Origin of the sequence: Mucilaginibacter gossypii (genome assembly GCF_017569325.2) — a bacterium.
GTDB lineage: Bacteria > Bacteroidota > Bacteroidia > Sphingobacteriales > Sphingobacteriaceae > Mucilaginibacter > Mucilaginibacter gossypii.
Genome location: NZ_CP071878.2, coordinates 7,088,331 through 7,146,001 on the forward strand (window position 1 = coordinate 7,088,331; position 57,671 = coordinate 7,146,001).

The 57,671-nt window shown below is 43.0% G+C and carries 56 protein-coding genes (1 of these 56 only partly in view); 26 read left to right on the forward strand and 30 right to left on the reverse strand.

The features are described 5' to 3' along the window. Nucleotides 1–4: 4 nt before the first annotated feature. Nucleotides 5–901 carry a S1 family peptidase gene (locus J3L18_RS30595; RefSeq protein WP_189549176.1) on the forward strand — a complete coding sequence of 299 codons (897 nt, stop codon included), beginning with the start codon at nucleotides 5–7 and terminating at the stop codon, nucleotides 899–901. A 296-nt stretch (nucleotides 902–1,197) separates the two neighbouring features. On the opposite strand, the gene hemA is transcribed toward J3L18_RS30595, so the two are convergent. Beyond that, nucleotides 1,198–2,424 (reverse strand): glutamyl-tRNA reductase, encoded by a 1,227-nt coding sequence (gene hemA / locus J3L18_RS30600; RefSeq protein WP_129569128.1) that lies wholly within the window; start codon nucleotides 2,422–2,424, stop codon nucleotides 1,198–1,200. Nucleotides 2,425–2,592: 168 nt separating this feature from the next. Between hemA and J3L18_RS30605 the strand changes: the two genes are divergently transcribed. From J3L18_RS30605 to J3L18_RS30615, 3 genes are read left to right on the forward strand one after another with little or no spacing between them, the layout of a single operon-like run. Continuing rightward, on the forward strand, nucleotides 2,593–2,979 hold the full coding sequence (locus J3L18_RS30605) for a DoxX family protein (protein WP_129569127.1): 387 nt from the start codon (nucleotides 2,593–2,595) through the stop codon (nucleotides 2,977–2,979). A gap of 44 nt (nucleotides 2,980–3,023) precedes the next feature. After that, nucleotides 3,024–4,550, forward strand: coding sequence for a carbon-nitrogen hydrolase family protein (locus tag J3L18_RS30610; protein WP_129569126.1), 1,527 nt, complete (start codon nucleotides 3,024–3,026; stop codon nucleotides 4,548–4,550). A gap of 39 nt (nucleotides 4,551–4,589) precedes the next feature. Then, nucleotides 4,590–5,042, forward strand: a complete 453-nt coding sequence (locus tag J3L18_RS30615; protein ID WP_129569125.1) for an RDD family protein — start codon at nucleotides 4,590–4,592, stop codon at nucleotides 5,040–5,042. A gap of 86 nt (nucleotides 5,043–5,128) precedes the next feature. Here J3L18_RS30615 and J3L18_RS30620 read toward each other — a convergent pair whose 3' ends face one another. After that, nucleotides 5,129–5,599 carry a YybH family protein gene (locus tag J3L18_RS30620; RefSeq protein ID WP_129569124.1) on the reverse strand — a complete coding sequence of 157 codons (471 nt, stop codon included), beginning with the start codon at nucleotides 5,597–5,599 and terminating at the stop codon, nucleotides 5,129–5,131. 79 nt (nucleotides 5,600–5,678) lie between these two features. Continuing rightward, complete coding sequence (locus tag J3L18_RS30625) at nucleotides 5,679–6,494, reverse strand: helix-turn-helix transcriptional regulator (protein ID WP_129569123.1); 816 nt, start codon at nucleotides 6,492–6,494, stop codon at nucleotides 5,679–5,681. A 167-nt stretch (nucleotides 6,495–6,661) separates the two neighbouring features. Between J3L18_RS30625 and J3L18_RS30630 the strand changes: the two genes are divergently transcribed. The 5 genes from J3L18_RS30630 to J3L18_RS30650 all read left to right on the forward strand — a co-directional run bounded on the left by J3L18_RS30630 (nucleotide 6,662) and on the right by J3L18_RS30650 (nucleotide 9,804). Then, a complete protein-coding gene (locus tag J3L18_RS30630) occupies nucleotides 6,662–7,492 on the forward strand; it encodes an alpha/beta hydrolase family protein (RefSeq protein ID WP_129569122.1) in 831 nt (276 codons plus the stop codon). Between the two features lie 78 nt (nucleotides 7,493–7,570). Beyond that, nucleotides 7,571–8,569: an MBL fold metallo-hydrolase gene (locus J3L18_RS30635; protein WP_129569121.1), complete on the forward strand. Its 999-nt coding sequence runs from the start codon at nucleotides 7,571–7,573 to the stop codon at nucleotides 8,567–8,569. A gap of 137 nt (nucleotides 8,570–8,706) precedes the next feature. After that, nucleotides 8,707–9,318 (forward strand): RDD family protein, encoded by a 612-nt coding sequence (locus J3L18_RS30640; protein WP_129569120.1) that lies wholly within the window; start codon nucleotides 8,707–8,709, stop codon nucleotides 9,316–9,318. Nucleotides 9,319–9,358: 40 nt separating this feature from the next. Then, entirely contained in the window at nucleotides 9,359–9,556 is a 198-nt protein-coding gene (locus tag J3L18_RS30645; RefSeq protein ID WP_129569119.1) for a DUF2683 family protein, read from the forward strand. Continuing rightward, on the forward strand, nucleotides 9,547–9,804 hold the full coding sequence (locus J3L18_RS30650) for a Txe/YoeB family addiction module toxin (RefSeq protein ID WP_129569118.1): 258 nt from the start codon (nucleotides 9,547–9,549) through the stop codon (nucleotides 9,802–9,804). The genes J3L18_RS30645 and J3L18_RS30650 overlap by 10 nt, the downstream gene beginning before the upstream one ends. 230 nt (nucleotides 9,805–10,034) lie before the next feature. Here J3L18_RS30650 and J3L18_RS30655 read toward each other — a convergent pair whose 3' ends face one another. After that, on the reverse strand, nucleotides 10,035–10,859 hold the full coding sequence (locus tag J3L18_RS30655; protein ID WP_129569117.1) for a hypothetical protein: 825 nt from the start codon (nucleotides 10,857–10,859) through the stop codon (nucleotides 10,035–10,037). Nucleotides 10,860–11,004: 145 nt separating this feature from the next. On the opposite strand from J3L18_RS30655, the gene ispG reads away from it, so the two are divergent. Then, complete coding sequence (gene ispG, locus J3L18_RS30660) at nucleotides 11,005–13,050, forward strand: (E)-4-hydroxy-3-methylbut-2-enyl-diphosphate synthase (RefSeq protein WP_129569116.1); 2,046 nt, start codon at nucleotides 11,005–11,007, stop codon at nucleotides 13,048–13,050. Nucleotides 13,051–13,291: 241 nt separating this feature from the next. On the opposite strand, the gene purD is transcribed toward ispG, so the two are convergent. After that, entirely contained in the window at nucleotides 13,292–14,566 is a 1,275-nt protein-coding gene (gene purD, locus J3L18_RS30665) for a phosphoribosylamine--glycine ligase (protein ID WP_129569115.1), read from the reverse strand. A gap of 78 nt (nucleotides 14,567–14,644) precedes the next feature. Between purD and J3L18_RS30670 the strand changes: the two genes are divergently transcribed. After that, nucleotides 14,645–15,202, forward strand: a complete 558-nt coding sequence (locus J3L18_RS30670) for a hypothetical protein (RefSeq protein WP_129569114.1) — start codon at nucleotides 14,645–14,647, stop codon at nucleotides 15,200–15,202. Nucleotides 15,203–15,323: 121 nt separating this feature from the next. Here the strand turns inward: J3L18_RS30670 and J3L18_RS30675 are convergent, their stop codons facing one another. After that, nucleotides 15,324–15,734, reverse strand: coding sequence for a BrxA/BrxB family bacilliredoxin (locus tag J3L18_RS30675; protein WP_112657918.1), 411 nt, complete (start codon nucleotides 15,732–15,734; stop codon nucleotides 15,324–15,326). A 201-nt stretch (nucleotides 15,735–15,935) separates the two neighbouring features. Between J3L18_RS30675 and J3L18_RS30680 the strand changes: the two genes are divergently transcribed. The 7 genes from J3L18_RS30680 to J3L18_RS30710 all read left to right on the forward strand — a co-directional run bounded on the left by J3L18_RS30680 (nucleotide 15,936) and on the right by J3L18_RS30710 (nucleotide 25,448). Next, entirely contained in the window at nucleotides 15,936–16,802 is an 867-nt protein-coding gene (locus J3L18_RS30680) for a M23 family metallopeptidase (RefSeq protein ID WP_129569113.1), read from the forward strand. Nucleotides 16,803–16,925: 123 nt separating this feature from the next. Further along, nucleotides 16,926–17,309 carry a bactofilin family protein gene (locus J3L18_RS30685; RefSeq protein ID WP_091165603.1) on the forward strand — a complete coding sequence of 128 codons (384 nt, stop codon included), beginning with the start codon at nucleotides 16,926–16,928 and terminating at the stop codon, nucleotides 17,307–17,309. A 119-nt stretch (nucleotides 17,310–17,428) separates the two neighbouring features. Beyond that, on the forward strand, nucleotides 17,429–18,745 hold the full coding sequence (ahcY, locus tag J3L18_RS30690; RefSeq protein WP_129569112.1) for an adenosylhomocysteinase: 1,317 nt from the start codon (nucleotides 17,429–17,431) through the stop codon (nucleotides 18,743–18,745). A 361-nt stretch (nucleotides 18,746–19,106) separates the two neighbouring features. Then, on the forward strand, nucleotides 19,107–21,464 hold the full coding sequence (locus J3L18_RS30695) for a TonB-dependent receptor (RefSeq protein ID WP_129569111.1): 2,358 nt from the start codon (nucleotides 19,107–19,109) through the stop codon (nucleotides 21,462–21,464). A gap of 257 nt (nucleotides 21,465–21,721) precedes the next feature. Continuing rightward, nucleotides 21,722–22,249 carry a hypothetical protein gene (locus J3L18_RS30700; RefSeq protein ID WP_129569110.1) on the forward strand — a complete coding sequence of 176 codons (528 nt, stop codon included), beginning with the start codon at nucleotides 21,722–21,724 and terminating at the stop codon, nucleotides 22,247–22,249. A 192-nt stretch (nucleotides 22,250–22,441) separates the two neighbouring features. After that, on the forward strand, nucleotides 22,442–23,185 hold the full coding sequence (gene fabG, locus J3L18_RS30705) for a 3-oxoacyl-[acyl-carrier-protein] reductase (RefSeq protein ID WP_090529006.1): 744 nt from the start codon (nucleotides 22,442–22,444) through the stop codon (nucleotides 23,183–23,185). A gap of 181 nt (nucleotides 23,186–23,366) precedes the next feature. After that, nucleotides 23,367–25,448 carry a vWA domain-containing protein gene (locus J3L18_RS30710; RefSeq protein WP_129569109.1) on the forward strand — a complete coding sequence of 694 codons (2,082 nt, stop codon included), beginning with the start codon at nucleotides 23,367–23,369 and terminating at the stop codon, nucleotides 25,446–25,448. A 332-nt stretch (nucleotides 25,449–25,780) separates the two neighbouring features. Here J3L18_RS30710 and J3L18_RS30715 read toward each other — a convergent pair whose 3' ends face one another. From J3L18_RS30715 to J3L18_RS30765, 11 genes are all read right to left on the reverse strand, one after another. Beyond that, nucleotides 25,781–26,104 carry an FtsB family cell division protein gene (locus J3L18_RS30715; protein WP_223266154.1) on the reverse strand — a complete coding sequence of 108 codons (324 nt, stop codon included), beginning with the start codon at nucleotides 26,102–26,104 and terminating at the stop codon, nucleotides 25,781–25,783. A gap of 167 nt (nucleotides 26,105–26,271) precedes the next feature. Next, entirely contained in the window at nucleotides 26,272–27,636 is a 1,365-nt protein-coding gene (locus J3L18_RS30720; protein WP_129569108.1) for a DEAD/DEAH box helicase, read from the reverse strand. 152 nt (nucleotides 27,637–27,788) lie between these two features. After that, nucleotides 27,789–28,325, reverse strand: a complete 537-nt coding sequence (gene lspA, locus J3L18_RS30725) for a signal peptidase II (RefSeq protein WP_129569107.1) — start codon at nucleotides 28,323–28,325, stop codon at nucleotides 27,789–27,791. A 271-nt stretch (nucleotides 28,326–28,596) separates the two neighbouring features. Continuing rightward, a complete protein-coding gene (eno, locus tag J3L18_RS30730; protein WP_129569106.1) occupies nucleotides 28,597–29,892 on the reverse strand; it encodes a phosphopyruvate hydratase in 1,296 nt (431 codons plus the stop codon). A 406-nt stretch (nucleotides 29,893–30,298) separates the two neighbouring features. Beyond that, nucleotides 30,299–31,036: a DUF2490 domain-containing protein gene (locus J3L18_RS30735; RefSeq protein ID WP_129569105.1), complete on the reverse strand. Its 738-nt coding sequence runs from the start codon at nucleotides 31,034–31,036 to the stop codon at nucleotides 30,299–30,301. 232 nt (nucleotides 31,037–31,268) lie between these two features. After that, complete coding sequence (locus tag J3L18_RS30740) at nucleotides 31,269–32,393, reverse strand: ABC transporter permease (protein ID WP_129569104.1); 1,125 nt, start codon at nucleotides 32,391–32,393, stop codon at nucleotides 31,269–31,271. 141 nt (nucleotides 32,394–32,534) lie between these two features. Then, nucleotides 32,535–33,299 (reverse strand): ABC transporter ATP-binding protein, encoded by a 765-nt coding sequence (locus tag J3L18_RS30745; protein WP_129569103.1) that lies wholly within the window; start codon nucleotides 33,297–33,299, stop codon nucleotides 32,535–32,537. A 347-nt stretch (nucleotides 33,300–33,646) separates the two neighbouring features. After that, entirely contained in the window at nucleotides 33,647–33,853 is a 207-nt protein-coding gene (locus J3L18_RS30750; RefSeq protein ID WP_129569102.1) for a hypervirulence associated TUDOR domain-containing protein, read from the reverse strand. A gap of 782 nt (nucleotides 33,854–34,635) precedes the next feature. Then, a complete protein-coding gene (locus J3L18_RS30755) occupies nucleotides 34,636–35,349 on the reverse strand; it encodes an SIP domain-containing protein (protein WP_189549174.1) in 714 nt (237 codons plus the stop codon). Nucleotides 35,350–35,425: 76 nt separating this feature from the next. Continuing rightward, nucleotides 35,426–36,274: a helix-turn-helix domain-containing protein gene (locus J3L18_RS30760; protein WP_129569100.1), complete on the reverse strand. Its 849-nt coding sequence runs from the start codon at nucleotides 36,272–36,274 to the stop codon at nucleotides 35,426–35,428. A gap of 169 nt (nucleotides 36,275–36,443) precedes the next feature. Next, nucleotides 36,444–36,770, reverse strand: a complete 327-nt coding sequence (locus J3L18_RS30765) for a DUF6686 family protein (protein ID WP_090528970.1) — start codon at nucleotides 36,768–36,770, stop codon at nucleotides 36,444–36,446. A 318-nt stretch (nucleotides 36,771–37,088) separates the two neighbouring features. Between J3L18_RS30765 and J3L18_RS30770 the strand changes: the two genes are divergently transcribed. Both J3L18_RS30770 and J3L18_RS30775 read left to right on the forward strand, forming a co-directional pair. Further along, entirely contained in the window at nucleotides 37,089–37,643 is a 555-nt protein-coding gene (locus J3L18_RS30770) for a hypothetical protein (protein ID WP_129569099.1), read from the forward strand. Nucleotides 37,644–37,781: 138 nt separating this feature from the next. Continuing rightward, the gene (locus tag J3L18_RS30775) at nucleotides 37,782–39,965 is read left to right on the forward strand and encodes a TonB-dependent receptor family protein (RefSeq protein WP_129569098.1); all 2,184 of its coding nucleotides are present in this window, start codon (nucleotides 37,782–37,784) and stop codon (nucleotides 39,963–39,965) included. A 158-nt stretch (nucleotides 39,966–40,123) separates the two neighbouring features. Here J3L18_RS30775 and J3L18_RS30780 read toward each other — a convergent pair whose 3' ends face one another. Beyond that, complete coding sequence (locus tag J3L18_RS30780; RefSeq protein ID WP_112652732.1) at nucleotides 40,124–40,492, reverse strand: response regulator; 369 nt, start codon at nucleotides 40,490–40,492, stop codon at nucleotides 40,124–40,126. 133 nt (nucleotides 40,493–40,625) lie between these two features. Beyond that, nucleotides 40,626–41,207, reverse strand: coding sequence for a thymidine kinase (locus tag J3L18_RS30785; protein WP_090528965.1), 582 nt, complete (start codon nucleotides 41,205–41,207; stop codon nucleotides 40,626–40,628). A gap of 73 nt (nucleotides 41,208–41,280) precedes the next feature. Here J3L18_RS30785 and J3L18_RS30790 point away from each other — a divergent pair, with 73 nt between their 5' ends. Further along, complete coding sequence (locus J3L18_RS30790) at nucleotides 41,281–42,354, forward strand: DUF8457 domain-containing protein (RefSeq protein ID WP_129569097.1); 1,074 nt, start codon at nucleotides 41,281–41,283, stop codon at nucleotides 42,352–42,354. An 86-nt stretch (nucleotides 42,355–42,440) separates the two neighbouring features. On the opposite strand, the gene rodA is transcribed toward J3L18_RS30790, so the two are convergent. The 6 genes from rodA to purH all read right to left on the reverse strand — a co-directional run bounded on the left by rodA (nucleotide 42,441) and on the right by purH (nucleotide 50,029). Beyond that, a complete protein-coding gene (gene rodA / locus J3L18_RS30795) occupies nucleotides 42,441–43,706 on the reverse strand; it encodes a rod shape-determining protein RodA (protein WP_129569096.1) in 1,266 nt (421 codons plus the stop codon). After that, nucleotides 43,703–45,739, reverse strand: coding sequence for a penicillin-binding protein 2 (gene mrdA, locus J3L18_RS30800; protein ID WP_129569095.1), 2,037 nt, complete (start codon nucleotides 45,737–45,739; stop codon nucleotides 43,703–43,705). The genes rodA and mrdA overlap by 4 nt, the downstream gene beginning before the upstream one ends. Then, nucleotides 45,736–46,254 (reverse strand): rod shape-determining protein MreD, encoded by a 519-nt coding sequence (locus J3L18_RS30805; protein WP_091165673.1) that lies wholly within the window; start codon nucleotides 46,252–46,254, stop codon nucleotides 45,736–45,738. Before J3L18_RS30805 ends, mrdA begins: the two co-directional genes overlap by 4 nt. Next, nucleotides 46,247–47,080 carry a rod shape-determining protein MreC gene (gene mreC / locus J3L18_RS30810; RefSeq protein ID WP_112652736.1) on the reverse strand — a complete coding sequence of 278 codons (834 nt, stop codon included), beginning with the start codon at nucleotides 47,078–47,080 and terminating at the stop codon, nucleotides 46,247–46,249. The genes J3L18_RS30805 and mreC overlap by 8 nt, the downstream gene beginning before the upstream one ends. 126 nt (nucleotides 47,081–47,206) lie before the next feature. Then, nucleotides 47,207–48,229, reverse strand: a complete 1,023-nt coding sequence (locus tag J3L18_RS30815) for a rod shape-determining protein (RefSeq protein ID WP_090528947.1) — start codon at nucleotides 48,227–48,229, stop codon at nucleotides 47,207–47,209. 273 nt (nucleotides 48,230–48,502) lie between these two features. Further along, a complete protein-coding gene (gene purH, locus J3L18_RS30820) occupies nucleotides 48,503–50,029 on the reverse strand; it encodes a bifunctional phosphoribosylaminoimidazolecarboxamide formyltransferase/IMP cyclohydrolase (protein ID WP_091165679.1) in 1,527 nt (508 codons plus the stop codon). A gap of 195 nt (nucleotides 50,030–50,224) precedes the next feature. Here purH and J3L18_RS30825 point away from each other — a divergent pair, with 195 nt between their 5' ends. Next, nucleotides 50,225–50,461, forward strand: a complete 237-nt coding sequence (locus J3L18_RS30825) for a hypothetical protein (protein ID WP_129569094.1) — start codon at nucleotides 50,225–50,227, stop codon at nucleotides 50,459–50,461. A 14-nt stretch (nucleotides 50,462–50,475) separates the two neighbouring features. Beyond that, nucleotides 50,476–50,760 (forward strand): type II toxin-antitoxin system RelE/ParE family toxin, encoded by a 285-nt coding sequence (locus tag J3L18_RS30830; protein WP_176844431.1) that lies wholly within the window; start codon nucleotides 50,476–50,478, stop codon nucleotides 50,758–50,760. Between the two features lie 45 nt (nucleotides 50,761–50,805). Here J3L18_RS30830 and purN read toward each other — a convergent pair whose 3' ends face one another. Beyond that, the gene (purN, locus tag J3L18_RS30835; RefSeq protein ID WP_090528933.1) at nucleotides 50,806–51,384 is read right to left on the reverse strand and encodes a phosphoribosylglycinamide formyltransferase; all 579 of its coding nucleotides are present in this window, start codon (nucleotides 51,382–51,384) and stop codon (nucleotides 50,806–50,808) included. Nucleotides 51,385–51,497: 113 nt separating this feature from the next. After that, on the reverse strand, nucleotides 51,498–52,004 hold the full coding sequence (locus tag J3L18_RS30840) for a lipocalin family protein (protein WP_091165691.1): 507 nt from the start codon (nucleotides 52,002–52,004) through the stop codon (nucleotides 51,498–51,500). A gap of 89 nt (nucleotides 52,005–52,093) precedes the next feature. On the opposite strand from J3L18_RS30840, the gene yiaK reads away from it, so the two are divergent. After that, entirely contained in the window at nucleotides 52,094–53,077 is a 984-nt protein-coding gene (yiaK, locus tag J3L18_RS30845) for a 3-dehydro-L-gulonate 2-dehydrogenase (RefSeq protein ID WP_129569092.1), read from the forward strand. Between the two features lie 24 nt (nucleotides 53,078–53,101). Here yiaK and J3L18_RS30850 read toward each other — a convergent pair whose 3' ends face one another. Together J3L18_RS30850 and panB are read right to left on the reverse strand one after the other, a co-directional pair. Continuing rightward, a complete protein-coding gene (locus J3L18_RS30850) occupies nucleotides 53,102–53,827 on the reverse strand; it encodes an RluA family pseudouridine synthase (RefSeq protein ID WP_091165699.1) in 726 nt (241 codons plus the stop codon). Nucleotides 53,828–53,916: 89 nt separating this feature from the next. Next, on the reverse strand, nucleotides 53,917–54,732 hold the full coding sequence (panB, locus tag J3L18_RS30855) for a 3-methyl-2-oxobutanoate hydroxymethyltransferase (protein WP_091165702.1): 816 nt from the start codon (nucleotides 54,730–54,732) through the stop codon (nucleotides 53,917–53,919). A 351-nt stretch (nucleotides 54,733–55,083) separates the two neighbouring features. Here panB and carA point away from each other — a divergent pair, with 351 nt between their 5' ends. Both carA and J3L18_RS30865 read left to right on the forward strand, forming a co-directional pair. Next, nucleotides 55,084–56,184, forward strand: coding sequence for a glutamine-hydrolyzing carbamoyl-phosphate synthase small subunit (gene carA, locus J3L18_RS30860; RefSeq protein ID WP_129569091.1), 1,101 nt, complete (start codon nucleotides 55,084–55,086; stop codon nucleotides 56,182–56,184). 124 nt (nucleotides 56,185–56,308) lie between these two features. After that, the gene (locus J3L18_RS30865; protein ID WP_129569090.1) at nucleotides 56,309–56,806 is read left to right on the forward strand and encodes a helix-hairpin-helix domain-containing protein; all 498 of its coding nucleotides are present in this window, start codon (nucleotides 56,309–56,311) and stop codon (nucleotides 56,804–56,806) included. Nucleotides 56,807–57,034: 228 nt separating this feature from the next. On the opposite strand, the gene J3L18_RS30870 is transcribed toward J3L18_RS30865, so the two are convergent. Beyond that, on the reverse strand, nucleotides 57,035–57,671 hold the 3' portion of the coding sequence (locus J3L18_RS30870; protein WP_091165711.1) for a sigma-70 family RNA polymerase sigma factor. It continues 224 nt past the right edge of the window; the window shows 637 of its 861 coding nt (coding positions 225–861); its start codon lies off the right edge, out of view; the stop codon is at nucleotides 57,035–57,037.

Genomic DNA, 57,671 nt, shown 5'->3' on the forward strand with positions numbered 1-57,671 from the left:
GAAAATGAGAAGATCTTTAGCATTAATATTTATGTGTGCGTTTTTTAATGGTCAAATAAAAGCGCAAAACAAGATGCACATTACAGAGCAATTGACTTATGGTACGATAAGAATGGTGGCTACTAATTCAAAATTCACGAGTACCGGGACTGGATTTTTTTTTACTTTTTATAATGATCTTGCTAAGCAAGTCCCTATTAATGTCATAATAACGAATAAGCATGTTGTTAACGGATTTCAAAGGATTCAACTTTACTTTAAAAAAGTAAAAAACAACGAACCTGATAACGGTCCGGCATACGTTGTTACAATTCCTAATAATTCAACCACTGTTATACAGCATCCTAATAACGATATTGATTTAGTCGCTATTCCAACAGCGTGGATATATGCAGAACTTGCAAAAAAGAATATTGGAGTATATTATATAGCAGCTGATGAAAGTCGAATTGCAACCGACTCTGCTCTAAAAGTAGATTTGAAAGCTATTGAAGATGTTTGGATGATTGGTTATCCTATGGGTTTGTGGGATGCCGATAACAATTTACCTATTGTAAGAAAAGGCATCACAGCTACTCCGCCCTATGTTAATTATAACGGAAAACGAGAATTCATGATTGATATCGCTGCATTTCATGGCTCAAGCGGTTCGCCAGTTGAATATTATAGGGATTTATATGTTGACAAAAATTATGTACCAAAAATTGGCACTAAACTTTATTTGTTAGGGATCCTTTATGCAGGCGCTGAATATGCTGCCAATGGAAAACTTATCAAAGTTAATCCTAAACCGATTCCCACTAAAGATTCAACAAAAATAACAACTAATATTCCTATTAATCTTGGGTATGTAATTAAAGCAAGTGAGCTTCTGGAATTCAAAAAACTACTACCACGATAAAAAGAAATACAGAAAGCATCGATCTTTACTTAATGTCCCATCAGGGTCTCTCGCAGAGGACTCTGACGTATACGCCACGCTGATTCGAAGTACCGTAAATACATAACAGGATTATCTCAAATCTGTGAACTTTCGTAGGACGAGACACACAGCTTTACGGCAGTGATGGGGAACTTCAGGGGCCTCTGCGAGAGACCCTGAGGGGATATCAATTCTTAAATTCAAGAAATTCGGGTTCAGACAAAAGCAAGCATTATGTCAATCCTCAAATACCGTAAATTCTGATTCAGACAGTTTTAATTTTCATTGATCAATATATCTTTCGCCATAACCATGGGTACGCTGATATATTTTTTCTCCATGTAGTTGATCACCTTTTCCAGGATTTCGCGCGATTGCTCGTCCAGGCCCTGTACCTCATCGGCAAAAACAGAGTTGATGGCGGTATTGCGGATCTCCTTGATCTTTTCAGGAACCTGGCGCATAGCTACCTCAATACGGCGCTGTTTAAGCTGCTGTATAAATTCGGCGATGTTTTGTTCAATGATAGCTTCGGCATGTACCAGTTCGTGATAGCGTTCCTGCAGGTTCTTTTTGGCAACTTCGTTAAGCGAGTGCACTTCGATAAAGTTAACCGGGAATTGCTCCAGCACTTCGGGAGCGGTATCGTTAGGGATGGCAAGATCCACAATAGTTTTCCTGCCGGTTTCGCCGTTGAGCAGCGATTGGTAAATTTCGGTGGTGATGATGGGCTCAACTGCCGATGTGCAGGTGATAATGGCATCAAAACCTTTATTGTATGTTTTCAAAGCTTCAAGGTCAAACGCTTCGCCGCCCAAATCGGCAGCTAATTTTTCGGCATTGGCCACTGTACGGTTAAATACCGCGAAGTTTGAAAATTTATGTTTTTGAAGATATTTGGAAATGTTGCGGTTGGTTTCGCCTGCGCCGATGATCAAAACACGGGCATTTGAACAAAGATTAAGGTCTTTTAGCTTGCGGTAAGCCAGCGAAACAACTGAAATCGGATTTTTGGAGATGCTGGTATGCGTATAAACTTCTTTGGCTGTTTTTACCACGCAGTTCATGATCATGCGCATGGCATCGCCGGTTAGGCCTGCCTCTTTGCAATGTTCATAGGCCTTACGTAACTGGGCCAGGATCTCCTTTTCGCCTACGATCAAACTCTCCAGCGAACAAGAAGTACGCAACAGGTGCACCATGGCTTCCTGGTCTTCATAAATAGACGCGCTATCCATAAAAGTACTCAGTGAATCATGGCAAAGCTCTGTGTTAAAGGCTTCTATGAATTTTTTGGCAAAATCTTTATCAACAGATTGTGGGGTTGTCATTACAAATTCCACACGGTTACAGGTAGCCAGGTAGAAGATCTCCGGGATGTTGAACTGCTTTTTAACCTGTGCAAGTTTATCTGTCAGATTTTCCTGGCAAACCACCAATCTACCCAATTCCTTCAGTTCAATCTGTTTGTGCGTAAAAGCTATTACCTTTAGATACTTCAAAGCAGTTTTAAAATTTGACCGAACAAAAGTATCACTATTCGGCACATCCAATGTCAACACTTTGTCAAACAGGTTTATTTGGAATGGTTATAAATTGTAAAAACGGCTTGTTTTGCAGTATTTAAACTGTTTTGCAATACGTATCACAAAATATTTGTAAATTAAAACATGGATAAGTATAAAAAAATAAGCCTGGTAATACTCGTGGCGTTTTACGTGCTTGCAGGCCTTAATCACTTCCGTGATCCGGACTTCTATTATGCCGTAATGCCCAATAACCTGCTTTACCCTGAGACTGTTAACCTCCTTGCCGGGATTGCCGAAATTTCATTAGGGTTGTTACTTATACCATCCAAAACAAGATACTGGGCTGCCTGGGGAATTGTTTTAATGTTGATTGCCTTTTTGCAGATCCACGTGAGCATGGCATTTAAAGCGCCAATGAAGTTAAATTCCATAACAGTAACACCTTTTTTGGCGTGGCTGCGCCTAATCCTGCAGTTTGTGCTGATCTACTGGGCCTGGTGGCACACAACCGATACTAAAAAAGCTTAAACCAAAACAGCGTTTGGCTGTTGCTATCGAAGCAAAATAAAGATATGGATCTGCAAAGTATTGAAATGCGTAACCTGGAAGTACAGGACTACCAGGAGCTAAAAAAATCAATGAAATCGGCCTATATGGATATGGACGAGGACTATTGGGATGCCAATTCTATTCGCAGGCTCATCAAAATATTCCCCGAAGGGCAGATCTGCATCACCGTTAACGATACGGTTGTTGGCTGTGCACTGGCTATTATAGTCGATTACCAAAAATTTGGCGATAACCACACCTATAAGCAAATTACCGGCGATAGTACCTTTAAAACCCATAATGACAAAGGGGATGTACTTTACGGGATTGATGTGTTTATCCATCCGAAATATCGTGGATTGCGCCTTGCACGCCGTTTATATGATGCCCGCAAGGCCCTTTGCGAAAAACTGAACCTGAAAAGCATTATAGCAGGCGGCCGGATCCCCAATTATCAAAAATTTCAGAACGACCTTACCCCCCGTCAGTATATTGATAAAGTAAAGTATAAGGAGATCTATGACCCTACTTTATCGTTCCAGCTCTCCAATGATTTTCACGTGCGCAAGGTGTTAAAGAATTACTTGCCGGAGGATAGCCGCTCCAAAGGTTTTGCCACGCTTATTGAGTGGAACAATGTGTACTATGAGGAAGTAAGCGATGCTATTAATCATAAAACGGTAGTGCGCATTGGCCTGGTGCAATGGCAGATGCGATCGTACAGCAACATCAGCGAGCTGATGAAGCACGCCGAATATTTTGTTGATGCCGTAAGCGATTACCAGGCCGATTTTATCCTTTTCCCCGAGCTGTTCAATACACCGCTTATGGCCGATTACAATCACATGGATTCGGCCAAGGCCATGCGTGAGCTGGCTAAATATACCCAGCCCATTATCGAGGAGTTTTCAAAACTGGCGGTATCCTATAATGTAAACATCATTGCGGGCAGTATGCCTTATATTTTTGAGGAGTCGTTATATAACGTTTCCTATCTGTTCAGGCGGAACGGCAGCATGGAGGAGGTATACAAAATTCACCCAACCCCGGCCGAGATTAGCTCATGGGGGATGCGCGGCGGCGATGAGGTGAAGGTTTTTGATACCGATTGCGGCAAAGTTGGCATCCTGATTTGCTATGATGTGGAATTTCCCGAATTATCACGCATTCTTGCCGGTCAGGATATGCAGATCTTGTTTGTTCCCTTCCTTACCGATACGCAAAATGGCTATAACCGGGTTAAATTTTGCGCCCAGGCCCGTGCCGTTGAAAACGAATGCTATGTGGCTATTGCCGGCTGCGTTGGTAACCTGCCTAATGTAAATAATATGGGTATCAGCTATGCACAGTCGGCGGTGTTTACACCTTCAGATTTTGGTTTCCCTACAAACGGAATCCAATCTGAGGCTACGCCAAATACCGAGATGATTGTTATTGCTGATGTTGACCTTTCATTGCTGGATGAGTTGCATGAATATGGCAGCGTGCAAAATATTAAAGACAGGCGCACCGATTTGTATAATATTACTTTTAACGGGAAGAGGGTGTAGGTAGTATTTTTTATATATTGCGATGCTGTATTCATTGTAATGAAAATCGTTGATATTAAACCTAAACCGTATATTAAACTCCGTATCATAGCCACATTAATAGATTACGGAATTTATTTCGCTTTTTTCTATACCTACGTAACCGTATTTGATCAAAATCCCGCACCTGATGTTTCCGGGGTAGATGGTATATTGGCTTTACCGATATTTATTATGTGGTTTCTATATTTTGTTGTTGTTGAATCCTTTAATGGCGCTACGCCCGGGCATGATCTATGTAAATTGAAAGTAATCACAACAGACGGCAACAAATTGACCTTAGGGGATGCTTTTAAACGCAGGATATGTGATTGCGTTGATATTCTTTTTTATGGATTACCCGCGATAATTTGTATCATAAAAACAGAGAAGCATCAACGGATAGGTGACCTTTTTGCAGGAGCCCTTGTTGTAAAACGCTCGGATATTATCGAAACTGAGATAGTATTTTAATATGATGAGGAAAGATATTTTCACTCTTTCCTGCACCAAAGAGAGGCCAATGCTTATCAACGTTATTTATGATGGTGCCGCTTGTTTTAAATTTTGTGGTTGCTGTTAAATGAATCCCTGAATATTTTCCAGCCGGCTTTCGTGAGCTTCCACAACTTTAAATACTTTCCATCATCAATCACTTTGCCGCTTTGGTCAAAAACCTGCCAGGTGCCTTCTTCGGTAATGTAAGCTTTACCATCGCCATAGATATTGTCCGTTTCGAATTTAACCCCTTTCACTTTTCCTGCAATAAAGGTATCCTCGAAATCCTTTTTCAGTGCCTTTTTGCCATTGATAGGCGGCATATTTGGCGCCAATAATATGGCATCATCAGTATACAGGTTTATGATTGAGGCGTCACTTTTTGCAAACAGCTCATAATAAAGTGTATTTATTTTTTGAATTGAGCTTTTGATCTGCTGTAAGCCGGGATTATTTGCCTGGGCGATGCTGCTTTTGTACGTTAAGAAAAGACACAGGCATATAATTGCTGCAGTTAAGGTTTTTTGTTTCATGATCCTTTAAATATTGAATGAATAACTAAAGCGAAACTATATCCTTAAAATGGACCAAAATTGTAAAAATCGGAACAGCTTAATTATTGAGCGCGGCAGAAAAATCGGTTGAACTTTCGGGCGAAAACCGGGAAGGGGGCGACCCGGTAAAGAATTTAAAATCCTTTATAAAGTGCGATTGATCAAAGTACCCGCACTCATAAGCGATGGAGGTGAGCGATAGTTTGTTTTCGGCAACCCGGTAAAGGCTTTTTTGAAACCGTGCTATTTTAGTGTACAAGTTCGGGCTCAGCCCGGAATAGTTTAAAAATATTTTCTGAAGGTACCGGGAGGAAAGACCGTATTTAGCTGCCACTGTATTGATATTCTCCAGAAAATCCTCTTTTCTTAAGTCAAACATGATATTGTTGACCAGCTTTAGCTTGCTGAATTTAGGCCCTGATGCTAACAACCTTTTCATCAGAAATTCTTCAACTAAATCTATTCTCCGGTCCGGCGTTTTGGCCTCCATTAATCTCAAATGTAACAAAGCAGCTTCCTTTCCCCCCAGCTCTGTGAAATCAATGACCCGGTCATTAAATTCTTCTATCTGCTCATTAAAAAAGCAGGCAGCGGTATGGGTGAAAAAGCGGATCCCAAACATACAGTGCCTACCGTAAGAGGTAAAAGTAAATGGCTGTATAGTTTGTCCCCACAATTGAATGTCGGGGCTGGTTACCAGGTCTCCATTTTTTATTTGTTGAGGGCCATCCGCTCCCAGGTTGAATAAGATCTCGATAGCGCCTGTTGCAAACACCTTATCATCCGTCCTAACAGGAATATCTGTTTCGCACACAAAATAACATTGTATGAAATCTTTTAGTATGCCATTAGGACGATATTCGGTATAGCGCATGTCGACTTCAATCTAATATATTCAAATTTAATATAACTGTTTCGATGATTTTGCTTTTCAGGTTTAAATAAAATCTGCGGAAAGCCTGAAGGGAAAATAAGGCTTCGGCTCAGTTGCAGTGATTTATTTCAATAACATTTTCGGCCTTTAATACTAAATTAGCCGCCATGATCAGGAAAGATAATTTTACCCTTCCCGGCGCTAAAGGGCGGCCAATGCTTATCGATGTTACCTACGACGATGTTTTTAAAAATACGCCACTGGTAATTTTTGCCCATGGTTTTAAAGGGTTTAAAGATTGGGGCACGCATGATCTGTTAGCCCGGTATTTTGCCGAAAAGGGTTTTCGTTTCCTGAAATTTAACTTTTCGCATAATGGCACAACGCCCGCCAATCCCTTGGATTTTGCCGATCTGACGGCCTTTGCTGATAATACAGTCTCTATTGAACTGGAAGATTTGGATACCATTATTGATTTTGCCTGTAGCGGGGCAAGCATGCCTATGGCTAATGGTGTATACCTCATTGGGCACAGCATGGGCGGCGGCGTAAGTATTATCAAAACTGCCGAAGATAGCCGGATTAAAAAGCTGGTAACTATGGCTTCCATATCCGGTTTTCGGAACCTGTGGCCAAAACAAATAGAACAGCAATGGCGTTTGCAAAGCGTTTTTTACTTTGAAAATAAACGTACCGGGCAGCAAATGCCTGTTAAATCAACCCTGCTTGATGATCTGGATAGTCACCCGCTCAGGCTGGATATCATCAGGCAGGCAAGCTTATTAACGCAACCTTGGCTCATTGTTCATGGTGATGCCGACCCTACCGTACCTGCAAGCCACTCACAGCAATTGTATGAAGCTAATCCTGCTGCTCAATACATAGTGCAAAAAGGGGCAGATCATACTTTTGGTGGCGAACATCCTTTTACAGGAGATGCTTTGCCGGCCCCGCTTGTTGAGTTTTGTGATACGGCAATATCATTCTTAAGTAAATAAAGGTTGAGCCACTTCAACCAATCGTAACTTTTTTGCGTTAGTTATATCATACCTGATATAAGTACTATAATTGCTGTTATGAGTTTACCCGCATCGCGAAAAAGAGGACGAAAATATCTCAATACCATACCTACTGATGAGGCCGGCTTTGGTAAAATGATTCCCATTTTAAGGGAGTACATGAACAACAAGGCCGAAAATACGCCTAAGAACACTTTAGGCCCTTTTAAAACAGATCTATCGGTTTACAGTACTCCGCCCGCATCGGGTTTGCGCATTACCTGGGTTGGTCATTCCAGTATCCTGATTGAGATTGATGGCAAACGCATCCTTACCGACCCGGTTTGGAGCGAACGGGTTTCGTTTTCGCAATCATTTGGTCCGAAGCGGTTTTTTCAGCCGCCCATAGCTTTGGAAGACCTGCCCCCGCTGGATGCCGTGATCCAATCGCACGATCATTACGACCATCTGGATAAGGCTACCATTAAGTTTTTTGCGGATAAGAACATCCCTTTTTTCTGTTCGATAGGAGTAGCACAATATTTAACCCGCTGGGGAATGGCTGCCAACTTTATCACAGAAATGGATTGGGGCGATAGCGCCATGATCGGTAACGGAATTGTACTTACGGCAACGCCCTCACGCCATTTTTCGGGCAGGGGCATTGTTGGGCGGAACGAAACACTGTGGTCGTCGTTCGTAATTAAAGGTCCGCAGCATAATATTTATTTTGGTGCCGATTCGGGTTACTCGCCCGAATTTAAGGCGATAGGAGAGGCTTTTGGTCCGTTTGATTTGACTATGCTGGAGATAGGAGCTTATGGTAAATTCTGGCCGGATATTCATATGGGGCCTGATAATGCTTCAAATGCCCATCTCGATCTGAAAGGCAAACTGATGATGCCCATCCATTACGGTACGTTTAACCTGGCCCCGCATGCCTGGTATGAGCCTATTGAATGGCTAACCGCTATGGCAAACCAAAAACACATCGATTTATTTGTACCCAAACCCGGTGAGCCAACCGAAGTAAAAGGTGTCTTTAATTCTGATTGGTGGAAGGAATATTTATCTTAGAGGGATAAAAAACAATAAAAAACATGTCATTGCGAGCGTAGCGTGGCAATCGCACGGAGGCAGGTCCCGCCCTGTATAGTATGCGATTGCTTCGTCGTGCCTCCTCGCAATGACATGGTTATGTAATCGACCATTCCATGTCCCAACCCTACATATTAGTCATCAACGGTAAGCCGGAAGGCCCTTTTACTATTCCCGAGCTAAAAAGCCGAGGCATTAAACCCGGTGATTTTGTTAAAACCGAGGATATGGTGGATTACAAGGAAGCCCAGGAAATAGCCGAGCTACGGGAGCTATTTGGCTTCGCCCGGCCTAAATTACTGATGCAATACTACGGCAGTTTTGACCAGCGCTGGCTGGCCTCGGCACTGGATTGGTTTATAGTGTTTGGCATATTTGTTTTACTGGCAGCAATGGCGGTGTTCCTGTTTATTACAGATAAACAGGCGCGTATATACACCTCTATTGGTATCGTTGCTTTTACTCCCATTGGTAAATTTATTTATCACGTGGTGATGGAAAGCTCTGTTAAGCAGGCAACCTATGGTAAGCAAATGCTTAAGATAAAAGTAGTTGATAAGGATGGCAACCGGATCACTGTTAGCAAAGCTATCGGCCGTAACCTGGCCAAAATATTTTCGGTATTAACCTTTTTTATCGGCTACCTGATGGCTTTTTTTAATAAACAACAGCAGTGTTTACATGATATGATAGCGGGGACTTTGGTGATTAAGGATAGGTTGGTGTAGACACGCTTTGAACATTAACGTTTAATGTTTAAATTTGAATATGGAATCATTGATTGTACATCCACAAAACAAAGAACAATTAAATGCTCTGAAAACTTTCATGAAAGCATTTAAGATTTCCTTTGAAGAAGAAAAATCTGATTACGATCCTGAGTTTGTTGCAATGGTTCTTAAGGGAGATGAAGATTTAAAAGCCGGAAAAGGAGTTAAAGTCGATATCGACAATTTATGGAAATAGTTTTTACTCCTGAAGCCATAACTCATTTGAGCGAATGGCAAAAGAGCGGTAATACTGCCGTTCAGAAAAAAATTCAGGAATTATTGCTATCCATTCGAGAGACACAATTTCAAGGAGTAGGAAAACCAGAAACGTTGAAACATCAACTATCGGGGAAATGGTCGAGACGAATAAATAAAGAACATAGGATTATTTATGCCGTGAGTGATGACCTGATAAAGATATATGCTTTAAAAGGCCATTATTAATACGTTTTAATATGATCAAAAGAAACATATTTGGCTTTGCCTTTTGTTTCCTCATCCAGCATTCCGTCTATCATTTTTTATACTCATCAGTCAATTCCAAATTAACATAGTGCTGATGTAGTAAATCCTCATATTCACTTATAGGAATGATTACAGCAGTTTTTTTGCCTTTTTGATTGGTGATGAATTGAGTTGCCACTTATCAAATTTAGTGAATATTGTAGATAATTCTATCTATTACGCACCAATTTATACCTTAACTTATCCAAAATTAACAATGATGAATCTGCATTTGGTTGGGTATCATAAAGCTTCAGCGTATCAGCATCAAACTTAAAAGAATATGATTTGTGATGTCGGGCATCATCATCAAACCGGATCTCATCAAGATTGTCCATTACGTCTGAATTAAGATCGATGTTAATCACATAATTTTTAAAGTTTTCAAATCCTTTTACTTTTCCATCGATACCAAACATTACTACTGAATTTGCCTTGGTATTTTGTAAGTTATAGGATCCGGCAATAAGTGCTTTATTGATTAAGCGGCACATCCCTTCTGCAACTTGCATTGTCTTTTTGGAGTTTGCCCTGATAAATTGAGTGGCTTTTACCTGGCCTTTATCATAAGGATAATAAACATTGACAATAGTATCACCATGATTCACAGCGACACTGAGTTCGCCCGCTCCAAATATTAATGAAGATGGCCGTTTACCACTTTTAAATGATAATGTAAGGTTGCTTCCGTCGTGATTATCCCAGCCAACAGGTACAATAATACTATCTCCTTTCATCTCTGAGGTGTTGATGCTAAAAGATGACATACCTTCGGCTTCGTTCACCGCAGCCAATGGCGATTTTGTTTTTGCCACTTTATCAATATAGATTTTGTTTACCCAGGTGCCTTGTAGTAGCGGCGTGAATTTTTTAATGAGTAAATCAGAGTTTTCGGTGTTAGCGGCTATCGAAGAGCTGTCTTTATACGATTGTTTGGTATTGCTCTTGCACGAAAAAATCAAACAAAGTATGGCAAGTGAAATATAGTTTCTCATGTGAAGAGATAAAGGTTTTCTTTAGCGAAAGTATATAATTTCTCATTTGATGACGGGTTGATGTCACAATAATTTATCATTCACGCGCAGATAGCCTAATCCCAACATATTCACTAAATTTGCATCATATTAATTTCCATCATTGATGAATACTGATGCTGTTAAAGTACTGCCCGGCCGTTATTGTAACTCGTTAACCGAATATTCACGCTTTATTACCCGCGAGGTTAATATTGGCGACGTGCCTATGGGCGGGAATAATCCAATTCGGATCCAAAGCATGACCACTACCGATACCATGGATACCATTGGTACGGTTGAGCAATCTATCCGCATGGTTGATGCGGGTTGCGAGTATGTGCGTATCACAGCGCCCAGCATTAAAGAGGCCCAAAACCTGGCCGAAATTAAGAAGCAGCTCCGTGCGCGTGGTTATACCGTGCCGCTGGTTGCCGATATTCACTTTACCCCTAATGCCGCTGAAGTAGCTGCCCGTATAGTTGAAAAAGTGCGTGTAAACCCCGGAAACTATGCCGATAAAAAGAAATTTGATCAGATAGATTACACCGACCTGGAGTATCAGGGGGAACTGGAACGCATCTTTCAGAAATTTACGCCGCTTGTAAAAGTTTGCAAAGAGTATGGTACCGCTATGCGTATCGGCACCAATCATGGTTCGCTGAGCGATAGGATCATGAGCCGCTACGGTGATACCCCGCAGGGCATGGTTGAATCGGCCATGGAATTTATGCGGATGTGCGAGCAGCTCAATTTTTATAACCTCGTGATCTCCATGAAATCGAGCAATCCACAGGTAATGGTACAGGCCTACCGTTTGTTGGTTGAAACCATGGTTGCCGAGGGTATGAATTACCCGCTGCACTTAGGCGTAACCGAAGCCGGAGATGGCGAAGACGGTCGCATAAAATCTGCCGTGGGCATTGGTACCTTGTTGGAAGACGGCCTTGGTGATACCGTACGCGTATCCCTTACCGAAGAGCCCGAAGCTGAAGCACCTGTCGCTATTGAACTGGTTCGCCGTTACACTATGAGGGAAAAGGCGAAAGGCGAAAGGCAAAAGGTAGCTGCGGAAGAAAAAAACCTTTCGCCTTTAACCTTTGACCTTTCACCTTCAAAACATAGCCCCTACGAATACAAAAAACGCGAAACCTACGAGGCTAACGCATTTATCGGTGGGCATTTAGTGCCGAGGGTTGTTGTTGATTTATCTAAAAAGAACCTGAAAGATCCGGCTGTGCTGAATGAAGCGGGATACTTGTATTCGCCGCTGCTGGATAAATACAACATGGCCGAGCAATCGGTTGATTTTGTTTACCTGGCTAATGAATTACCTTCATTTACTTTACCGGGCAATTTAAAGCAGTTATATAATTATAACACATGGCTTAAACTGGCCGATAAAACCAACTGTCACCCCGTATTCACATTGCAGGAATACATCGGGGATGTTGACCGCTCATCAAAACTGAACCTGGTACATTTAAAACCCGCTGATATTGATTCGGAAGATTTCGGCTCAATTCAACTGGATAAATCGCTGGTATTGGTACTGGAAACAGATGCGCTACATGGCATGGCCGAACAGCGTTCTTTCTTCTTCAAAATGGAAGAACTGGGTTTGGATGTACCGGTGATTGTAAAGAGAAGCTATTTGTTTGAGTCCGAAAGTGCGGAAGCCCATAGTCCATGGACCATGGACCATGGACAAACTCTTCTCCAACTCTACGCCTCTACTGATCTTGGCGCTTTATTAGTTGACGGTTTTGGCGATGGTATCTGGATAGATGCACCTGAATTACCTACCAGTGTAATTACTTCTACTGCTTTTGGTATTTTACAGGCTACCCGGTCAAGGATTTCTAAAACGGAATATATCTCCTGCCCAAGCTGTGGGCGTACCCTGTTCGATCTGATGGTTACTACCCAAATGATCCGCAGTCGTACCAGTCACCTTAAAGGGTTAAAGATTGGCATCATGGGCTGTATTGTAAATGGTCCCGGTGAAATGGCTGATGCCGATTATGGTTACGTAGGCTCTGGTACTGATAAAATTACCCTTTATCGCGGTAAAGAAGCTGTGAAGAAAAACATCAGTTCGGCCAATGCGCTTGATGAGCTAATCAATATCATCAAAGGTGATGGTAACTGGATAGATGCGGTGCAGGATTAATTGTCTGAACCGGGATTAAACTGATTTGTCGGATTCAAGGATTTTTAACGTCCCCTGAAATCTCTCCCAGAGGGATTTCAGGGGACGTTCTTTTAGATTACCCACCATTTATCCGGTAAATCCTTAAATCCTAAAAATCACGGTTCAGAAACTTTTGCCCCCTCAGGGTCTCTCGCAGAGGACCCTGAGGGAACGAGAAGTAAGGCAAAAATAACTCAATGACTAATGCCCCAATGACCTCTTAAAGAAGGTCAAAGCCAATATCTTTCCTAAAGTACATGCCATCATAATAAATCCGGCTTGCATCGGCAGTCGCCTGTTGCAGGGCGCTGAACATATTATCCTGTACAGTGGTAATAGCTAATACACGGCCGCCGGTAGTTATTACATCATTGCCATCCATAGCGGTACCCGCGTGGAAAACGATCGAGTCGCGCACGTTTTCGGTACCTGTGATCACCTTGTTTTTCAGGTATTCGCCGGGATAACCACCTGCAACCATTACTACGGTGGCAGCTGTTTTAGGGCTGATGATGATCTCTTTTTCGTTCAGGTTCCCTTCGGCAACACCTAACAGCAAATCAACAAAGTCCGAATCGATACGGCGCATTACGCTCTCGGTTTCTGGGTCGCCCATACGGCAGTTGTATTCAATAACCCAGGGTTCACCATTGCTGTTCATCAGGCCAATAAAAATGAAGCCTTTATAAGGGATGCCATCTTTCTTCAAACCTTCAATGGTAGGGATGATCACGCGCTCCTCTACCTTTTTCATATAGGCAGCGTCGGCAAACGGAACGGGAGAGATAGAGCCCATGCCTCCGGTATTTAATCCGGTATCACCTTCGCCAATACGTTTATAATCTTTAGCCTCGGGTAAAATTTTATAGCTGTTGCCATCGGTCATCACAAAAACCGATAGTTCAATGCCTGTTAAAAATTGTTCAACAACCACGCGTGAGCTTGCTTCGCCAAATTTGGCATCGGCCAGCATCGCAGTAAGTTCGGTTTGTGCTTCCTCTAAAGTAAGGCAGATCAGTACGCCTTTGCCGGCTGCAAGTCCGTCGGCTTTCAATACCACCGGTAAACCGGCAGTAGCTAAATAGGTTAGGCCATCCTGCAAGGTATCTTTGGTGAACGTTCTGTAAGCAGCGGTAGGGATGTTATGTCTCTCCATAAACTGCTTGGAAAAATCTTTGCTGCCTTCCAGTTGAGCGCCTTCCTGCTGCGGGCCAACAACCGGGATGTTTTTCAATTGTTCATCGGCCAGGAAAAAATCATGAACGCCTTTTACCAGTGGCTCTTCGGGGCCAACCAATACCAGGTTGATATCCTCTTTTAAAACAAGTGCTTTAATGCCTTCAAAGTCGGTAACTTTAATGTTTACGTTTGTACCGTATTGTGTAGTGCCGGCATTGCCGGGAGCAATAAAAAGTTTTTCGCAATGAGCGCTTTGGGCTACTTTCCAGGCGAAGGCACTTTCCCTTCCGCCCGAACCAAGAATCAGGATGTTCATGCGGCAAAGATAGTTTTTTTAACAAGCCTTTAATACTATATATGAGGCTACTTATGTTATAAGTAGTAAATTTACCTCATGGCCCGTAGACTCGAAAAGTTTGAAAAGCTCCCGGTATACCAAAAATCGCAGGAATTATTTGACCTGGCGGATGTAATTGCCGAATCATTAAAGGAAGACAGCATGAAAGAACATCTGGCCATACAGATGTGCAGTAATGCCGCTCTGATCCAGGCAAAAATTGCCGGTGCCGAAGGTGGTAGCCTGTATTCGCTGCGGATGCAAAATGCTGTGCTCATTAAACTTGCGGTACAGGATATGTTTAATGCCGTATCTTTTGCATCAATGGTGAAAATTAATGAAGAGGACTATGTACAGTTGATGAGGGAAAAGGTAGAGGAGTTTCGCCTGGTTTTTGTAGAATGGATCAGGGGATTTGATAAAAGCTATGATATCCCCGACAATTGGGCCATCCGCTTTGACACCAGTACGCCCGAACAGGAAAAGATGGAAGAACTGATGTTTGATGAAGACCGCTTTTTTGGCGAATTTAGCGAGGATGACGAAGACATGGGCAGCTTCGATGATTTTGACGATGATGAAGAGGATGAGGACGAAAACGACGACGATAAATAAAGCAGAACGACATCGATTTGATTTCGGATTTTGAATAACAAAACAAAAGAGCTGAAGGATTTTCCCTCAGCTCTTTTATGTTTTTTAGCTTTCTGCTTTAAGCCTTCGGCCTTCAGCTCAATTAGCAGTATTGTTCAAACGCGTCAATCAGGTTATCGGCAATCATTTGTGCCGGGCGGCCTTCTATCTGGTAGCGCTCAATTATATGCACCAGCTTGCCATCTTTAAACAGCGCCATGGCAGGTGACGATGGCGGGTAAGGCAGCATATAGTTACGCGCGGTATCAACAGCTTCTTTTTCCATGCCTGCAAAAACGGTTACCAGTTTATCTGGATGTTTGCCGTTTGCGGCGGCAATTTTAGCAGCCGGGCGTGCGTTTGCCGCAGCACAGCCACATACCGAGTTAACCATTACAAATACTGTACCTTCGCTTTCAATAGCGTTTTTTACAGCATCGGCATCTTTTAATTCTTCAAAACCAACCCTGGTCAGATCTTCCCGCATCGGGGCTACTAAATATTCTGGATACATCATTTTTTTTTGCTTTACAATAAAATCAGTGTTACAAAAATAAGAAATGATACTTGGTTTACGTTTATAAAAACTCAATAATAACAATTGGTTGACGATTAACGTAGGAGGCTATTTCATTGATAGCCTGTTTACATACATTTAATATTGTTTTATTAACAGTAATTTTTAACTTGCATATCCCTAATTATTTTGAATTTGATGAAACTTAAAACACCTGATATTAGCACTGTTGTTATCATCAACAAAAATCAACAGCATACAAAATCATTACAAATAAAAACCAAGCATCTTAACAGGCTTAAACACTACGCGTGGAGCATAGCTGCTATTGTTGCCGTACTTGGTGGTTTGGTGTTTTACCTGCATAATAAAAGCGCTGTACAGGAGGCAGAAAACCAGCAGTTACAGGCGCAGATAGCTAAACTTAAAGGCACCATGCCGGTTGTTAAAGCAGAGGTAAATACGCAGGGTACTGCCCAGTCGTACATTCAATCTATCGAGGTTAAACTTAAAACTATAAATGAGTATTTAAAAAGGCGCGGCCTTAAAGGTTTCGCTGTAAAAGGTACCGGGGGCGATGGCAACAGGGAAGGGGTAAAACTACCCGATACTGAAGCTTACAGCCTGTATGACGATTACCTCAAGCGTTTAACAAGCACTATTGCGTTTACCCCGATGGGCTATCCGAGGATCAGCTCGTTTACTTCATTTTTTGGTTACAGGAGCGATCCTTTTGATTCGGAGCATGCCGAGTTTCACCCTGGTATTGATTTTAAAGGTAACCGGGGCGATGCTGTAAAATGTACGGCCAGCGGCAAAGTTGTTTTTGCTGGATGGGCCGGTGGATATGGTAAATGTGTCAGGATTCAGCATATTAACAACCTGGAGACCTTGTACGGACATCTTTCAAAAATTGAAGTGAAGGTAGGGCAGCAGGTTACCGTTGGTGATAACATAGGCAAGGTAGGTTCAACCGGGCACTCAACGGGTGCACACCTGCATTATGAAGTACGTAAAAATGGGAAGCCGGTTAACCCGGTAAATTTTTTAACCCTGAATAAATAAGTTCTAAGTAGGAAGTTTGTTAAGTCGGAAGTCTTAAGTCCTGAGTCGGAAGTTGACCATGGATTATTATGATGCAGATTTAGAACTATCGACTTCGGACTTAGAAGTTAAGACTTTAAAGACATGGCTATTTTTTCTAAAAAAGATAAAGTTGCGCTTGATTTACAGGCAATCTCGACCCTCATTAGCGAAGGCAGTGTATTAGAAGGTAACCTGAAAGCCCCGGCTTTTGCACGGATCGACGGACTTGTTAACGGCGATGTAATGGTTGATGAGGGCCTGATCCTTGGCGAAAAGGGAGAGGTTAAGGGAAATATAAGTACCAAAGAGATCTTTGTTTATGGCACGGTAAGGGGCGATATTAATACCTCCTCGCTTGAAATAAAAGCTACAGGCCGCATAACCGGCGACATCAAAACACAGAACCTGGCCGTTGAAAATGGCGGGGTTTATAATGGTAACCTGACCATGCAGCAGGGAGAGGTGCAAAAGCAGTTACAGGCATAGATAGCTTTTTTAAGTTCTTGCTGCTAAATAGCACAATTGCCCGTTCTTGTCAATGAAAACCAAACATTTCATTTTCACAAGGATATCAGTTAACTTTGCACTCTCAAAATAAAATCGATATGTCATCAGTAGAAACTGCATTCGTTAAATACAAAGTAAAAGAGCTGTCGCTGGCAGAGTGGGGCCGGAAGGAAATTGAACTGGCTGAGGCTGAGATGCCCGGCTTAATGGCTTTACGTAAAGAGTACGGCCCAAGCCAGCCACTTAAAGGCGCAAGGATTGCCGGTTGTTTGCACATGACCATCCAAACCGCTGTTTTAATTGAAACCCTGATTGCCCTTGGTGCCGAAGTTACCTGGTCGTCATGTAATATATTCTCAACGCAGGATCATGCTGCTGCTGCTATTGCTGCCGCCGGCATTTCTGTTTACGCCTGGAAAGGCATGAATGCCGAAGAATTTGACTGGTGCATTGAACAAACTTTATTTTTTGGCGAAGACCGCCAGCCGCTTAACATGATCCTTGATGATGGAGGTGATTTAACCAACATGGTATTGGATAAATACCCTGAGCTGGTTGCTGCTATCAAAGGCTTATCAGAAGAAACTACCACCGGCGTACACCGTTTATATGAGCGCATGAAAGCAGGAACCCTGCCAATGCCTGCTATTAACGTTAACGATTCGGTTACCAAATCAAAATTTGATAACAAATACGGTTGCCGCGAATCATTGGTTGACGCTATCCGTCGCGCTACCGACGTGATGATGGCCGGTAAAGTGGCCGTTGTTTGCGGTTATGGCGATGTTGGTAAAGGTTCGGCCGATTCTTTACGCAATTCCGGCGTACGTGTTATTGTTACCGAGATCGACCCGATCTGTGCTTTACAGGCTGCAATGGAAGGTTTTGAAGTTAAAAAACTAAGCACTGCTATCACTGAAGCTGATATCGTGGTTACTGCTACAGGCAACAAGAACATTGTTCGCGAGCAGCACTTCCGCGCGTTGAAAGATAAAGCAATCGTTTGTAACATCGGTCACTTTGATAACGAGATTGACATGGCCTGGTTAAACGGTGTTTATGGCAATACCAAAGTGGAAATTAAACCACAGGTTGATAAATATACCATTGAAGGTAAAGACGTTATTGTGTTAGCCGAAGGCCGTTTGGTTAACTTAGGTTGCGCTACCGGTCACCCAAGCTTTGTAATGAGTAACTCATTCACCAACCAAACCTTAGCTCAGTTAGAGCTTTGGACAAATGGTGCCGCCTATGAAAACAAAGTTTACACCCTGCCAAAACACCTGGACGAAAAAGTAGCCCGCCTGCACCTTGCAAAAATCGGTGTTGAGCTGGAAGTACTTGACCAGGACCAGGCTGAGTACATCGGCGTAACGGTTGAAGGTCCGTTTAAACCGGAATATTACCGTTATTAATCTTTTTAAGGTTAAAGCATAAAGGCGAAAGCTGAAAGGTTTTTGCTTTGAAAATATGAGAGGCTGTATCACAAATTGTGATGCGGCCTTTTTTGATTTATATGATTTGATGTTTTTCATGAGTTAAGCCCGATGAACTATCCCGGGCATAATATGATCAACCGTTTTAGAAGTCGCGGTTGAGACGTGATTTTACACTTGAATAACCGCGCGCAGGCCCTGACAACGTAACTATAATTAAACAATATATTTTTTACATAATTAAGTAATATTTATGTGTCCGTAACTGTTAATTGTTTGTCATTTGCTAATATTGACAATCGATTACAATGTGTGATCTGTACACATTTATACCTGTTTTATGCATAAATTATTTACTTTATTATTTGTTGTTATTGCATTTTCGGCCCGGAGCCAAACCAGGGGCGACTTTTCGGGCACCGTTACCGATAGCAAGAACCAGCCTATCGCGGGCGCTACGGTGTATTTGCTCAATACCAACTACCAAACCAGTGCCGACAGAAGCGGAAAATTTATTTTAAAAAGCATAACTGCCGGGAAATATACCCTGCATATCAGCGCTATTGGTTATGCGGGTAAAAACATCCCGGTAATTATGATCGGTACCAGTCGCCCAATAACAATCCAGTTGAATGATGCCAGCAACCAGTTGGATGAGGTTACAGTATCGGCGCAAAAAACAGAAGAACAGGCCCAACGTGTACCATTCAGTATTTCAACGCTCTCGGCCAAACAAATCCAGGATTACAGGCTTTGGGATTTAAAGGACCTTACTGCCATTGTACCTAACTTAAACTCAGGTGCTCCCGGCGATGGCCGTACCGTTACCGGCATCCGCGGAATTGTTACCACATCATATGATCCGGCTGTGGCTACTTACGTTGATGGTGTAAACCAATACGGGCTGGATACTTACATTCCGCAATTACTGGATGTGGATAGGATAGAAGTGCTTCGTGGCCCGCAGGGAACGCTTTATGGCCGTAATGCTACCGGCGGTGTTATCAATGTGATCACCAAGCAGCCATCAAATACCCTGAGCGGTTTTGCCGGTGTTGATGTGGGTAATTACAATCAGCAACGTTATACCCTTGGCATCAAAGCCCCTCTGGTGAAAGATAAATTGTATTTAGGCGTAGCAGGTATATATTCAGGTTTTAATGGTTTTTATACCAATACCTTTAATAATACCCATTTTGATAAACAGCACTACTTTTTGGGTAACTACTACCTGAAGTTTTTGGCTACCTCCAAACTGGCCTTTACGCTGAATGTAAAAAATTACAACAACCGCAACAACGGCGCGTTCACCTTGGCAGGTTCGCCTGATGATGCTTTAAGCCATCCTTTTGAGGTTAACCAGAACGCTACGACTAAAATGGTTGATAATACTTTTCAGTCATCATTAACGGCCAACTACAGTGGCAATGATTTTAATTTCACTTCGCAAACATCCTACCAGGTAAACAACCGCTATTATACCACACCTATCGATGGCGATTTTTCCCCTATCGACGCAGTATCTATCATAAATAATTATGGCGGCAAATGGAACAAGGTAAAAACCACTATCCAAGAGTTCAGGTTTACATCGCCGGCATCATCAACCTCAAAATTGAAATGGGCAGCCGGTACTTATGGCTTTTATCACTATGCGCCAAACAGGCAGGGTACTTACTTTGGTGACGATGCCGGCGCTGTTGGCTCGCCGATGACTGATTTTACCAGCATCAATACTAATACCGACCGAAACTATGGCATAGCTGTTTACGGACAGGCTACTTATACCGTGAATGAGCAGTTTGATATCACAGCTGGTTTGCGTTATGACTACGAGCATAAAAAGGAAAACGTAATGGGCGAGTTCCAGCCAAAGGGCGGCGAGTCGGTTGTTACCCGCTCGGATACTTCATCAACGGCGCACTATAAAGCATTTACGCCTAAGGTTAGCCTGGCTTATCATGTATCAGCACATAATAACCTGTTTGCTACTTACAGCCGCGGTTTCCGCGCGGGAGGCATTACCGAGTTGGGTTCTGATCCTTCGTCTCCGCCGCTTTACTCCTTCAAGCCCGAGTACAGTAATAATTTTGAAGTAGGATCAAAAAACGACTTTTTAGATAACCGGGTCCGTGTAAACGTAACCGCGTTTTACACCCGTGTTACCGATGCCCAGGTACCAACACTGGTATTGCCTGATGCTATTACCATTACCAAAAACGCAGGCAAGTTAAGCAGCAAAGGTATCGAGGCCGAAATTAACGCCACCCCAATTAAAGGCCTGGAGTTTGATTACAATTTTGGTTACACCCACGCCCGTTATACTACTTTAGTAGTTGGCAGCAATGGTGAAGAAGTGAATTTAAAAGGCAACAAGCAAATTTATACGCCTAACATCACCAGCATGCTGGCCCTGCAATATGGCTATGATCTGGGCGGGCTGCTGAAAACTAAACTGATTGCCCGCGGCGAGTGGCGCTATCTTGGCGATCAATATTTCGACCTGGCAAACCAGATTGAGCAAAAAGGTTACAACAAGTTCAACGCGAGGGTAGGTGTAAGCACCAAAAGGTTTGGGCTGTTCTTTTGGGAAAGCAATATCGCCGACAAAAAATACATTGATTATGCCTATGATTTCGGCGCGACACACTTAGGCAACCCGCGGACCTATGGAGTGTCGCTAAATACTACTTTTTAAATTAAACTTCTTATAGAAGAATGTCATTTCGACGAGCATAAAGGACATAAGCGGTGGCTGCGAGGAGAAATCTTCTACGCCATGCTTAAAGCTGGTTTAGGCGTATAAGATTTCTCTTTCGCCCCGACGCACTGAACTCTACCGCTCTGTCGAAATGACATTTTTATTTTAAAACTTTCAGTTATTCTGGCCTATATTATCCCGGATATTTTTCGTTAATTCAATCAAAATCTGACTGTTAATAAACTCCGATCACCATGAAAAAGAATATTCTGCCGCTGCTCATCGCCATAATTACCATTGTCATCACTTTCCCCGCACAGTCGCAGGTTATTACCAAATACGGAGATAATGTAAGCACGCTTGATGGCATCATGAAAGCTTATTACGATGTGGTCTCGGTTAAGAAAGGCGAAAAGGTAAGCTATGAGCGCGACAGCCTGCTGCATATTGCCAATGCTCATGTTGGTGCAGGCTATACCGATAAGCAAGGCAAACAGCAGTTTAGTTATATGACGCTGAAGGAATACCACAAACTGGCCGACCCATCATTGTCAAAAAATGGTTTTGATGAGCGGGAGATCGCCCGCTGCGTTGAAAAATTTGGCAGTATTTACCACGTATGGAGCACCTACGAATCGCGTAATACAGCCGATGGGCCGGTAACCGAACGCGGCATCAACAGTATTGAACTATTTAACGATGGCACCCGTTTCTGGATCCTGGCATGGTTTTATGACGGTGAGCGCAAGGATAACCCGATACCAGCGGAGTATTTGAAATAAGTTTTTTTGGTTCATGGTTGATGGTTGTTCATAGTTGATGGTTCATAGATCATAGCAACTGCTTACAGGTCGTGATAAAAAATGAAAGAAGCTAAACCATGAACCATGATCTATTAACTATGAACAACCATCAACTATGAACAGAAACAAAAAACTGCTAACTTCACCGCCCTGAAATCATATACTGTAATTATGAAATTATTAGAAGGAAAAACCGCGTTGGTTACCGGCGCGTCAAAAGGAATAGGCCGCAAGATTGCCGAAAAATTTGCCGAGCATGGCGCTAATGTAGCTTTCACTTATTTGTCGTCTGTTGAAAAAGGCCAGGCCCTTGAGCAGGAGCTGCAAAGTTTTGGCACTAAAGTAAAAGGTTACCGTTCTGATGCTTCCAAATTTGACGAGGCTGATAAACTGATTACTGATATTGTTGCTGATTTCGGTACGCTTGATATTGTTGTCAACAATGCCGGTATCACTAAAGACGGTTTGCTGATGCGCATGACCGAAGAAAACTGGGATGAAGTGCTTGACGTAAACCTGAAATCGATATTTAATGTTACCAAGGCTGCCTCAAAAATCATGATGAAAAACCGTAAAGGTGTATTCATTAACATGAGCTCGGTTGTTGGTGTGCAGGGCAATGCCGGCCAGGCCAACTATGCTGCCTCAAAAGCAGGTATCATTGGTTTCTCTAAATCAGTAGCTAAAGAACTGGGCTCACGTAACATCCGTACCAACGTGGTTGCCCCGGGCTTTATCCGCACCGAAATGACCGAAGTGCTCGACCCTAAAGTTGTTGAAGGCTGGGCGGCAGGTATTCCGCTTAAACGCGCGGGTGAAACTGAGGACGTAGCTAATGCCTGTGTATTCCTTGCGTCGGATATGGCCGCTTACATCACCGGACAGGTTATCCCTGTTGATGGTGGTATGTTGTAAGAATGCACCCCCTCTAAATCTCCCCAAAAGGGGAGACTTGAAAAAGCTTTTAAGCCCTCTCCTTTGGAGAGGGTTGGGTGAGGTTTAAAACTTATTCCCCTCCTTTCACAATAATTTCGCATTTTGCAGGTAATGTTTATTGGGCCGGATGATCTGCGCCCTGATGATACTATAGCTACAAATGTTTTCACTTACATGGGGTTCTGTTTCGGGATGGTGGTTGCCTGCCGGCTTATTGCTTGGTTTAGCATATGCCTGGCTCATGTACCGCAAGCCGGTTGACCTAAGTAAAAACTTACGCTATGTGCTTGCCGCTATCCGGGCGGTAACCGTGTTTTTTATAACGGTGCTGCTCATATCTCCCCTGGTAAAAACGGTGAAATACGAACCGCAAAAGCCTTTAGTGCTTATAGCGCAGGATAATTCGTCGTCCGTGAATACTTTTAAACCTGCAGGCTTTAATTCATCTGCTTTTGTTGATGGTATGGCTAAACTAAAACAGGAACTTGGCGACAAATATGATGTGCAGGAGTTTAACTTTGATAAAGGCCTGCATTCCGGTCTTTCAAAAAGCTTTAACGGTAAGCAAACCGATATAGCAGGCGCGTTGCACCAGCTTAACGACAGGTTCACTAATCAAAACATCGGTGCGCTGATATTGGCAACTGACGGTTTATATAACCAGGGTAATGATCCGCAATATGAGGCCAGGAATATCAAAACCAGTATTTACACCATAGCCCTTGGCGATACTACGGCTAAGCGCGATCTGCTTATCGGCAATGTAAACTATAACAAAACGGCCTTTTTAGGAAATGATTTTGTGATAGAAGTGCTTGCCACGGCCTACCAAAGCAAGGGCGAAAGTATGAACCTGTCGGTTAGTGAAGATGGTAAACAGGTGTACGCCCAAAGCATTTCGGTAACCGCAAACGATTTTAAAAAGATCGTCCCCATAAAGCTGAACGCAGCTAAAAAAGGCATCAGAAAATATACTATCAGCATTGCTCCTATTAAGAACGAGCTATCCATCCAAAACAATACCGAAACTATTTATGTGGAAGTGCTTGATGCCCGGCAAAAGGTGCTGCTGTTATACAACGGTCCGCATCCCGATTTAACGGTGATTAAGCAGGCTATCGAAACCAATAAAAACTTTGAGGTAAAGGCAAGTTCACTTGCTGATGCTGCAAGCATTAAACCGGCAGATTATAGCCTGGTGATTCTGTACCAGCTTTCGGCAGGCGAATACCCGCCGGTAAAAAGCTTTATTGCTAAGAGCAAAACGCCGGTTTGGTATATCATTGGTTCGCAAAGTAACCTGCAGGCCGTTAACAGTGAGCAAAACACGGTACGCATAAGCGCAGGCCGTGCTGAAACGCAGGAAGTGATGCCCCTGCCAACCAATGATTTTACGGCTTTCACCCTCTCCGACTCAGCGCGAAAAAAGATTACCTCCTTTCCGCCATTAATAGCGCCGTTCGGCAGTTATGGAACCGCTGCAGGTGCTTCAGTTTTATTGAAACAAAAGATTGGGACTGTAGCTACTACCTATCCTTTACTGGCCTTTGGCGATGAGGCCGGCCGGCGTATCGCCGTATTAACCGGTGAAGGTCTGTGGCGCTGGCAACTGGCCGAATATCAAAACTATGGTAACCGCAACGCTACCGATGAGCTGCTGAGCCAAACGGTGCAGTATTTAACTGCCAATGCAAACCGTCAGCGTTTTCGTGTTTATCCGGCCCGTAATGTATTTGATGAAGGAGAAAACGTAATCCTTAATGCCGAGTTATATAATGAAGCCCTTGAGTTGATTAACGTCCCTGATGTGAAGATAGAGCTGAAAAGCACGGCCGGAAAAAACTATAGCTTCCTGTTTACACGTACCGGGCAAAGCTATCAACTTGATGCGGGTACCCTCCCCATAGGCGAATACACCTACAATGCATCAACCCAAAACGGCAAACAGGAGTTTAAAGCTATCGGGCAATTAACCATAAAACCGCTTAACCTCGAAACCCGCCAAAGCGCTGCTAATCATACATTGCTTAATACCCTGGCCAAACAAAGCGGCGGGCAAATGATCAAACCATCGCAGCTAAGCCAGCTTGCCGACCTGATCCGCAAAAATGAGAATATCAAAACGGTGGTTTATGAAGATAAGCATTACAGCGATTTGATAGATCTGAAATGGCTGTTTGGGTTGATCCTGCTGCTACTGTCCGCAGAATGGTTTTTGAGGAAGCGGGAAGGGGAAGTGTAAGGTAGTAGAGTCAAGATCGCAAGAAGTAAGAGGCAGGAAAAGAAAGAAAAAAAGCGGGGCATGTGCGATTTCAAGCCACTGTTTATTTCTTCTCAATGTCATTTCGATAGAGCTGGGGGGCTTGAGCGGTGTAGCGAAAGAGAAATCTTCTACATCAAGCTCTACACTGTACCTGTAAAAGGGCGTAGAAGATTTCTCCTCGCCTCCGGGGCGCAAATCCCACCCTTGATTCGTCGAAATGACATTCTTTTCTATTAATGATAACGTTAAAAAGATATGTACACAGTAGGTTCCAGTGGAGGGAATCGCACGGACCCCAGCTTTACTACACTTTACTTCTCCCTCGTCTCCGGGATTACCACGTAAACATCCTCATTGGCTTTTTTCATGAGGTACTTTTCACGGGCAAATTTTTCCATTTGCTGTGGGTTGGTGGTTAATTCTTTAAGCTCTTTGGTCACCTGGTCGGTTTGGGCTTTGTAGAAATCGCGCTCAAGCCTTAGTTTTTTAACCTGCTGGTGGTATTGGTATTGCGAAAAAAGATCGTTCCTGTCAAAAAATATCATCCACACCACAAAAGCAATGGTAACCAGGAAAAACTTGTTCTTGAAAAGATCTATAAGGCGTTTCATTGATACCGGCTGGATAATTTTCATTTAAAGCTATTTAATTTTTTCGACGGATACAAATTTAGTTTATTGGTTCATTAGTTCACCAGTTCATTGGTGTGTTCGCTGTTTAACTGACGTTACAGAATTCATTTACTGTAATTTAAATTTTTAACCTTTTACCAATGAACTAATGAACCAGTGAACCAATTGAATTACCCTCTTTTAGCTCCACTCATACCGCTGGCCCCGCCGCGACCAGCCTCTGAACGGCTGCCGCCTGATCTTTTATTGCCGCCTGAGCGGCCGTTACCGCCCGGACGGTTATTGCCGCCACCTCCTGACCTGCGGTTGCCGCCCCGGCCGCCACCGCCGCCACGCTGGCCGCCGCTCGAGCCACCTTTTTTAGGCGCTTCGTTTATTTTAGCTGCCATAGCTGCCGGACTAAGCGGGTATGGATGACCTTCCTCAATCGGAATCTGTTTGGCTATTAGCTTGTGGATATCTTTCAAAAATTCCAGCTCTTCAGCATCGCAAAATGAAAATGCTATGCCATTGGCACCAGCCCGGCCCGTACGGCCAATACGGTGTACATAAGTTTCGGGTACGTTTGGCAACTCGTAGTTGATAACATGGGTAAGGTCATCAATATCAATACCACGGGCCGCGATATCTGTAGCTATTAATACTCGGGTTGTGCGGTTTTTAAAGTTAGTTAAAGCACGCTGCCTTGCATTTTGTGATTTATTACCGTGGATGGCTTCGGCAGTGATACCTACACGGTTCAGGTCTTTAACCACTTTATCTGCACCGTGTTTGGTACGGGTAAATACCAAAACGGTTTTAATGTTTTTATCTTTCAGGATATGGATCAGCAACGATTTTTTATCTCCCTTATCCACATAATAAACTGCTTGCTGAATGGTATCCGCAGTTGATGAAACCGGGGTAACTTCAACCTTTTCGGGATTATTCAGGATACTATCTGCCAGGCTCTGGATTTCTTTTGGCATAGTGGCCGAAAAGAACAGGGTTTGCCTTTTTGCCGGTACTTTAGCTATGATCTTTTTAACATCGTTAACAAAGCCCATATCTAACATACGGTCGGCTTCATCCAGTATCAGGAATTTAACATGCTCCAGGTGAACATAACGCTGGTTCATTAAATCAAGTAAACGGCCCGGGGTTGCCACTAAAATATCAACACCGCGGCGCAAAGCATCAACCTGCGGGTTTTGTGATACACCACCAAATATAACCAGGTTTTTAAGGCCGGTATGTTTGCCATAATTGGTAAAACTTTCGCCAATTTGAAGGGCAAGCTCGCGGGTTGGGGTTAAAACCAATGCCTTAATAGTTTTTTGCTCTTTGTGGGCTATCCTGTCCTGGTGTAATAATTGCAGGGTAGGGATAGCAAAGGCCGCTGTTTTGCCTGTACCGGTTTGGGCACAGCCCAATAAGTCGCGGTGTTGTAATATGATAGGAATGGCTTGTGCCTGTATTGGAGTAGGTGTGGTATATCCCTCTGTTTTTAAAGCCTTGAGGATGGGCTCAATTAAATTTAAATTTTCGAATGACATTCTGATTGTTTGTAATATATAATGTGCTAACGCGAAAGCATAAGCGGATCTGAAGAGTTTGCTGGGCTCAAAACCGTAAGCGAACGGGTAATTAGCTGCAAAGATACTCTTTTTATTGTTAAGAAAATTTTAAGAGCAAGAACTGCACCGGATTAGGCTGCCAGCGTTTCGGTATCAGGGGTTCCTTGTTCCTTTTTGGCCTTACGATCTTTTTGCCATGATTCCAACAGGATTAAGCCCATACCTATCATAATAGATACATCGGCCACGTTGAATACGCCGGTTTGAAAGATCCCGAAGTTCATGTGCATAAAGTCTGTTACACTGCCGTATAGCATCCTGTCGTATAAATTACCTGCACCACCGGCAATAACCAAAACGATGCCTGTGGTGGTTAATTTACCTATCGACGGTTTTAGCATGACATAAAAAACGCCAAAGGCAAGGGCCAGTAAAGGCAGCAACGATAGCAGTATGAATTTCCATGGGTTTTGCAGCGAATCGCCAAGACTTAAAAAAGCTCCCGTGTTTTCGGCATGCAGAATGGTGAAAAAGTTTTTGATAACAAAAATGTTATCGGTGATGTGAATATGCTCCCTAACGTAAATTTTAGTAACCCTGTCAAGCCCGATGCTTAAAACTAATACCAGCACTATACCCAATATCCTCAAAATCCCTTTTTTGTTCATTAGTTTATTTTTAACAAGTTATTATAACGTGGTTGCCTTGGTTTAATTATATGGCTTTAGTTGCAGGAGGCAAAGGTATGAAAAAATAGGTGATTAAGATAGATAACTATAACAATGCACATCTATCAGGGTGTCATGGGTAGGTACTCGAAGCATGTGGGTAGGCCTCTGCGCGCGACTCTTCGACGGGCTCAGGGTGACGGCCCTCTTTTTTAGCTAAAACAAAAAAGGCCACCTGCTTTACACAGATGGCCTTTCATATCGTCAAAAATTACTTTTTAAAGTATTTGAAATCTTTACCGATGAATTTAGCGTTAGAGCCTAATTCTTCTTCGATACGTAACAACTGGTTGTATTTAGCGATCCTGTCTGAACGTGAAGCCGAACCGGTTTTGATCTGGCCGCAGTTTAATGCAACAGCAAGGTCAGCAATGGTTGAATCTTCAGTTTCGCCCGAACGGTGGCTCATCACTGAGGTGAAACCGTTAGTTTGAGCTAAAGTAACCGCGTTGATAGTTTCGGTTAATGAACCGATTTGGTTTACTTTTACCAGGATTGAGTTAGCAATACCTTCGCTAACACCTCTTTGTAAACGTTTAGTGTTGGTTACAAATAAATCGTCACCTACTAACTGTACTTTTTTACCGATTTTGTCGGTTAAGATTTTCCAGCCTTCCCAATCGTCTTCGGCCATACCGTCTTCGATAGAGATAACAGGATATTTTGCTACTAATTCGGCAAGGTAATCAGCCTGCTCAGCGCTGGTGCGGATAGCACCTTTTTCGCCTTCAAATTTAGTATAGTCGTATTTACCGTCTTTGTAAAATTCAGACGCAGCACAGTCAAAAGCGATGAAGATATCTTCGCCGGCTTTGTAGCCTGCTTTTTCAATAGCTTTTAAAATGGTTTCAACACCATCTTCAGTGCCTTCAAAAGTTGGAGCAAAACCACCTTCATCACCTACTGCAGTTGACAAACCGCGGTCGTGAAGGATTTTTTTCAGGTTGTGGAATACTTCGGTACCCCAACGTAAAGCCTCAGAGAATGAAGGAGCGCCAACCGGCATGATCATAAATTCCTGGAAAGCGATAGGGGCATCAGAGTGTGAACCACCGTTAACGATGTTCATCATCGGGATTGGCAGCGTGTTAGCATTTACACCACCAATGTAGCGGTATAAAGGCTGGCGACTTTCCTGAGCAGCAGCTTTAGCTACAGCTAAAGAAACACCTAAAATAGCATTGGCACCAATTTTACCTTTGTTTTCGGTACCGTCAATTTCAATCATTAAAGCGTCGATAGCATTTTGTTCAAACACATCGATACCTTTTAATTCAGGAGCCAAAACTTCGTTTACATTTTCAACGGCTTTTAAAACGCCTTTGCCCATGTATTTTGATTTGTCGTTATCGCGAAGCTCAACAGCTTCGTGAACGCCGGTTGATGCACCTGAAGGTACAGCAGCGCGACCAAATGCGCCGTTCTCGGTTAAAACTTCTACCTCAATAGTAGGGTTACCGCGCGAATCTAAGATCTGGCGGGCATGCACATCAATTATTATGCTCATAGTGAATTGTCAGAGTGTGGTTTGAATGAATACTATTAATAACGGCGGCTAAGTTAATGCCTAAATAAGGAAAACGCAATTGAAATTTTGTATTTGTAACGATTATAGGCAATTAATGATGCGATTTAACATGAAATTAATATAGAATGAGTGGTTTTTTCATGAAAACGGATGTCTGAACCGGGATTTGGGTGGATTTTTATGATTTATAGGATTTTTCTTTCCTTGCTTCCCCGGTTGCCGAGTTTCCACGACAACCGGGGAAGGTTTGAAATTTGGTTGCCGTGGAGACACGGCAACGAGGGGGAGGTTTTTTAATTCAGTTTAAAAAAAATCGGTGTAATCAGAAAAAGAATCAGTGTAATCCCAGAAATAAAATCAACGTAATCATCCCACTCGATAGTGATTAATCGCTCGTAGTAGGGACGTGCTCACGCTGCACGGCATTTTTACGCTGGATGCGGTACATCAGGATGAGCATAATATTGTCCTTATCGCTTTTAGCGGCAGCCGAATAATTATATTGGTTGATCCAGCCAGCCTGTAAGATCCACGATTTATCAAACTGATAACCTACTGCGGCCGATATCCGATTACGTTCAAAGTTAGGTACCTTATTATTAAGGAATACTTCGTCGAAAACAGAAATGAACCAGGTTTTGGCTTCAATTTTGGTACTGTTTAAAGGCACAAATACGTTAAGCCTATAGCGGAAACGGTTACGGTAATCGCCGTTAACCCAGCGCTGCTCTACCCGGTAGCGGTGTTCCAATTTTATGCGGTACAGGAACTGGTTGCTGGTAATCTGTTCCCAAAAACGGGTTTCGGTAGTTGTAGGGCCTTTACCAATATCCATATAATCAAAAGTAGTGTAGCGGCCGGTACCTAAAAGCGCGGTAAAGTTTCTGTCTATATCATAACTCACACCAGTCTTAACCTCATAATATTGAAACTGGCTGAATACGTTATTGGTACGGGTTTGAAACTCGGTATAACCACCCCATTTGTGGGAACTATCGCCCGGCAAAACTACGGTTACTATGCCCCAGGTGCCTACTTTTGAATCTTGTGCCTTAACATTAATTGAATATATAGTTAACAAAACGAATATTAAGGCGATGAAATTGACGGGTTTGATTGCCATTGCAGTGATTATTTCTGCAAATATATTTCCTAAATGTTATCTTAATGTTAATATTAACACTGTTAATGTTAACATAATGTTAAGGATTTATATTGAGGCTTATTGTAAAGACATACGTTTAAAAAAATTCGTAAGGCTGCATTTGCAATTCATAGGGATAAAGTAAGGGGGCGGGGGCAATATAAATCTTAAATTCCTGATTCTTATTTCTAAAAATCCTGCAGCTTTCCCGCTATTCCCACTTAAAAGTTTTTACGGCCACCGCATAGATTCCGACAAACCAGGCAAAAAGAATCAGTAACTGGTGTGTAACGTCACCTAAGCCCGCGCCCTCAAAAGCCACTTTACGCATAGCATCGTTTAAATGGGTTAGCGGTAATACCTTGCTGATATACTGCAGCCAATTCGGGAAGGCGGTGATGGAAAAAAAAGTGCCCGAAAGCAGGAACTGCGGCAATGTGATAATATTGGAAAGCGGCGGCACCGAACTTTCGTTTTTAGCAATACCTGATACGGTAAAACCAAAGCCCATGAAAATGATCAGCCCTATGGCTGACAGTACCAGCATATTTAGTACAGTTGTTACGCCGTGGATCAGCGTAAAACCAAACATGTAATGCCCAACCAGTATAATAAATAACGAACCTAACAGGGAAAAGGCCAGCCTCGCAATAGCCTCGCCCAAAACAATGCTGTAACGTTTAACCGGGGTAGCAAAAAAGCGTTTGATAACCAATGTTAACCGTAAACTCAGGAACACGAATGCAGTACCAAAAACACCACTGCTCAACAGTGAAAAGCCCAGTTGGCCGGGTAAAATAAAATCGATGTATTTATATGGGCGGCCGCTTATGGTTTCTTCTTTCAGGTCGATCAGGTTGGGGACTTTAACTGTAGTGTACGACTGAATGCGTTTCAATTCTTCCGACTGGATACGATAAAAAATGTTGTTCAGGGCTGATTTTAATACACTTCCTTTATCGCCCGATGCCTGGCTGTACTGTACATGAACGGTCATTGACGCTGGTGGAGCAAAAGGTTTAAGATCAAGTATTGCATCAAGGTTACCTTTTGCCAGGTTTTTGCTCATTTCATCAGCTGTTTGATCATGGATAAGGTGCATGATCTTGTTTTTTTTAAGCGCAGTGTAAACCGGGTTATTGGCGGATGTATCGCTGCCTTTGGCTACGCCCACATCTATCGACATACCGCCACCCCCAATATTGGCAAAAACAATGATAAATATCAAGGGGAAAGCCAGTGTAAACACCACCGCCGAAGGGCTGCGTAATATCGACCGGAAACTGGCTTTGGCAATGGCCAGGGTTGCTTTTGTATTGCTGTATTTATTGTTCATCCTTTTATGTCATGTGCCATTAGGCGTCATTAGGTCATTTAGTCATTTTGCCTGTGGGTATCAATAGGTCGGGGAGTTTTTTATATTGCTAACTGCAAACTCAAAACTGCATACTGGCTCCCCCTTCAGGGGGCTGGGGGGTTATCCTTCCCGCCATTCCTTGCCGGTTAAATTAATGAATACATCCTCCAGGTTGGCCAGTTTTACCTGCTTTTTGCGTTCAAAGCCTGTGGCTACAAGCTCGTCGATAAAATGGTCGGGGGTGTCAATACCGATGATGTAGCCGCCGTCGACAAAGGCGACACGGTCGCATAGTACTTCGGCTTCATCCATATAGTGGGTAGTGATTACTACAGTGGTTCCCTGGTCGCGGATCTCGCGGATCAAATCCCAAAGGTTACGGCGGGCCTGCGGGTCGAGGCCGGTTGTGGGCTCATCCAGAAATATGATCCTCGGGTTATTGATTAATGTAGTGGCAATAGAAAAACGCTGTTTTTGCCCTCCGGAAAGGTCTTTATATTTAGCCTTTGCTTTATCGGTAAGGGCAACTTTTTCCAGCATCTCCATCGGTGTTTTGTCGATACCGTACAGGCCCGAAAACAGTACGATCAACTCCGACAGGTTGAGGTTGGGGTAATAACCGGCGGCTTGTAACTGTACGCCTATGCGTTTTTTGATGCTGTCGGCATCGGTTTCAATGTCGAAGCCATCAACAATGATGCTGCCGGACGTTTTATCGCGAAGGGTTTCAATAATTTCGAGGGTAGTGGTTTTACCGGCACCGTTGGGGCCAAGCAGGCCGAAGATCTCGCCTTCGTAAACTTCAAAACTAATGCCTTTAACGGCTGCAAAATCGCTATAGTTTTTTACCAGGTTGTTTACAGTGATGATAGGTTGTTTTGTCATAGGGTAAAAATGCACCACATTCATGAAATAACCATGAGTTTTTCGGCGAACTACAGAATTTTTACGGTGAATACGGATTGGAAGATCAAAAAAGGGTGTCATGGGTAGCCCGTCGAAGCATGGTGGGCAGGCCTCTGCGCGCGAGTCTTCGACAGGCTCAGACTGACAGGCCATCTTTTGTCATTTCACCTTCAGAGGCCTCCGGATTTAAACACTCAGGATGACAAGCCCTCCACACCTAATATCATTCGAATTCAGAGGCCAGGGATTTAAGCGACTCAACGCACAAAAAAAGCCCGAATGATTATCATCCAGGCTTGCAATACCCTTTGCAAAAGTTCCTCCAATCAGGGAGCCTTTAATTCACTTTCAGATTTCAGCACTTTGCTGCCGTTTTTCTGTTCAATTTCATAAGCGGGCTCTCGTTTGCTGGCGTTGCGTTTAACTTTTGCGCCTTTTATAGTTTTACTTACCGGCTTATCATGCTTTTTAACGATATGGCCTTCAGCTTGGGATTTTCCCCATTTCCAGGTTACTTCATCTCCTTTTTTCATACGCTGTACCTTTTTAAGATAACATGCGTTTTGGGTTATTGATTTATCAAAGGTGAAAGAACCATCCCTCGGGGTGCCGGGACATTATTTTATTAAATGACCGATAGAGTGAACGATAACAACGGCATGTTCCGCGGCTTTCATAACTAAATGGATCAATTGAATTGCAAGTAAAGTTTTCATGGCATTTATTTGTTGTTGTTTAGTGATCCAAAATTGCACACAAAAGGCACCCTGCCGTTAGGTTTATTAGGCGAAGCAAGTACGGTTATCGGTGAATAGCGGTAAAATATCGGAGAAATGCTGGTAAAAAAGTGATATCGTCGGTAAAATTTGAGTAGTAAATAATAAAGAAAGCGAAGGAGGGATATTAAGCCTGTCGATGTTAAAATTCATTTCAAATTAACCGGTATTATTGGTGAGCAAATTAAAGATCTACCCAATGGAACAAACGTCAAAATTAAAATAGTCGACTAATTGAGGTTTTAAATAAATTTTCAATATTAAAAAGCCGCTTTGCAAGATTGCAAAGCGGCTTTGTTTTTCATCGGCAGATGAATATATCAACTGATCAGGTTAGCCAGTGCCTGGATAAGGATTACCGTATGCTCCTGCAGGGAGATCATCACAGCTATAAGTGGATTGTAAAATGTTTTCATGATAATGTTATTTGCCGCAAAGATGTGCCGTTAGCTCATTGTTTAACAGTTATTTTAGGTGAAACGGCATAAAATGTCGGTGAACGAGTTTCCGGTAAGGGAGAAGCACTTTTAAACAAGCTTCTACGACCAAAAACCCTGTATCCTGATCTGGCTTGACGGGTACCCCTGCAGTTTTAATAATTTACGTAATTCGCCTACCATGGTATGGTTGCCGGCAATGTAAAATACCGAGTGTTCCAGGTTATACTGTTGTTCCATTACCCACTGGATGAGGCTGTGGTGGCCGTATACATCATTACGTTCAATAGGCTTTAAGGGCGATTTGAAATATTCTCCAAACAAACCCCTGTGATTTTCATCCGCCATAACTATAGCGCCCGAAAAACGCGTTGCGGGTAATACCATTTGCTGTAAGGCCAGCATATGCCCCATGCTGCTTTCATCGCCAAGGCCTATTATCGCCGGGGTGCCGGCCGGTGCGTGCCGGGTAGAACGGATTTTTAAATAGCGTACGGTATCGTTTTTTTGAAGTTGTTTAGCCCATTTACTGCCGGGGCCGCTATGAGCAGCATCAACATACAGAGTGCAGGTGCTGGTTTCGGCATCCCAGCCGGCTGGGGTATAATCGCGATAGGTGAGGTTATCAACTTTTATTTTTATGTAGGGTATTTCGTGCCAGTTTTGCATATCGGCCTGTGGTAAATGCAGGTCAATCTCAATCATGGTCGACGGCTCCCAGTGCCTTACTTCAAGCACCCTGCCGTTTTGTAAAAGTTGGTTTTCAAACAAGCTGCCAGCCTTTCTTTTTAATTTATGAAGAGTGGATGTTTCCATGGTGTAGTGTTTTGATACTACAAAGAAACATTGAATTTTAGCCTCCTGAAATAGTAATTTCGGGGTAAATATTGGATTATTTACGGTGTTTGTCCCTGAACTCAAGTGGGGTAATGCATGCAGCTTTTTTAAACAGCCGGGAAAAATAGGTATGGTCATCATAGCCCAGTGCATGCGCAATCTCCTTTACGTTGAGGCCGCTGTAATACAGTAATCTTTTTGCTTCCAGCATTACTTCCTGAGTTATCCAGTAACTTACCGGGAAACCGGTGGTTTTCTTTAAAACCTCGTTAAGATATGATTCGGAAACATTAAGCATACCCGCGTATGCCGAAGGGCCTTTAATTGTGCGCACATGCCTCAACAACAACTTTTTAAACTGATGTGAAATTTGGGCCGGCCTTGAAAGCTGCTTTTCGGGCGTATAAACATTACTGAAAGTGGCTGCTGCCATGCCGGTAAATGACTGTATGAGCGATTGCAAAACCGGCAAAAAGAAAGCGCTGTTATCATCTTCGCTATTTTTTTCGCGCAACAGGCAAAGGAGCTGCTGGTATTGCTTTAATTCAATATCGTTGAGCTGATAAGGCTGTTGCAAAAAAAGCTGGTTTTCAAATATATTTCGAAAGTCGGACGGGATGTGCTGCGTATCGATGGCTACATACCAGCCGCCGGCAAGTGCATTATTTATCCGGTGATGTACCTGTCCCGGCAGAATATAATAAAATGTGTTTTCGCAAAAATGAACCTCGTTAAAATCTATCATCAGTGATGCTGATCCATTTTCAATCAAAAAAAACAGGTAATGATCGTCGCGATGGGCGCCCATCGGCACTTTTTTTGAATCTTCGCCGCTTTCAAAGTGCCTGATTTCAAAACCTATGTTTGATCGTTCATGTAGCTGGTGTACAGGGATATCTTTCATTTTGCAGGGTAGTTATTGTATTATGGTAACGCAATCTTTAACCGGGATGTAGATTTTCTCCAGGCCAAGGGATTTATTTTATGTAGAATCTGTTAATTTATTCAGCTAAATTAACTTTTGGCTTTGTGTATTCTAATTTCAGCTATATAATTACAATAATTCCGGAGATTTATTTACCGCCATCAACCAGTGCATAAATCTCCTGCATGTAAATGGCTTCATCCATCGCAACATGAAAGTCTTCCCATTCATCAACAGTAAAGGTAAGCTGGATATCGTTGACCGGCGTACGCATCACCACGCGCTCTTGTCCGTCGGGAAATGGGAAAGAATGATCACCGAAATCAAGATCGATAGCGAAATTTTTAAACTGGATAAATTGATCGGGTGTAAAGCTAAGGATCAGGTTATGGTGCCATATAAATAGGCATTGGCATTCGGAGCAACGGCTTACTACCGATGTTCCCTTTTGGCTGAGTATTTTAGCATCGCACATAAATTCCGGTAATTAAAAATGAATTGGTGCCTGCTCTGCTGATTAAATGTTTGATATAAACAATTAAACTACAGAACAGGACTTTATATTTTAAGCATTAATAATCAATTATTGTTAATGGGCTTGCGGCTTCCTATTTTGCGCATAGTGTATTAACAACAACAAAGAAATACGTTATTTAGAATAAATCCAAATAAAAATAAATAAAACTCCCAAAAGCATTCAGAATTAATTACTTTAAGTTTATTTTTTTTAATATAAGACCTATTATATCCCTAAAATTTGTGTAGCATTGCTGTTGTTTAGAATGATTATTGATTGAAAAAGATCTTCGCCATTGTAATGTTAGTTACCCACATGCTCAATTTGCTGGGATACATGGCGCTTAATCAATATTTTTTTAACAGATCAAACAAAGTAATTGCCCGGCAAATTGCCAGGGGTAAATATGATACGCGCGATCTCATTGAAATTAAGATCGGCCAAAACCTACCCTTTATACATGATTGGGACAGCTATGTGAATGTTTCGGGGCAGTTACAGTTGGATGGTGTTTCGTACAACTATGTAAAACTAAGGGTTACCCGCGATACGCTGTATGTGCAGTGCATCCCCAACTATGAAACTACCAGGTTGCTGAATGAAAATGTGATCTGCGCTAAAAAGCTATATAGTAAACCTATCAGCAAACGCACACATGAATCATCAGAAAAAAAATTGGGTAGCGACGCTAAATATAATTACCCTGAAATTTCATACGCTTTTATAAAACCGGCAGAGCCTATTCAGCCTCCCGGCACATTTATCTATATCAGTATGCCTGACGCTGTTGTATCTGTCGGCGGTCGGCCTCCGGAAATGGCGCTTGCCTAAATTATATCCGGTAATTAACTTGTTCCCTCAATCTTGATGACTTGTATTGATATGCCTGCAATACGCTGCGCGTATGCATTGCCCGTTCATCATTATTGTGCCTGAGCAGCATCCCCCAAAATCTTTTTATTTGAATAAATGAATCCCCTTTATAAAATCTCAATACCCGTGCTATTTATATGTTGCGCGGGCTTTGCCCGGGCACAGCATAAAAGCGTTAAAGATACCCTGCAACTTGACAGTGTTATTATTAAAGAAAGCAGGCCAAAACATTTGCCCAATGTATCCGGTACCAACATTTTTGCCGGAAAAAAAACCTTTGATATTTTTCTTGACGCCGGAAAAGCAAACTTGGCTAATAATAATGCCCGTATGACCTTTGCAAAAATTCCCGGCGTTAACATCTGGGAGATGGACGGTGCCGGTTTACAGCTCAATATCGGTACCCGGGGTACGGACACCCACCGCTCTATCGAAACCAACATCAGGCAAAATGGCTATAATACCAACTCGGATATGTTTGGCTATCCCGAAAATCATTATAATGTGCCATTCCAGGCGGTAAGCGAAATTCAGATAGTGCGCGGTTCGGCGGCATTACAATTTGGCAGCCAGTTTGGCGGCATGGTTAACTTCAAACTTAAAGAAGGCGATAGCACTAAGGTGCTGGGTTTTGAAAGCGAACAATCGGCCGGCTCAAACAGGTTTTTCAATTCGTATAACGCCATTGGCGGCAAAGCGGGCAAGGTTAGTTATTATGCTTTTTACAGCGCCCGCACCGGCGATGGCTGGCGGCCTGATGCCGCTTTTAACTCCCGCGCTTACTACGCCAGCCTCAAATACCAGTTTAATGATCAGGGTAGCATCGCTTTCCAGTTTTCAAGATCAGACTACAGGCAGCAAATAGCCGGTGGTTTAACCGACGCACAATTTGAAGCAAACAATCGTCAGTCGACCCGTGCGCGTAATTTTTTTAATCCTGAAATTAATGTCCCGGCATTGTTGTTCAATTACCGGTTTGATAAAAATACCAGGCTGGAAGTTACCTCGCATGTACTGTTTGGTCAGCGTAATAGTGTGCAGTTCATTAACACGGCCAATATACCTGATACAGTTAATACAAGTTTGAAAACGTTTAATCCGCGCCAGGTCGACCGTGATTATTATGCCGGTTTCACTACCGAAGCCCGCTTGCTGCATACGTACAAACTCGGTAATCTCAGCAGCTCGTTTACCGCAGGTATAAGGTATTTTGAAGAAACTACCAAACGTAAGCAAAAAGGCACAGGCACGGCAGCATCTGATTTTGACCTGCGCCTGGTTAAAGATTATGGCATCGACCTGAGATTGCATACTTTAAACTATGCAGCCTTTGCCGAAAATATGTTCCAGGTAACGCGGGCATTTACAGTTACCCCCGGTGTGCGTTTTGAGCAGATCAATACCACTACTTCGGGTGTTATTGTAAACCGTACGGTGCCTGTAAGCTATAAGGATAATCGCAACTTTCCGCTGTTTGGTACTGGTTTGCAATACCAGTTTGCCGGCGGAAACCAGCTTTACGGTAATATTTCACAGGCTTACCGCCCTTATATTTATGCTGCCGTTACCCCGGCAGATCAGTTGACCATTATCGATCCGAACATCAAGGACAGCAAAGGTTATGATGCCGACCTGGGTTACCGCGGCCATATCAGCACAGTATTTAGTTTTGATGTTAATGCTTTTTACGTTTACTACGGAAACAGGGCAGGTACATTAACCCAAACTGATGCCAATAACGTAACCCATCTTTACATGACCAACATTGGTAATGGCGTGGCTAAAGGTATTGAGGCCTTTACCGAAGTTTCGCTGATCCGCCCGTTTGATAAATCTTCGGTGAGTGATCTCCGTGTGTTCAATTCGCTATCGTACACGCATGGTCGTTACACCAGTGGTTCTATCAATCAAAATGGTAAAAATGTAAGTTTGAAGGATAACAACCTGGAAGGCACTCCCGATTGGATAGACCGTGCAGGTTTAACGTTTTTAAGCGGCCATGTAAGCAGCACACTGCAATACAGCTATGTAGGGAAAAGCTTTAGTGATGCCAATAATACTACTTTTAATGCCACAGGCGCTACCGGCATAGTGCCCGCGTATCATTTGTTCGACTGGGCTTTCAATTATGGTTTTCTAAAAAACTACCATCTCACAGCCAGTGTGAACAACTTATTTAACGCTAAATATTTTACACGCCGTATTAACATGTACCCCGGACCGGGCATTTTACCGGCCGACGGGCGTACGTTTAATATTGGGTTTGGCGTGAAAATATAGCCCGGGCTCCAAAACCTCTCAAGAGAGGGGGAGTGCTTAAAGTGTTCAACGGCATTTCTTCAAAAGTCCTCTTCTTTTGGAGCGGATTTAGGTGAGGCCTAACAAAACGGCCCTTCAAATTAATGGAGGGCCGTTTTATTTATACTGATAAGGATTACTTACTTGATATGCTTTTTTACGATCTCTGAAAGTGATGTCAGATCAAATGGCTTGGCCAGGTACCCATCGGCGTTACCGGCTTTGGCAATTTCTTTGATATTGCTCACGGCCGAAATAATGATCACGGGGATGTGGCTGGTAGCCGGATTGTCTTTTATGCTTTTACTTAGCTGTTGCCCGTTGGCGTCACTGCTCCAATCGGTAAGCCAGTTATCAAGCAAAATAAGGTCGGGGTTAATAGTAGTCAGGGTACGCAGGATTCGGGCATTGTCGGATTGTATTACTTCGTAACCTTCTTCCTCCAATACATACACCACGGTATCGCGAATATCTTTATCGTCCTCTATAACTAAAACCTTTTTGGCCATAAACTTGATTGCTTTATACTTTATTAAAGCAGCTTCTTTTTGAAGCTGCTGTGTTTAAGTACATAACAAACAAATACCCGGTATTTGTTTTAGTTATAGTATTAAATAAAAAAATATATTATTTAATTAAATGTTAACCCGCAACGGTATTATAGCATGCCCGGCAGCGGGGCTCATAGCTTTCCTTCTCGCCTAATAATATTTTTGAATTATCATGTACCAGGCGGTACGAGTATTGGGCCGGGTTGCCGCACCTTACGCAAACGGCCTGCAGCTTGGTTACCGATTCGGCAATGGCCATAATGTTGGGCATTGAGCCAAATGGCCGGCCCTTAAAATCCATATCCAAACCGGCTACAATTACGCGTACGCCGCGGTTGGCCAGTACGGTACATACCTCGGGGAGTTCATCGTCAAAAAATTGCGCTTCATCAACACCTATTACATGGGCATCGCTGGCCAGCAGTAAAATAGCCGAAGCGCTATCAACCGGGGTAGAAGTTATTTTGCTGGCATTGTGCGAAATGATGGCATCCTCGCCATAACGGGTATCGGCTTTAGGGCTAAAAATCTCAACCTTAAGCTTGGCAATGCGGGCACGGTTAAGCCTCCTGATCAGCTCTTCGGTTTTGCCCGAGAACATTGATCCGCAGATAACCTCAATACTGCCGCCTACTTCGCTTTTACGCCTGAAAACCTCTTCGTGATATACCATTTATGACTTTTATAGTCGGCAAATATCAGAATTTAATCCTATTTTTGGTAAGCATTTTCCTAACATTGAGGCCATGAAGCAAATGGATGTATTTAAAAAGATAGGTGGGATTTTAAAAGAGCTTAATGATCAATACGACTACCTTGCAGCTGATCCCAGCGAACTTAACGAGCTTGAATTAGAACTTTTTGTAGCCAATGCCCATTTTTTAAAAGACCATGCCGAAATACTGCGCCGCATCAACGAGCGCGCGGCAGCTCCTGCACTGCTTGCAGAAAAAAACCAGCCTGCAGCTGAAGAACATACACCGGTGACCCTGGTGTTGCCTCCCGCTCCGGTGCCGGCAACACCTCCGCCTGCAAAGGAGGAAGCTTTGCATGAGCAGCGCTTTTTTGAACCGGTAGTACAACAGCACGTCCCTGTGCCGGTTGATAAGATAGAACTTACCAGCGATGCTGAACCACCGGCCCCGGTGCCGTTTAACCCGGTAAAAATAGAAGTGATCAACCCCGCGCCCGAAATAAAGGAAACACCCGAACCGCAAATAAATATCGCTGCCGAAAAAGATACAGATACTTATTCATTTCAACAGGAAATTCCTGAAGGAAGCAGCTTTGAACTAAATTTAAACGAGGCTGATACCTGGGATGATGAAGCTGACAGGTTTGAGCAGGAAGAGCTGATTGGTGAACTTCCCGAAAAGCCGGTGGAAGTAATACCCATAGCCGAACAGCCAAAGCCCGTGCCGGTAATTGAGCCCGTAAAACCCGCAGCAGAGCCTGTTGTTGCTACAGCTCCTTCGGCAGATACAGGTAGCAGCCAGCAGGTACTGACCTTTAATCAAAGGATGATGGCCCAAAAGGCCGAGAAAGCGAACAACGCGGCAAGTACCACTGCCGAACTGCCGGTTACCGATCTTAAATCGGCCATAAACCTGAATGATAAGCTGCTTTATATAAAAGATCTGTTTAATGGTTACAGCCTGGCCTATAGTGAAGCTATTGAGATAGTAAACCGTTTTAACACCTTTGAAGAAGCCGAACGCTTCCTGAAAACAAACTACGTAGTTAAAAACAACTGGGAAAGTAAAGCATCAACAGCCGATAAGTTTTATGCTTTGTTACGACGGAGATATCCTGCTTCGTAGCGGTTTAGGTCATAGTTGATGTTTCATGGTGAAGACGATTTTAGAGGTGCCCCAACTTTCTGACTTACGACTTCTGACTAAAATTATCAAACATTTGATTTCCTGTTTGAATCGAGTTTGATAAGCGTGAACAGGAGCATGGTAAAGCTTAACAGCGACGAGCCTCCATAGCTGATGAACGGTAAAGGGATACCAATAACGGGCACTACGCCAATGGTCATACCGATATTGATCACTACGTGAAAAAACAGCACTGAAGCTACACCGTAACCGTAAATACGCGTAAAAGGCGATCGCTGCCGTTCGGCAATGAGAATTACCCGTAATATCAGGAACATGAAAAGGCTTATTACCGTTAATGAACCTGCAAAGCCCCATTCTTCGCCGACGGTGCAGAAAATAAAGTCGGTACTTTGCTCGGGTACAAACGAGTATTGGGTTTGTGTACCATGTAAATAGCCTTTACCCCACATTTTTCCGGAGCCTATAGCTATTTTCGACTGGTTTACATTATAACCTTTTCCCTTTAAATCGGTGGTGATACCCAGTAGTATGTTAATACGCTCTGTTTGATGTTTCTTTAAAACGTGGGTATAAATAAACTTTACACTGAATATAAACGCTATCGAGATTGCAAGGCCGATGATCACGGTTTTGATGAGCTGCCTGTTACGCTTAAATAAAAAGATAATGAAAGCGGTTATTACAGCCAGGATCAGGATAATATACAGCGGATTGTATAATAGCGATGTAACGAAAAGGGTGATGAACAATCCCGCTATCACCAGGAAATAAGGAGAAAGCCCTTCGCGGTATAAAACAAATATCAAAGAGCAAAATACCAGTGTGGAACCGGTATCGGGTTGCAGCATGATCAGCAACATCGGGAACCCGATAATCACGGCGGCCGTTAAAAATGATTTGGGTTCGGTAACCCGGATGTTGGTGCCGCTTAAATATCGCGCAAGCAATAAACAGGTTGCAAACTTGGCAAACTCCGAAGGCTGCAGCCGGAAACCGCCGCCCATGTTGATCCAGGCCTGGTTGCCGCCCACATTTCGGCCTATCACCAGCACCAGTATCAGCAGCAAAACTATTACTACATAAAATGCCGGAGCCAGGGCTGCAATGAACCGGCTTTCGAGCAGCAAGATAACAATACCTACAACTACAGATACGCAAATAAAGATGAACTGCTTACCGTAATTGGTAGAGGCATCAACTATGCTGGGGTGATTGACGTCAAAAACTGCAGCATGAATATTGAACCAGCCAATGGTGCAAAGTACCAGGTACAAAAAAACTGTAAGCCAATCTACATTGAAGAAGAAACTCCGCTGCTGAGTGCTCATGACTTGCCCGGCCTCCCGCCCGTTAATGATTTAATCCAGTTCGCCGGTTTATTGTTATAAGCTGATTCGCGCCTTTCTTTTTTTATTGAATCGGCCTTGAATTTTTTTACTGAATCAGCTTTGAATTTTTTGATAGAATCAACCTTTGCCGCCCTGATACTGTCACGCCTGCGTTCTTTTTGCAGGTCTTGAGCATACAGGCTAAGATCGGGCAGGCGGTTTGCATTTGCATAATAATCAACTGTAATTCCCGATTCGCGCGGGCTGATCTTACCTTTTAGATATTTTTCAACTATAAAGCTTGCAATAGGAGCGGCCCAATGCGCACCCTCGCCCGAGTTTTCAACTACAACAGCAATCGCTATCTTAGGATTATCTCGAGGAGCGAAAGCTACAAATACTGAGTTATCCTCGCCATGCGGATTTTGCGCGGTACCGGTTTTACCGCACATAATAATATCGGGTATCTTTGATCTGCGGGCTGTACCGTTTTCAACTACCGCCTGCATCCCGTTAATCACAGGTTCAAAATATCCCGAATCTATCCCAACGTAGTTTTTTTCAACGTATTCTTTTTTAATTACGTTTTTGGTACCTATAGCTTTAATTAAATGCGGTTTATAATAAAACCCGCGATTGGCAATAGTACACTCCAGGTTAGCCATTTGCAATGGGGTTGCCAAAAGCTCGCCCTGGCCAATAGCCAATGAAATGATGGTGCTTGAACGCCAGCCGCCTTTGCGATAAACGTTGTCGTAATGCAAAGGTGTGGGTACGTTGCCCCGGCTTTCGGCAGGCATGTCAAGATCTAATCTGGCACCGAGGCCAAATTTCATCACATTGGCCCGCCATGCTGCAAAATTGGCTTCAGTCCGTTTCACGCCGTACCGGTCAACAATACGCTGAAATACCATCGAAAAATAACCGTTACATGATTCGGCCACCGCCCGGCTCATGTTTACCGAACCATGTGCTTCGCCTTTATTACACGGGACCAACCTGTTGCCCGCCCGGTAGTGCCCGGTGCAATAGTAGGTTTCGCCCGGGTTAACGATGCCCTCCTGCAGCGCGATAAGGGCACTTAATGGTTTAAATGATGAGCCGGGAGGATATTGCGCCTGGATAGGCCTGATGAAAAATGGCTTATACGGGTTATTGTACATTTTGGCAAGGTTATTACCGCGCTGACGGCCTACCATGAGGTTAGGATCGTAAGTAGGGCTGCTCACATAACATAGGATCTCGCCCGATGATGGCTCTATGGCCACAATACTGCCCAGTTTGTTTTGCATCAGTTTTTCACCGAGCCTTTGCAGGTCAACATCTAACGACGAGGTCAGACGTTCGCCCGAACGGGGTACGGTATCAAGCGCGCCATTGGCAAATGAACCCTTGGGTACCCCGTGCGAATCAACCATTTGTACCTGTACGCCGCGTTGACCGCGCAGCACATTTTCGTATGCCTTTTCAACGCCGGTAACGCCGATGTAATCGCCAAGGCGGTAATATCCGTTTGAGCGTTTGATATCCCTGTCGGTGACCTCGCCAATAAAACCTAAAAACTGTGCGGCTACCGAGTCGGGATAAGTGCGTATGGTGCGGGGCACTATAGCGAAGCCCGGAAACTCAAACAGCTTTTCCTGCAATGAAGCATACAACTGAACAGAAAGTTGTTTTTCAAATACGGATGCTGTATTGGGCGATTGTTTTTTAGCCTTGGTAAAGCGTTTGTCGAAACCCTCTTTGTCGATACCTATCATTTTGCAAAACAACAGGGTATCAAAAGGTTTTACTTCCTTGGGGTTAACGGTAACATCATAAATGGGTTCGTTTTGTACAAGGATCTTGCCGTTACGGTCGAGTATAGGCCCGCGGGCAGGGTAAAGGATGGTAGTACGCCTTACGTTACTGTTGGCATAGATCTCGTACTTATCATCAACTATCTGGATATAGTACAGCCTTCCCAGCAGGGCTAATATGATAGCTATAAAAATACCGGTAACAACGTAGCGGCGTTCAAAAAACTTATTCATTTACGTTCTTTCCTTCTGAAAAATAGCAGGCCCGAAATTAGTATTAAAAATACGGTAAACAATGAACTCAAAACAACACGGCTTAGTGTGTATTGTATTTCAGAAAAACTAAAAACCTCTAAATTAAGCAGGAAAAAGTGGTGGAATAAAGTAAGTATCAATACATAAGTAAAAAACCACCTAAAACCCATGATACTCAAAGTAGGTTCGGGCTCGTTATCAAAGCCATCCTTTTGTACCGTGATGCTGATGAAAAGTACACGTACCAATGCCAGCACAACGCAGGCCGCAGCATGAAGCCCCGGTGTATCATAAAATGCATCAATAGTGAGGCCTGTCAGGAACGAGAGTACAAACAGCAGCAGATTAGGTACTTCAAAGGGAAGCAACAAAATGAAAAGGATATAGAAATAAGGGGTGGCAAGATTATAAAACGTTATGTTTTTTAACAGGAAAACCTGCATAAAAACCAAAACTATAAACCTAACAAGGTTAACAAGGATAGTCCTACTCATTTTTGTTTTGTACGGCCTCCAGTACCGTTTGTTCACCGGCAAATTTGTTATTTACCACGTAAACGTATTGAAGCTTTGTAAAATCAACAGCTAAGGCTACCTCAACGTTGATGAGTAAACCGCCGCCTTTGGCATGCAGGTTGGTAACTTTGCCAAACGGTATGCCGGTTGGGAAAAGCGAGTAGCCCGAGGTAACCACCGTATCGCCAATTTTGGGCTGAGCATTATTCTGGATATCTATCAATACCCCCCTGTGCGGATCAAGATCGTTACCCCATACAAACGAGCCTATATCTTTAGTACCTGCAAGCATGGCGCTAAACCGAGTGTTTTTATGCAAAACCGATTGTATAATAGCTAAATGCTCGGTTACGGCAATAACCTGCCCCACAACGCCTGTACCTGTTATTACACCCATATCTTTTTGGATCCCATCCCTGCTGCCCCGGTTAATAGTAATGTAGTTGCTGCGTTTATTGAATGAATTATTGATTACCTTGGCTACAATATAAGTATATTGTTGTTTGTAAACGGTATCATTAACCTTGTGTTTTTCAACAGTATCAACATACATAGAAGCTTTGAGCTGGCCGCGAAGTTTGGCATTTTCGCGGGCAAGGCTATCGTTGGTTTCTTTTAATGACAGGTATTCTTTTAAAGCATCAACCTGGCTGTACAAGGTACCGGTTACTTTATTGGTTGAGTTAATAAAAGACGCTTTTTGAAACGAGTTGTATTTGATATATATAAGCAGCGAACTAATCTCAAAAATCAGGAATAAAAAAAACGCGTTATACTTAGTTATAAATATCCAAAGGTTACGCATTGTTGGAGATTAGTTAATTGGAGATCAGAGATTAGTTGTCTATAGCAAAATTAGAAATTAGGAATCGGAGATAAGTATTTTAATAATAACTAATCTCTAATCCCTAACCTCTAATCACTAACTCAGTTACTGCATTAAAAATTTAAAATTGCCAATGTTTTTAAGGGCGGTGCCGGTTCCGCGTACTACGGCGCGAAGAGGGTCTTCGGCAACGTGAACGGGTAGTTTGGTTTTGGCAGCTACGCGCTTATCCAAACCGCGCAATAAAGCACCCCCACCAGTTAAGTAGATGCCGGTTTGATAAATATCGGCCGAAAGCTCGGGAGGGGTAATTTCCAACGCTTTTAATATCGCTTCCTCAATTTTTGAAATTGATTTATCAAGGCAATGTGCAATTTCGGTGTATGATACCATGATTTGTTTTGGTACACCGGTCATAAGGTCACGGCCTTGTACTGCAAAGTCGCCCGGCGGCTCGCTTAGTTCAGGAAGCGCGGCGCCAACCTCAATTTTAATTTTTTCGGCAGTACGGTCGCCAATCATGATGTTATGCTGACGGCGGATATATTGAACGATATCCGAGTCGAAGTTGTCTCCCGCTACGCGGATCGACTGGTCGCACACGATACCCGATAAAGCGATAACGGCAATTTCGGTTGTACCACCACCAATATCGATGATCATGTTGCCCATAGGCTCCTCAACGTCGATACCGATACCTACGGCGGCTGCCATTGGCTCGTGGATCAGGTAAACCTCCTTGGCGCCGGCAATCTCGGCCGAGTCGCGCACGGCACGTTTCTCTACCTCGGTAATGCCCGATGGGATACAGATCACCATACGCAATGACGGAAAGAACCATCCTTTGCCCTGGTTGATCATTTTGATCATCCCGCGGATCATGTGCTCGGCAGCGTTAAAGTCGGCAATTACACCATCCTTAAGCGGGCGCACGGTACGGATATTATCGTGCGTTTTACCTTCCATTTGCATGGCCTGGCGCCCGATAGCGATCACTTTATTGGTTGTTCTGTCGAACGCCACGATCGAGGGTTCGTCAACAACAACTTTGTCGTTATGTATAATGAGGGTATTTGCTGTACCTAAATCGATAGCAATTTCTTGTGTAAAAAAGTTAAATAAACCCATCTGGTATTTCTTTCAGTATGTTATGCAAAGTTTATAAAAATACGCTTAAATAGTTTAGCATTTTGCAAACTTAAGCGTTAAAAAATCACATTTATTGTGTTGGGGTTGGGTTGATAGAGCTTATTTATTAGATGGTTGACCGGATTTACAGGTAAATTAAGTTAAAACAGGTTAAAAACATTTTTCCTTTTCACCAAATCAATCTCTACTCTTCAATCAAACGTTTTTAACCTAATAAACTACTCACCAAATCAACCCGGTCAACCTTAAATGTTAGTGTTTAAAGTGACGTACGCCGGTAGTAACCATAGCCAGGCCTTTTTCATTGCACATGGCAACCGAAAGCTTGTCATTAATTGATCCGCCCGGTTGCAAAATGGCGGTGATCCCGGCTTCGGCAGCCAGTTCGGCACAATCAGGGAAGGGGAAGAAAGCGTCGGACGCCATTACAGCACCGTTCAGATCGAAACCAAAGCTTTGAGCTTTAATAATGGCTTGCTTAAGTGCATCAACCCTTGATGTTTGACCAACGCCACTCGCCATTAGCTGGTTATTTTTAGCAAACACAATGGTGTTTGATTTGGTATGCTTCACAATTTTATTAGCGAAGAACAGGTCTTTCAATTCGGCCTCGGTAGGTGCTTTTTCGGTAACGGTTGTCATTTGGGCCGGGCCTTCAATTACCGCGTCCTTATCCTGCTCAATTACGCCATTCAATAAAGTTTTGAAATGCTTAACAGGCAGTTCAACCGGCTGGCGAACCAACAGGATGCGGTTCTTTTTGCCTGATAGGATCTTTACGGCTTCATCAGTGAAAGCAGGCGCGATCAATACTTCATAAAATATCTTGTCGATCTCAGTAGCTGTTTCAGCGTCAATTTCGGCATTGGCAATAATTACACCACCAAAGGCAGATACCGGGTCGCAAGCCAAAGCATCGATCCATGCTTCTTTAATAAATGAACGTGAAGCTACACCGCAGGCATTGGTGTGCTTAAGGATAGCGATAGTAGGCTCGGTAAACTCATCAATAATAGCAACGGCAGCATCAACATCAACCAGGTTGTTGTATGAAAGCTCTTTGCCGTTCAGTTTGTTGAACATGGCATCAAGGTTACCATAAAAAGTTCCTTTTTGGTGAGGGTTTTCGCCGTAACGCAGAACCTGGCTGGTTTGGATACTTTGTTTAAATACCGGGAGTGGTTCAGCCTCGTTAAAGTAGTTGAAAATATGTGTATCGTAGTTTGACGATATGTTGAATGCTTTTTGAGCGAATGAACGGCGCTGATCAATTGTGGTAGCACCATCCTGCGTTTTCAGGATATTTTCCAGGCCGGCGTAGTCATCTTTTGAAGCTACGATCACTACATCTTTAAAGTTTTTTGCAGCTGCGCGGATCAAAGAGATCCCACCGATATCGATCTTTTCGATCACATCTTCGGCACCAGCGCCTGATTGTACAGTTTCTTCAAAGGGGTACAGGTCAACAATTACCAAATCAATTTCAGGAATTTCATATTGCTCTAATTGCTGTTTATCTCCATCAAAACTCCTGCGGGCCAAAATACCACCGAAAACCTTAGGGTGCAGGGTTTTAACACGGCCACCAAGGATTGAAGGGTAAGAGGTAAGGTCCTCAACCGGGATCACATTTACCCCTAAATTGCGGATAAAAGTTTCGGTACCTCCGGTTGAATAGATATTTACACCAAGGCGGTTTAACTCATGAATGATGGGCTCTAAATTATCTTTGTAATAAACAGAAATTAAAGCATTTTTTATTTGAACTGACTGGCTCATGTACACACTGTTTTTTGAGCCGCAAAGGTAGTGATATTTAGTTAATTGGAGGTTGGTTAATTAGAGATTAGTTATTAGCATAGGATCGGTATTTATCCACATCAAAATTTTATAGCAAGCGATATTTAATGTGTATTACCGTGCGTTCGATAGGTTAATTGTTGAGGTATTCATAAATAATTGGTAACTTAGTATATGATTACGGTGATCATTCAATCAAATTCGGAAAAAAAGACCCGCTTGTTGATGCAGTTGGCTGAAGAGCTTGGTCTTTCTGCGCAAACACAAGAAGTTAAGGATTTGGATACAATTGACGTCGCGAGGGGGATTGGAAGAAAAGCAACAAACGAAGAGCTGATTAATTATTTAAATAAAGATCTTGATGAAGAAGCTATCCCGTTAGATAAAGCTTTTTCTAAATATACTCAATAAGCCCATCCTGTATTTTGAACGTTACTATTAAGCCTAAGGCATTAAAGGTTATTGATGCGATTGTTGATTTTGTAGAATCGAAAAATACACCGGGAAGCGGTGCAAGATTTGCTTTGAAATTCAAGACAGCTATCAAAAGATTAGCTGTACCCGGAGTACAGCATTCCATTTGTAACCATCAGGTTTTAGCTGCTTTCAAATATTCTTGCAGTCATTTCAATGACTGGGTTATAGCCTTTAAAATTGTTGATGGTGAATTGACTGTTTACGAAATTATACACGGGTCATTGTTGTTTTAATAACCCATAAAAGGACTTAGATACCCCCCCTAATCACTAAGCAACTCAGCTCTTCATTTTCTTTAAAAGCGCTTCAACAACTTTCGGGAAATGGTTATGCTCAAGTTGCTGGCCTTTAAATTTTACGATTTCAAGCGTATCGCCAGGTTCTATTTTGAATTTTGATTGATGGATGATCTCGCCTTCGTCAAAGTTTTCGTTAACGAAGTGAATGGTGATGCCGCTTTCCTCTTCTTTATCTTCTAATATTTTGCGGTGTACGTTATCACCGTACATGCCTTTGCCGCCATATTTGGGTAACAGGGCAGGATGCAGATTAATAATCTTATTGGGGAATGCTTTTAATAATGATTGGGGCACAAGCCATAAAAAGCCGGCAAGTACAATCAGATCAACCTGTAAATTTTTAAGCAGGCGGATAACGCCGTCGGTTTCATAAAACTCATGGCGACTAAAAATATGTGAGGGCACTTCAAAGTTATCAGCACGCTGCAAAACGTAAGCTTGCGGGTTATTGGTAAGTATCAGCACAACTTCGGCATCGGCATTGCGTTTAAAATGCTCCATTAACTTTTGGGCGTTCGAGCCGGAACCTGAAGCGAAAATGGCAATTCTTTTTTTCATCGATAATATCTCTTTCAACGAAGATGAAGCTACAATAGTTTCATCGGGCTGATTGTTTACTTGGCATTGAAACTATTATAATAAAACCATTTTTACAATTAAAAATATTGAAACTATTGGGTGGCAGTTACTTTTTGCCTGATAAACCCGTAGCGCATAATGCGTCGTTTTTTTGTTGCCGAATAGTTTGGTTCAACATCTCCTGTTTCTAATACCAGCGAATAATTACCCAGGGTAACTATTTTAGTGTTTTCAAATGGCTTTGAGGTACCGCCCGATGCTTTGGTGGTATCTTTACAAACCAAATCTGAAGTTAAAAATAATTTATTTGCAGTAAGCGACCAGCGGCCCTTCGCAGTATCTGATCTGCATTGAAAATTAGTGTAGCTGCAGGAATTGTCGGCATTGAAGGTAAAAAGCTGGGTATCCTCGCAAGTTTGGTTTAAGGTATCTAAAGACACCTGGGCATCACCAACATAATTAGTAACGGTTATAGAGGCCAATTGCCAGTTACCTGCTAATAATCCGGGTATATGGCTTAAGTTATCTTTCTTGCATGAATTAACAATCAGTGCAATGCTTATTAAAAACAGGAAAAACAACAGCGGAGTTCTTTTCATTTATTAAAGGCAAAATTATAAAATATGGTTGATTACCTTGCATCAGCATACTGTAATAAACGCTATAAATTAAATTTATTTCAAAACCTATGCGCGTTCCGTACCAAAAACTTGAAGCCGAATTTGAAAGGGTACTATTAAGTATTGATCTGCCGCTTGCAAAAGCCCGGCAATGCGCAGGCATTTTTGCCGCCAACAGCAGGGACGGGGTTTACAGTCATGGCCTTAACCGGTTTCCTGCTTTTGTGCAAACTGTAAAGGAAGGCCTGTTTAAACCGAATGCGGAGGCTGTAATGGTAAACAGCCTGGGCGCTATTGAGCAATGGAGCGGCAATTTTGGTCTGGGCATGTTAAACGCAAACAGGTGCATGAGACGGGCTATTGAACTGGCCGGGGAGTACGGCATAGGCTGTGTGGCTATCAAAAATACCAACCACTGGATGCGTGGTGGCACTTATGGATTACAGGCGGCTGATGCCGGATTTATAGGCATCTGTTTTACAAACACCATTGCCAATCTGCCGCCCTGGGGTGGGCTTGACCCGCGGCTTGGTAATAATCCGTTGGTTATAGCGGTGCCGCGTAAGGGTGGGCATATCCTGCTGGACATGGCTATTTCACAATACTCGGTAGGTAAGCTAATGGAAAGCAAATCGCAAAATAAACGTTTGCCATTGCCCGGCGGCTATGATCAAGAAGGGAATTTAAGTACTGATGCCGATGCCATTTTGCAGTCAAAGCGGATGCTGCCCATTGGCTTTTGGAAAGGGTCGGGTTTATCGCTGATGCTTGATCTGCTGGCGACCTTATTAAGCGGCGGAAAATCTACCTCAAAAATCAGCGAACACGAAAAGGAGTGGGGCGTATCGCAAGTGTTTATCTGCCTGAAAACAGATACTGAGCAAAATGAGCGTTTGATAAATGAAATCCTGGGCTACACCAAAAGCAGCAATCCTGTTGATGGTGAACAGGTTTCATACCCTGGCGAAAATATGCTGAAAACCAGAGAACGGAATTTACGAGATGGGATACCTGTTAATGAGGAGATCTGGGAAAGGGTTTTGGCGATGTGAACCGATAGATTGACATCAATAGATTCACCCTACCATCATTCCCTCAAATTTTTCCCAAAAGCCATCGCGCGGTACGGGAGCGATAATAGCAACCGGTTCGTTTTTTACCGGGTGTACAAACGTAAGCTTGCGTGCATGCAGGCAAATGCTTTTACGCAGGCTGCCGCGGGGATAGCCATATTTATTATCGCCTACAATGGGGCAGCCGAGGGTTGAAAGCTGTACCCTGATCTGGTGCGGACGACCGGTTATCGGGTCTACCTCAATTAAATAATACCCGTTTAGTTCGCCAACTAATTTATAGCTCAGTTCAGATCGTAGGCTACCCTGAACTTCTCGGTCATGGGCTTTGGTTACATTTTTTTGCGAGTTTTTTACCAGCCAATGTACCAGGGTGCCTTCTTCGGGAAATGGTTTTTTGCGCACTACTGCATAATAGGTTTTATGCATTTCGCGGGCTTTAAACATTTTGTTGATCCGGTCGAGTGCTTTACTGGTTTTGGCAAACAGGATCACGCCGCTTACCGGTCTGTCCAGCCGGTGCACTACGCCTAAAAACGCACCGTTGGGCTTGCTGTATTTTTGGGCGATGTATTTTTTTACTTTTTCGTCCAATGGTTCATCGCCGGTTTCATCAACCTGTACAATGTCTCCTGCGCGTTTATTTATTGCAATAAGATGGTTGTCCTCATAAAGAACATCTTTATCGGTAATATCATTGCTGCTGTAATTAAATTCGGGACGGGCCATTGTGTTTGGTTAATGGTCGATAGTCCATGGTCCATGGCGGTTTAGCAATTTTTTTGCTATGGACTATCGACCATGGACTATGGACTTTTCTAATACTGTTCCTTCTCGTTAGGGAAACTGTTGCTTTTTACGTCGGAGTTGTAATTTTTGATCGCGTCGTGCATGATATCATACAGGTTGGAGTACTGGCGTAAAAAGCGGGGTTTAAAGCCTTTATTAATCCCCAGCATATCATGAATTACCAATACCTGGCCGTCACAATGCTGACCTGCGCCGATACCTATTGTTGGGATCTGCAGGCTATCGGATACCTCCTGGGCCAGTTTGGCCGGTATCTTTTCCAATACAATACCGAAACAGCCAAGCTCCTGTAGTTTAAGGGCATCATCACGCAGTTTTTGTGCCTCGGCTTCATGTTTGGCGCGTACAGTGTATGTTCCAAACTTGTATATGGATTGCGGTGTAAGGCCAAGGTGCCCCATTACCGGGATGCCGGCGGTTAAGATCCGGCTAACTGATTCGGCTATTTCAACCCCCCCTTCAATTTTAACGGCATGCGCTCCGGCTTCCTTCATAATGCGGATAGCTGAGTTCAGCGCTTCCTTTGAGTTACCTTGGTATGAACCAAAAGGCAGATCGACAACCACCAATGCGCGTTTGGCCGCACGTACTACAGATGATGCATGATAGATCATCTGGTCGAGCGTTATAGGCAGCGTAGTTTCGTGGCCGGCCATCACATTGGAGGCCGAATCACCAACAAGGATGATATCAGTCCCGGCATCGTCAACTATGGTAGCCATCGAATAGTCATATGCAGTAAGCATAGAGATCTTTTCGCCACGAACCTTCATCTCCTGGATGGTGTTGGTGGTGATACGCTTTATTTCTTTATTTACAGACATTGATAAATGTGTTATCGCAATGCAAAGGTAAGCATGATTTCGGATTTTGGAATTTCGATTTCGGATGTGAGATTTTTTGATTTCGGATTTCGGAATTTCGATTTCGGATTTTTCTATTTTTTGATTTATTATTTTGATTGGCAGGGAGCATATTCATTACTAATAAATCCGAAATCTCACATTCGAAACCCGAAATCAAAATAAATCCGAAATCTCACATTCGAAATCCGAAATTATTTTCTACTTTTGCGCCGTGAATCCGGAAGTTCCTTACTTCATTATTTCTATCAGTTTTCACGGGGCTTTGAACCAGGCAATCCGATCATTTAACCCTTTCAATTTTTTTAAGCGATGAATTATTTCACCAAATTACCGGCTATATTGCTGCTTGCCGACGGCACTGTTTTTTACGGTAAAGCTGCGGGCAAAATGGGTACTACCACCGGCGAGATTTGTTTTAATACCGGTATGACCGGCTACCAGGAAATTTTTACCGACCCTTCATACTTTGGGCAAATTATGGTAACCACCAATGCGCACATTGGTAACTACGGTATTGCTAATGAAGAGGTGGAATCGGGTAGGATCCAGATTGCAGGTCTTGTTTGTAAAAATTATAACATTGCCTACAGCCGTAAACAGGCCGATGAATCGATACAGGATTATTTCCAGGAGCAAAATATTGTAGGTATTTCTGATATCGATACCCGTCAGCTTGTTCGTCACATTCGTGATAAAGGCGCTATGAACGCAATCATCTCTTCAGAAATATTGGATCTGGATGAGTTGAAAGCAAAGCTTGACCTGGTACCTTCAATGGATGGCCTTGAACTTTCATCACAGGTAACAACTACCGAAACTTATACTTTTGGCAGCGAGGATGCTCCTTACCGTGTAGCGGTACTTGATCTTGGTGTAAAGAAAAACATCCTTCGCAATTTTGATTCGCGCGAGGTTTACGCCAAAGTGTTCCCGGCAAAAACAACCTACGCCGAAATGGAAAAAGATTTTGCTCCAACAGGTTACTTCATCTCAAATGGCCCCGGCGACCCCGCTGCTATGCCTTACGCAGTTGAAACTGTAAAGGAAATTTTAGCTGCCGACAAGCCGATGTTTGGGATTTGCTTAGGCCACCAGTTGCTGGCTTTGGCTAACGATATCCCAACTCAAAAAATGTTTAACGGTCACCGTGGCTTAAACCACCCGGTAAAAAATATCATTATTAACCATTGCGAGGTTACTTCACAAAACCACGGTTTTGGTGTAGTGCCGGAAGCTGTACGCGCTTCGGATAAGGTAGAGATCACCCACGTTAACTTGAACGATCATTCTATCGAAGGTATTCGTGTAAAAGGCAAAAAAGCTTTCTCGGTACAATATCACCCGGAATCGTCACCTGGCCCGCATGATTCAAGGTATTTGTTTGATGACTTTATCAAATTGATGAAATAAATTTTGATTTACAGATGCGCAGATTTTAAATGTGCAGATGTTCAAAAGCCTTTCAATTTAGTTTGGAAGGCTTTTTTATTTTTCATAATTCATTTCTAACTTAGTTATTATATCCGCCTGAATTATGAAGAAATCCATTAATCTGCTCCTTACAGCAGAAGAGAAAGCTATTCTCCGGGCTCAAAAAACCAAGATTGCCGATCTCGTTACCTTCGCCCCAGATGAAGTTGCAATGATATTAAATGCAGATGCCGAACGCGCCAGGGAGATAAATGCATTGATTGAATTTCAAAGTATCCCATCATTAGGGATCAATTTTGCGACTGAGCTGATACAGCAAGGCTATTATTCTTTAGAACAATTAAAAGGCAAAGACCCTGTTGAACTGTTTAACGCGTTTGAGCGGCACGTAGGCGCCTGGGCCGATCCATGTGTGGAGGATTCATACCGATTGCTGGCAGATTATATTAAACATGGTGATACAGGTAAAAGCTGGTGGCATTTTACTGCAGAGCGAAAAGCTTACCGGGCAAAAAATGGTTTTCCTGAAAACAGGCCCGCTAAGGCATGGTATGAGCTGCCGCAATATCGTAAGGGGAAGGAGTTTGTTGGGAGTAAGTAATTGAGATGCATTGTATTCAAAAAAGATGTCATTGCGAGCGTAGCGCGGCAATCGCACGGAAGCTTAGCCGCTCTGTATAGCATGCGATTGCCACGTCGCTCCCGGCGCTTTACCCATGCGACTCCTCGCAATGACATCGTTTTTATGTAAAATCAAGCCCACAAAAAAACGCGAATGATTTTCTCATTCGCGTTTTTATTATAAAAACTCAGGCGGATATATCCTGGATTAGTTTAAGTATGATTGCAACAGGTTTGATTTTGAATTGTGACGTAAACGCATCAAAGCCTTGTCTTTCAACTGGCGAACACGCTCGCGCGTTAAATCAAATTTTTCACCTATTTCCTCTAATGAGTGAGGTGCATGGCCACCAAGGCCAAAGAATAACATCAGCACTTCACGGTCACGTTCGGCAAGGATACCTAACGAGCGTTTAATTTCCTGTGATAATGAATCAGCCATTACTTCAGTATCAGTTGCAGCATCAGAGCTGGCCAATACGTCAAGCAAGGTGTTTTCTTCACCCTGAATAAAAGGCGCGTCCATTGAAATCTGGCGACCAGCATTATTCATCGAATCGGCAATTTTATCAACCGAAATTTCCAGGTTATCTGCAAGTTCTTCGGGAGTTGGCTGCCTTTCATATTCTTGCTCCAGTTTTGAAGCTGCTTTGTGTATTTTACTCAATGAACCAATTTGGTTCAATGGTAAACGTACAATACGTGATTGCTCGGCAATGGCCGACAGGATTGACTGACGGATCCACCATACGGCATATGAAATAAATTTAAAGCCTTTGGTTTCGTCAAAGCGTTTTGCCGCTTTAATTAAACCAAGGTTTCCTTCGTTTATTAAGTCGCCCAGG

Excerpts from the sequence above, each read along its gene's own strand:
- purN (WP_090528933.1), bottom strand. The coding sequence starts at position 51,384 with ATGAAAAAAAGAATTGCCATTTTCGCTTCAGGTTCCGGCTCGAACGCC.
- J3L18_RS30840 (WP_091165691.1), bottom strand. The coding sequence starts at position 52,004 with ATGAAAAGAACTCCGCTGTTGTTTTTCCTGTTTTTAATAAGCATTGCA.
- J3L18_RS30685 (WP_091165603.1), top strand. The coding sequence starts at position 16,926 with ATGGCTATTTTTTCTAAAAAAGATAAAGTTGCGCTTGATTTACAGGCA.
- J3L18_RS30625 (WP_129569123.1), bottom strand. The coding sequence starts at position 6,494 with ATGCGCTATACCGAATATCGTCCTAATGGCATACTAAAAGATTTCATA.
- J3L18_RS30850 (WP_091165699.1), bottom strand. The coding sequence starts at position 53,827 with ATGGCCCGTCCCGAATTTAATTACAGCAGCAATGATATTACCGATAAA.
- panB (WP_091165702.1), bottom strand. The coding sequence starts at position 54,732 with ATGTCTGTAAATAAAGAAATAAAGCGTATCACCACCAACACCATCCAG.
- lspA (WP_129569107.1), bottom strand. The coding sequence starts at position 28,325 with ATGAACAAAAAAGGGATTTTGAGGATATTGGGTATAGTGCTGGTATTA.
- J3L18_RS30630 (WP_129569122.1), top strand. The coding sequence starts at position 6,662 with ATGATCAGGAAAGATAATTTTACCCTTCCCGGCGCTAAAGGGCGGCCA.
- ispG (WP_129569116.1), top strand. The coding sequence starts at position 11,005 with ATGAATACTGATGCTGTTAAAGTACTGCCCGGCCGTTATTGTAACTCG.
- J3L18_RS30805 (WP_091165673.1), bottom strand. The coding sequence starts at position 46,254 with ATGAGTAGGACTATCCTTGTTAACCTTGTTAGGTTTATAGTTTTGGTT.
- purH (WP_091165679.1), bottom strand. The coding sequence starts at position 50,029 with ATGAGCCAGTCAGTTCAAATAAAAAATGCTTTAATTTCTGTTTATTAC.
- J3L18_RS30825 (WP_129569094.1), top strand. The coding sequence starts at position 50,225 with ATGATTACGGTGATCATTCAATCAAATTCGGAAAAAAAGACCCGCTTG.
- J3L18_RS30680 (WP_129569113.1), top strand. The coding sequence starts at position 15,936 with ATGAAACTTAAAACACCTGATATTAGCACTGTTGTTATCATCAACAAA.
- J3L18_RS30670 (WP_129569114.1), top strand. The coding sequence starts at position 14,645 with ATGGCCCGTAGACTCGAAAAGTTTGAAAAGCTCCCGGTATACCAAAAA.
- J3L18_RS30605 (WP_129569127.1), top strand. The coding sequence starts at position 2,593 with ATGGATAAGTATAAAAAAATAAGCCTGGTAATACTCGTGGCGTTTTAC.
- J3L18_RS30645 (WP_129569119.1), top strand. The coding sequence starts at position 9,359 with ATGGAATCATTGATTGTACATCCACAAAACAAAGAACAATTAAATGCT.
- eno (WP_129569106.1), bottom strand. The coding sequence starts at position 29,892 with ATGAGCATAATAATTGATGTGCATGCCCGCCAGATCTTAGATTCGCGC.
- J3L18_RS30675 (WP_112657918.1), bottom strand. The coding sequence starts at position 15,734 with ATGTATCCAGAATATTTAGTAGCCCCGATGCGGGAAGATCTGACCAGG.
- yiaK (WP_129569092.1), top strand. The coding sequence starts at position 52,094 with ATGCGCGTTCCGTACCAAAAACTTGAAGCCGAATTTGAAAGGGTACTA.
- J3L18_RS30635 (WP_129569121.1), top strand. The coding sequence starts at position 7,571 with ATGAGTTTACCCGCATCGCGAAAAAGAGGACGAAAATATCTCAATACC.
- rodA (WP_129569096.1), bottom strand. The coding sequence starts at position 43,706 with ATGAGCACTCAGCAGCGGAGTTTCTTCTTCAATGTAGATTGGCTTACA.
- J3L18_RS30785 (WP_090528965.1), bottom strand. The coding sequence starts at position 41,207 with ATGGTATATCACGAAGAGGTTTTCAGGCGTAAAAGCGAAGTAGGCGGC.
- J3L18_RS30715 (WP_223266154.1), bottom strand. The coding sequence starts at position 26,104 with ATGAAAATTATCCAGCCGGTATCAATGAAACGCCTTATAGATCTTTTC.
- J3L18_RS30790 (WP_129569097.1), top strand. The coding sequence starts at position 41,281 with ATGAAGCAAATGGATGTATTTAAAAAGATAGGTGGGATTTTAAAAGAG.
- J3L18_RS30735 (WP_129569105.1), bottom strand. The coding sequence starts at position 31,036 with ATGGCAATCAAACCCGTCAATTTCATCGCCTTAATATTCGTTTTGTTA.
- mrdA (WP_129569095.1), bottom strand. The coding sequence starts at position 45,739 with ATGAATAAGTTTTTTGAACGCCGCTACGTTGTTACCGGTATTTTTATA.
- J3L18_RS30700 (WP_129569110.1), top strand. The coding sequence starts at position 21,722 with ATGAAAAAGAATATTCTGCCGCTGCTCATCGCCATAATTACCATTGTC.
- J3L18_RS30695 (WP_129569111.1), top strand. The coding sequence starts at position 19,107 with ATGCATAAATTATTTACTTTATTATTTGTTGTTATTGCATTTTCGGCC.
- ahcY (WP_129569112.1), top strand. The coding sequence starts at position 17,429 with ATGTCATCAGTAGAAACTGCATTCGTTAAATACAAAGTAAAAGAGCTG.
- J3L18_RS30710 (WP_129569109.1), top strand. The coding sequence starts at position 23,367 with ATGTTTTCACTTACATGGGGTTCTGTTTCGGGATGGTGGTTGCCTGCC.
- J3L18_RS30740 (WP_129569104.1), bottom strand. The coding sequence starts at position 32,393 with ATGAACAATAAATACAGCAATACAAAAGCAACCCTGGCCATTGCCAAA.
- J3L18_RS30640 (WP_129569120.1), top strand. The coding sequence starts at position 8,707 with ATGTCCCAACCCTACATATTAGTCATCAACGGTAAGCCGGAAGGCCCT.
- J3L18_RS30615 (WP_129569125.1), top strand. The coding sequence starts at position 4,590 with ATGAAAATCGTTGATATTAAACCTAAACCGTATATTAAACTCCGTATC.
- J3L18_RS30760 (WP_129569100.1), bottom strand. The coding sequence starts at position 36,274 with ATGAAAGATATCCCTGTACACCAGCTACATGAACGATCAAACATAGGT.
- J3L18_RS30620 (WP_129569124.1), bottom strand. The coding sequence starts at position 5,599 with ATGAAACAAAAAACCTTAACTGCAGCAATTATATGCCTGTGTCTTTTC.
- J3L18_RS30610 (WP_129569126.1), top strand. The coding sequence starts at position 3,024 with ATGGATCTGCAAAGTATTGAAATGCGTAACCTGGAAGTACAGGACTAC.
- carA (WP_129569091.1), top strand. The coding sequence starts at position 55,084 with ATGAATTATTTCACCAAATTACCGGCTATATTGCTGCTTGCCGACGGC.
- J3L18_RS30745 (WP_129569103.1), bottom strand. The coding sequence starts at position 33,299 with ATGACAAAACAACCTATCATCACTGTAAACAACCTGGTAAAAAACTAT.
- J3L18_RS30780 (WP_112652732.1), bottom strand. The coding sequence starts at position 40,492 with ATGGCCAAAAAGGTTTTAGTTATAGAGGACGATAAAGATATTCGCGAT.
- J3L18_RS30650 (WP_129569118.1), top strand. The coding sequence starts at position 9,547 with ATGGAAATAGTTTTTACTCCTGAAGCCATAACTCATTTGAGCGAATGG.
- mreC (WP_112652736.1), bottom strand. The coding sequence starts at position 47,080 with ATGCGTAACCTTTGGATATTTATAACTAAGTATAACGCGTTTTTTTTA.
- J3L18_RS30865 (WP_129569090.1), top strand. The coding sequence starts at position 56,309 with ATGAAGAAATCCATTAATCTGCTCCTTACAGCAGAAGAGAAAGCTATT.
- J3L18_RS30765 (WP_090528970.1), bottom strand. The coding sequence starts at position 36,770 with ATGTGCGATGCTAAAATACTCAGCCAAAAGGGAACATCGGTAGTAAGC.
- J3L18_RS30755 (WP_189549174.1), bottom strand. The coding sequence starts at position 35,349 with ATGGAAACATCCACTCTTCATAAATTAAAAAGAAAGGCTGGCAGCTTG.
- fabG (WP_090529006.1), top strand. The coding sequence starts at position 22,442 with ATGAAATTATTAGAAGGAAAAACCGCGTTGGTTACCGGCGCGTCAAAA.
- J3L18_RS30655 (WP_129569117.1), bottom strand. The coding sequence starts at position 10,859 with ATGAGAAACTATATTTCACTTGCCATACTTTGTTTGATTTTTTCGTGC.
- J3L18_RS30595 (WP_189549176.1), top strand. The coding sequence starts at position 5 with ATGAGAAGATCTTTAGCATTAATATTTATGTGTGCGTTTTTTAATGGT.
- purD (WP_129569115.1), bottom strand. The coding sequence starts at position 14,566 with ATGAACATCCTGATTCTTGGTTCGGGCGGAAGGGAAAGTGCCTTCGCC.
- J3L18_RS30720 (WP_129569108.1), bottom strand. The coding sequence starts at position 27,636 with ATGTCATTCGAAAATTTAAATTTAATTGAGCCCATCCTCAAGGCTTTA.
- J3L18_RS30750 (WP_129569102.1), bottom strand. The coding sequence starts at position 33,853 with ATGAAAAAAGGAGATGAAGTAACCTGGAAATGGGGAAAATCCCAAGCT.
- J3L18_RS30815 (WP_090528947.1), bottom strand. The coding sequence starts at position 48,229 with ATGGGTTTATTTAACTTTTTTACACAAGAAATTGCTATCGATTTAGGT.
- J3L18_RS30775 (WP_129569098.1), top strand. The coding sequence starts at position 37,782 with ATGAATCCCCTTTATAAAATCTCAATACCCGTGCTATTTATATGTTGC.